This is a genomic window from Orbaceae bacterium lpD04 (genome assembly GCA_036251935.1).
Lineage (GTDB): Bacteria > Pseudomonadota > Gammaproteobacteria > Enterobacterales > Orbaceae > Orbus > Orbus wheelerorum.
This window is the reverse complement of sequence record CP133967.1, coordinates 2,651,643-2,709,313: the sequence shown is the minus strand read 5'-3', so window position 1 is coordinate 2,709,313 and position 57,671 is coordinate 2,651,643. Positions and strand designations below refer to the sequence as shown.

The 57,671-nt window shown below is 37.5% G+C and carries 47 protein-coding genes, 2 tRNA genes and 3 rRNA genes (2 of these 52 cut by a window edge); 44 read left to right on the top strand and 8 right to left on the bottom strand.

Going from position 1 to position 57,671, the window contains the following annotated elements:
* Positions 1–105: the start of a hypothetical protein gene (locus tag RHO14_11980; protein WVD71048.1), read on the bottom strand. 465 nt of this gene lie to the left of the window's left edge; 105 of the gene's 570 nt are visible here — the first part of the coding sequence; the start codon lies at positions 103–105; its stop codon lies off the left edge, out of view.
* Positions 106–237: 132 nt separating this feature from the next.
* On the opposite strand from RHO14_11980, the gene ffh reads away from it, so the two are divergent.
* Positions 238–1,617 carry a signal recognition particle protein gene (ffh, locus tag RHO14_11975; GenBank protein ID WVD71047.1) on the top strand — a complete coding sequence of 460 codons (1,380 nt, stop codon included), beginning with the start codon at positions 238–240 and terminating at the stop codon, positions 1,615–1,617.
* A 269-nt stretch (positions 1,618–1,886) separates the two neighbouring features.
* Positions 1,887–2,918, top strand: a complete 1,032-nt coding sequence (gene queA, locus RHO14_11970) for a tRNA preQ1(34) S-adenosylmethionine ribosyltransferase-isomerase QueA (protein ID WVD71046.1) — start codon at positions 1,887–1,889, stop codon at positions 2,916–2,918.
* A gap of 73 nt (positions 2,919–2,991) precedes the next feature.
* Here queA and RHO14_11965 read toward each other — a convergent pair whose 3' ends face one another.
* Positions 2,992–3,738, bottom strand: coding sequence for a M48 family metallopeptidase (locus tag RHO14_11965; protein ID WVD71045.1), 747 nt, complete (start codon positions 3,736–3,738; stop codon positions 2,992–2,994).
* A gap of 100 nt (positions 3,739–3,838) precedes the next feature.
* Positions 3,839–4,507: a M48 family metalloprotease gene (locus tag RHO14_11960; GenBank protein ID WVD71044.1), complete on the bottom strand. Its 669-nt coding sequence runs from the start codon at positions 4,505–4,507 to the stop codon at positions 3,839–3,841.
* Between the two features lie 148 nt (positions 4,508–4,655).
* Between RHO14_11960 and tgt the strand changes: the two genes are divergently transcribed.
* From tgt to RHO14_11915, 9 genes are all read left to right on the top strand, one after another.
* Positions 4,656–5,795: a tRNA guanosine(34) transglycosylase Tgt gene (gene tgt / locus RHO14_11955; GenBank protein ID WVD71043.1), complete on the top strand. Its 1,140-nt coding sequence runs from the start codon at positions 4,656–4,658 to the stop codon at positions 5,793–5,795.
* Positions 5,796–5,849: 54 nt separating this feature from the next.
* A tRNA-Pro gene (locus RHO14_11950) sits at positions 5,850–5,926 on the top strand.
* A gap of 276 nt (positions 5,927–6,202) precedes the next feature.
* Complete coding sequence (fsa, locus tag RHO14_11945) at positions 6,203–6,865, top strand: fructose-6-phosphate aldolase (protein WVD71042.1); 663 nt, start codon at positions 6,203–6,205, stop codon at positions 6,863–6,865.
* Positions 6,866–7,176: 311 nt separating this feature from the next.
* On the top strand, positions 7,177–7,950 hold the full coding sequence (locus tag RHO14_11940; protein WVD71041.1) for a DNA-binding transcriptional repressor: 774 nt from the start codon (positions 7,177–7,179) through the stop codon (positions 7,948–7,950).
* 348 nt (positions 7,951–8,298) lie between these two features.
* Positions 8,299–8,847, top strand: a complete 549-nt coding sequence (srlA, locus tag RHO14_11935; protein WVD71040.1) for a glucitol/sorbitol-specific PTS transporter subunit IIC — start codon at positions 8,299–8,301, stop codon at positions 8,845–8,847.
* Positions 8,848–8,861: 14 nt separating this feature from the next.
* A complete protein-coding gene (locus RHO14_11930) occupies positions 8,862–9,863 on the top strand; it encodes a PTS glucitol/sorbitol transporter subunit IIB (protein WVD71039.1) in 1,002 nt (333 codons plus the stop codon).
* A 50-nt stretch (positions 9,864–9,913) separates the two neighbouring features.
* A complete protein-coding gene (locus tag RHO14_11925) occupies positions 9,914–10,282 on the top strand; it encodes a PTS glucitol/sorbitol transporter subunit IIA (protein ID WVD71038.1) in 369 nt (122 codons plus the stop codon).
* A gap of 49 nt (positions 10,283–10,331) precedes the next feature.
* Positions 10,332–11,111 carry a sorbitol-6-phosphate dehydrogenase gene (srlD, locus tag RHO14_11920; GenBank protein WVD71037.1) on the top strand — a complete coding sequence of 260 codons (780 nt, stop codon included), beginning with the start codon at positions 10,332–10,334 and terminating at the stop codon, positions 11,109–11,111.
* 71 nt (positions 11,112–11,182) lie between these two features.
* Positions 11,183–11,539 carry a transcriptional regulator GutM gene (locus RHO14_11915; GenBank protein ID WVD71036.1) on the top strand — a complete coding sequence of 119 codons (357 nt, stop codon included), beginning with the start codon at positions 11,183–11,185 and terminating at the stop codon, positions 11,537–11,539.
* Positions 11,540–11,591: 52 nt separating this feature from the next.
* On the opposite strand, the gene adhP is transcribed toward RHO14_11915, so the two are convergent.
* On the bottom strand, positions 11,592–12,620 hold the full coding sequence (gene adhP, locus RHO14_11910; protein WVD71035.1) for an alcohol dehydrogenase AdhP: 1,029 nt from the start codon (positions 12,618–12,620) through the stop codon (positions 11,592–11,594).
* A gap of 250 nt (positions 12,621–12,870) precedes the next feature.
* Between adhP and RHO14_11905 the strand changes: the two genes are divergently transcribed.
* Positions 12,871–14,034, top strand: a complete 1,164-nt coding sequence (locus RHO14_11905; GenBank protein ID WVD71034.1) for a M20 aminoacylase family protein — start codon at positions 12,871–12,873, stop codon at positions 14,032–14,034.
* Between the two features lie 136 nt (positions 14,035–14,170).
* Here RHO14_11905 and hemH read toward each other — a convergent pair whose 3' ends face one another.
* Genes hemH through orn form a run of 3 tightly spaced genes read right to left on the bottom strand, consistent with a single transcriptional unit; the run spans position 14,171 to position 16,990 of the window.
* Positions 14,171–15,142: a ferrochelatase gene (hemH, locus tag RHO14_11900; protein ID WVD71033.1), complete on the bottom strand. Its 972-nt coding sequence runs from the start codon at positions 15,140–15,142 to the stop codon at positions 14,171–14,173.
* Positions 15,132–16,430: a lipid IV(A) 3-deoxy-D-manno-octulosonic acid transferase gene (waaA, locus tag RHO14_11895; protein WVD71032.1), complete on the bottom strand. Its 1,299-nt coding sequence runs from the start codon at positions 16,428–16,430 to the stop codon at positions 15,132–15,134. Before waaA ends, hemH begins: the two co-directional genes overlap by 11 nt.
* 2 nt (positions 16,431–16,432) lie before the next feature.
* The gene (gene orn / locus RHO14_11890) at positions 16,433–16,990 is read right to left on the bottom strand and encodes an oligoribonuclease (GenBank protein ID WVD71031.1); all 558 of its coding nucleotides are present in this window, start codon (positions 16,988–16,990) and stop codon (positions 16,433–16,435) included.
* Positions 16,991–17,316: 326 nt separating this feature from the next.
* Here orn and RHO14_11885 point away from each other — a divergent pair, with 326 nt between their 5' ends.
* The 31 genes from RHO14_11885 to RHO14_11735 all read left to right on the top strand — a co-directional run bounded on the left by RHO14_11885 (position 17,317) and on the right by RHO14_11735 (position 55,966).
* Positions 17,317–17,649, top strand: a complete 333-nt coding sequence (locus tag RHO14_11885; protein ID WVD71030.1) for a hypothetical protein — start codon at positions 17,317–17,319, stop codon at positions 17,647–17,649.
* A 152-nt stretch (positions 17,650–17,801) separates the two neighbouring features.
* A complete protein-coding gene (secA, locus tag RHO14_11880) occupies positions 17,802–20,522 on the top strand; it encodes a preprotein translocase subunit SecA (protein ID WVD71029.1) in 2,721 nt (906 codons plus the stop codon).
* A 105-nt stretch (positions 20,523–20,627) separates the two neighbouring features.
* Complete coding sequence (gene mutT / locus RHO14_11875; protein ID WVD71028.1) at positions 20,628–21,029, top strand: 8-oxo-dGTP diphosphatase MutT; 402 nt, start codon at positions 20,628–20,630, stop codon at positions 21,027–21,029.
* 652 nt (positions 21,030–21,681) lie between these two features.
* Positions 21,682–23,571: a DNA topoisomerase IV subunit B gene (gene parE / locus RHO14_11870; GenBank protein ID WVD71027.1), complete on the top strand. Its 1,890-nt coding sequence runs from the start codon at positions 21,682–21,684 to the stop codon at positions 23,569–23,571.
* Between the two features lie 52 nt (positions 23,572–23,623).
* Positions 23,624–25,867 (top strand): DNA topoisomerase IV subunit A, encoded by a 2,244-nt coding sequence (parC, locus tag RHO14_11865; protein ID WVD71026.1) that lies wholly within the window; start codon positions 23,624–23,626, stop codon positions 25,865–25,867.
* A 44-nt stretch (positions 25,868–25,911) separates the two neighbouring features.
* The gene (gene djlA / locus RHO14_11860) at positions 25,912–26,751 is read left to right on the top strand and encodes a co-chaperone DjlA (GenBank protein WVD71025.1); all 840 of its coding nucleotides are present in this window, start codon (positions 25,912–25,914) and stop codon (positions 26,749–26,751) included.
* 24 nt (positions 26,752–26,775) lie between these two features.
* On the top strand, positions 26,776–28,227 hold the full coding sequence (locus RHO14_11855; GenBank protein WVD72511.1) for a TrkH family potassium uptake protein: 1,452 nt from the start codon (positions 26,776–26,778) through the stop codon (positions 28,225–28,227).
* Between the two features lie 63 nt (positions 28,228–28,290).
* Complete coding sequence (hemG, locus tag RHO14_11850) at positions 28,291–28,824, top strand: menaquinone-dependent protoporphyrinogen IX dehydrogenase (protein ID WVD71024.1); 534 nt, start codon at positions 28,291–28,293, stop codon at positions 28,822–28,824.
* A gap of 424 nt (positions 28,825–29,248) precedes the next feature.
* Positions 29,249–30,787 (top strand): 16S ribosomal RNA (locus RHO14_11845).
* Between the two features lie 54 nt (positions 30,788–30,841).
* Positions 30,842–30,917, top strand: a tRNA-Glu gene (locus tag RHO14_11840).
* 212 nt (positions 30,918–31,129) lie between these two features.
* A 23S ribosomal RNA gene (locus RHO14_11835) occupies positions 31,130–34,032 on the top strand.
* A 155-nt stretch (positions 34,033–34,187) separates the two neighbouring features.
* Positions 34,188–34,303, top strand: a 5S ribosomal RNA gene (gene rrf / locus RHO14_11830).
* The 16S, 23S and 5S rRNA genes sit together here with 1 tRNA gene alongside, the layout of an rRNA operon.
* A 214-nt stretch (positions 34,304–34,517) precedes the next feature.
* Complete coding sequence (gene rppH, locus RHO14_11825; GenBank protein ID WVD71023.1) at positions 34,518–35,120, top strand: RNA pyrophosphohydrolase; 603 nt, start codon at positions 34,518–34,520, stop codon at positions 35,118–35,120.
* The gene (gene lgt / locus RHO14_11820) at positions 35,117–36,004 is read left to right on the top strand and encodes a prolipoprotein diacylglyceryl transferase (protein ID WVD71022.1); all 888 of its coding nucleotides are present in this window, start codon (positions 35,117–35,119) and stop codon (positions 36,002–36,004) included. Before rppH ends, lgt begins: the two co-directional genes overlap by 4 nt.
* A 22-nt stretch (positions 36,005–36,026) precedes the next feature.
* A complete protein-coding gene (gene thyA, locus RHO14_11815; GenBank protein ID WVD71021.1) occupies positions 36,027–36,821 on the top strand; it encodes a thymidylate synthase in 795 nt (264 codons plus the stop codon).
* Between the two features lie 71 nt (positions 36,822–36,892).
* On the top strand, positions 36,893–37,975 hold the full coding sequence (gene rlmM, locus RHO14_11810) for a 23S rRNA (cytidine(2498)-2'-O)-methyltransferase RlmM (GenBank protein WVD71020.1): 1,083 nt from the start codon (positions 36,893–36,895) through the stop codon (positions 37,973–37,975).
* Between the two features lie 57 nt (positions 37,976–38,032).
* Positions 38,033–40,036 carry a penicillin-binding protein activator gene (locus tag RHO14_11805; GenBank protein ID WVD71019.1) on the top strand — a complete coding sequence of 668 codons (2,004 nt, stop codon included), beginning with the start codon at positions 38,033–38,035 and terminating at the stop codon, positions 40,034–40,036.
* The gene (locus RHO14_11800) at positions 40,036–40,389 is read left to right on the top strand and encodes a YraN family protein (protein WVD71018.1); all 354 of its coding nucleotides are present in this window, start codon (positions 40,036–40,038) and stop codon (positions 40,387–40,389) included. Before RHO14_11805 ends, RHO14_11800 begins: the two co-directional genes overlap by 1 nt.
* Positions 40,390–40,429: 40 nt before the next feature.
* Positions 40,430–41,026 (top strand): SIS domain-containing protein, encoded by a 597-nt coding sequence (locus tag RHO14_11795; GenBank protein ID WVD71017.1) that lies wholly within the window; start codon positions 40,430–40,432, stop codon positions 41,024–41,026.
* Positions 41,027–41,071: 45 nt separating this feature from the next.
* Positions 41,072–41,647, top strand: a complete 576-nt coding sequence (gene dolP / locus RHO14_11790) for a division/outer membrane stress-associated lipid-binding lipoprotein (GenBank protein WVD71016.1) — start codon at positions 41,072–41,074, stop codon at positions 41,645–41,647.
* 278 nt (positions 41,648–41,925) lie between these two features.
* On the top strand, positions 41,926–42,447 hold the full coding sequence (gene yceD / locus RHO14_11785) for a 23S rRNA accumulation protein YceD (protein ID WVD71015.1): 522 nt from the start codon (positions 41,926–41,928) through the stop codon (positions 42,445–42,447).
* A gap of 15 nt (positions 42,448–42,462) precedes the next feature.
* Entirely contained in the window at positions 42,463–42,630 is a 168-nt protein-coding gene (gene rpmF, locus RHO14_11780) for a 50S ribosomal protein L32 (protein WVD71014.1), read from the top strand.
* 22 nt (positions 42,631–42,652) lie between these two features.
* Positions 42,653–43,675, top strand: a complete 1,023-nt coding sequence (plsX, locus tag RHO14_11775) for a phosphate acyltransferase PlsX (protein WVD71013.1) — start codon at positions 42,653–42,655, stop codon at positions 43,673–43,675.
* The gene (locus RHO14_11770) at positions 43,675–44,628 is read left to right on the top strand and encodes a beta-ketoacyl-ACP synthase III (GenBank protein WVD71012.1); all 954 of its coding nucleotides are present in this window, start codon (positions 43,675–43,677) and stop codon (positions 44,626–44,628) included. Before plsX ends, RHO14_11770 begins: the two co-directional genes overlap by 1 nt.
* Positions 44,629–44,759: 131 nt before the next feature.
* The gene (fabD, locus tag RHO14_11765; GenBank protein ID WVD71011.1) at positions 44,760–45,695 is read left to right on the top strand and encodes an ACP S-malonyltransferase; all 936 of its coding nucleotides are present in this window, start codon (positions 44,760–44,762) and stop codon (positions 45,693–45,695) included.
* Positions 45,696–45,707: 12 nt separating this feature from the next.
* On the top strand, positions 45,708–46,442 hold the full coding sequence (gene fabG / locus RHO14_11760; GenBank protein ID WVD71010.1) for a 3-oxoacyl-ACP reductase FabG: 735 nt from the start codon (positions 45,708–45,710) through the stop codon (positions 46,440–46,442).
* 147 nt (positions 46,443–46,589) lie between these two features.
* Positions 46,590–46,823 (top strand): acyl carrier protein, encoded by a 234-nt coding sequence (gene acpP / locus RHO14_11755; protein WVD71009.1) that lies wholly within the window; start codon positions 46,590–46,592, stop codon positions 46,821–46,823.
* 130 nt (positions 46,824–46,953) lie between these two features.
* Entirely contained in the window at positions 46,954–48,198 is a 1,245-nt protein-coding gene (gene fabF, locus RHO14_11750; GenBank protein WVD71008.1) for a beta-ketoacyl-ACP synthase II, read from the top strand.
* Between the two features lie 287 nt (positions 48,199–48,485).
* On the top strand, positions 48,486–50,150 hold the full coding sequence (locus RHO14_11745) for a ShlB/FhaC/HecB family hemolysin secretion/activation protein (protein WVD71007.1): 1,665 nt from the start codon (positions 48,486–48,488) through the stop codon (positions 50,148–50,150).
* Between the two features lie 23 nt (positions 50,151–50,173).
* Positions 50,174–55,471: a DUF637 domain-containing protein gene (locus RHO14_11740; protein WVD71006.1), complete on the top strand. Its 5,298-nt coding sequence runs from the start codon at positions 50,174–50,176 to the stop codon at positions 55,469–55,471.
* A gap of 12 nt (positions 55,472–55,483) precedes the next feature.
* Positions 55,484–55,966, top strand: coding sequence for a hypothetical protein (locus RHO14_11735; protein ID WVD71005.1), 483 nt, complete (start codon positions 55,484–55,486; stop codon positions 55,964–55,966).
* Between the two features lie 357 nt (positions 55,967–56,323).
* Here the strand turns inward: RHO14_11735 and RHO14_11730 are convergent, their stop codons facing one another.
* Positions 56,324–57,250, bottom strand: a complete 927-nt coding sequence (locus RHO14_11730) for an ABC transporter substrate-binding protein (GenBank protein WVD71004.1) — start codon at positions 57,248–57,250, stop codon at positions 56,324–56,326.
* Between the two features lie 318 nt (positions 57,251–57,568).
* Here RHO14_11730 and RHO14_11725 point away from each other — a divergent pair, with 318 nt between their 5' ends.
* Positions 57,569–57,671 carry the start of a TonB-dependent receptor gene (locus RHO14_11725; protein ID WVD71003.1) on the top strand. It continues 1,871 nt past the right edge of the window, so 103 of the gene's 1,974 nt are visible here — the first part of the coding sequence; the start codon lies at positions 57,569–57,571; its stop codon lies off the right edge, out of view.

Genomic DNA, 57,671 nt, shown 5'->3' with positions numbered 1-57,671 from the left:
TGCAATAATAATAAAAACTTGGCTTACCCAGAAGCTTGCTTTTTTGATTTCATTGACTCGTTCAACATCTACTTTCGGATTTGGGATTGAGCTATTAGACATCATTGTTTTTCCTTATGCTATTGTTTTTATTTAAAATAATGAAAATATACAATTGGTTTATCAAATCACATGATTAATAATTATAAATTTCTGTTATTATAATGGGAAGAATTTTTTATTAACTTTGAGAAGAATATGTTTGAAAATTTAACCGACCGATTATCCCAGACGCTACGTAATATTACCGGGCGCGGACGCTTAACCGAAGATAATATTAAAGAGGCATTGCGCGATGTTCGCATGGCGTTATTAGAAGCCGATGTTGCGTTGCCCGTTGTGCGTGATTTTATTGCTCAAGTCAAAGAAAAAGCCGTCGGACTTGATGTCAATAAAAGCCTAACACCAGGGCAAGAATTTATTAAGATCGTACAGCAAGAACTGACCATTGCGATGGGGGAAGTGAATAGTTCATTGAACCTTGCCGCCCAGCCTCCAGCGGTTATTTTAATGGCAGGTTTACAAGGTGCGGGTAAAACGACCAGCGTTGCTAAATTAGCCAAATTCCTTAAAGAGAAGCACAAAAAGAAAGTATTAGTGGTATCTGCCGATATTTATCGTCCGGCTGCAATTAAGCAATTAGAAACTCTTTCGCAGTCGATTGGCGTTGATTTTTTCCCGTCACAGGCTAACCAAAAACCGATCGATATCGTTAATCAAGCGATTTCACATGCCAAATTACAGTTTTTTGATGTATTAATAGTCGATACTGCTGGCCGTTTGCATGTCGATGGCGAAATGATGAATGAGATTAAAGCGCTTCATCAAGCCGTTAAGCCTATTGAAACGTTATTTGTTGTTGATGCAATGACTGGGCAAGATGCAGCGAATACCGCAAAAGCATTTAATGATGCCTTACCATTAACAGGGGTTATTTTAACTAAAGTTGATGGTGATGCACGTGGTGGTGCGGCACTTTCAATCCGTAATATTACCGGTAAACCGATAAAATTTCTTGGTATGGGTGAAAAAACCGATGCTTTAGAGCCATTTTATCCAGATCGCATTGCCTCACGTATTTTAGGTATGGGTGATGTGCTTTCTCTTATTGAAGAGATGGAAGGTAAGGTTGATCGCGAAAAAGCTGAAAGAATGGCAAGGAAAATTAAAAAGGGCGATAAATTCGACTTTAACGATTTTCAGGAACAACTTAAACAGATGCGTGATATGGGCGGAATGGGGGCGATGCTGGCAAAGCTCCCTGGGGCTGGGCAACTACCTGATCATATCAAAGCGCAAATGGATGATAAAGTCACCATTAAAATGGAAGCAATGATTAATTCGATGACTTTTAAAGAGCGCCTTAATCCTGACATTATCAAAGGATCACGCAAGCGCCGTATTGCTTTAGGCTCAGGTACACAAGTACAAGATGTCAATAAACTCCTTAAGCAATTTGATGATATGCAGCGCATGATGAAAAAGATGAAAGGCGGCGGCATGATGAAGATGATGCGCAATATGAAAGGCATGATGGGTGGCGGCATGGGAGGAATGGGCGGTTTACCTCGTCGTTAGTTCTCTCATTGATTAACAATAAGGTTTTTGCCTTATTGTTAATTATCTAAAATGCTGCTGCTTCTTATAAGCTATTCAAGCATCGATTATTCGCTACTTATCATTTTATAAAAATAAAAAAAATAATTTATTAGAATTTTTAGTTGCTACATTTTTATTAAAATAGTGAGTAATAACGGGTAGTCAAGATAAAAGCACTTGCACATATTTCGCAAGCTTATTAGACTAAACAGTTATTTTTGATTTCTATATAGAGTATTTGATTGATTATGCAGCTATCTGATTTTGCATTTGACCTACCTGATGAACTGATTGCGCGTTATCCTGCAAAAGTTCGTAGTCAATGTCGCTTACTGGGTTTAGACGGTAATACCGGCGCAATAACATCCGGCACTTTTACTGATGTATTACAAAAACTTAATCCTGGTGATTTACTGGTATTTAATAATACAAGGGTTATTCCAGCTAGGCTGTATGGGCAAAAAGCCTCTGGCGGTAAAGTTGAAATGCTAATTGAGCGAATTTTAGATAATAATCGCGTATTGGCTCATGTTAAGTCGTCTAAAGCCCCAAAAGAAGGCACAACGATTTTATTAGGCGAACAAGCGGATATTGCAGTTGTAATGCTAGCTCGGTATGATAGTTTGTTTGAACTACAGTTTCCAAGTGATGTGTTGGCAATTCTTGATAAAATTGGCCATATTCCTTTGCCACCTTATATTGACAGGCCAGATGATGAGCAAGATCGAGAGGTGTATCAAACCGTTTATAATAAAGTGCCTGGCGCAGTTGCAGCGCCAACAGCCGGGTTACATTTTGATGAGCCATTACTTGAGGCGTTAAAGCAAAAAGGGGTCGAATTTGCTTTTGTTACGCTACATGTTGGCGCGGGCACATTTCAGCCGGTGCGGGTTGATAATATTGAAAATCATATTATGCACGCTGAGTATGCTCAGGTATCGCAAGAGGTTGTTGATGCCGTGCAGGCTTGTAAGGCTCGAGGAAATCGCGTTGTCGCAGTTGGCACAACATCGGTTCGCGCTTTAGAAAGTGCGGCTCAAAAAAGTGGCCAAATTGAGCCATTTTTTGCTGATACGCGAATTTTTATTTATCCGGGTTATCAGTTTAAGGTCATTGATGTTTTAATTACTAATTTTCATTTGCCAGAATCAACCTTAATTATGTTGGTATCTGCTTTTGCTGGTTATGATCATGTGATGAATGCTTATCGCTTTGCAGTTGAAAATCAGCTACGCTTTTTTAGTTATGGCGATGCAATGTTTATTACTAGGCAAGATTAAGTAAAGCAACTTAACAGCAAAATATGTTGTTCGAGTTAACGTATCTTTATCTCTGTTAACTCGAACCTATTTTTTATTTACCTTGATTCATTTTTTCAATTTTGTCACGAATATTCTTTACTCGATCACTTGAAGCTGGGTGAGTACTTAATAATGTTGTCTCCCCTCCACCTAACTTTTCAAAAGCCGTTGCAATCCCTAGCGGATTAAGGCCTTTTTTAACTAAGAAATCAAACGAGTAGTTATCTGCCTGTGTTTCTTGTTTCTGTGAAAACTGTGCATTAACAATACCCTCAGCTAGATCGCCTAATTGAGATTGGGTTAGGTTAGCAATTGCTGTATTCGTTGATGCAGCAATAACGCCTCTGGCTAATTGTGCGGTATAAGTGACTTGCATTGCTTTTTTACTATGACCTAGCGCAACGTGACCAAGTTCATGACCTAGTACGCCTTGAACTTCGTTATCAGTCATTTTATCCATTAAGCCACTATAAACCCGTACGCAGCCATTTGCCATTGCCCAAGCATTTACTTCATCGGTTAAATAGACTTTATAGTTAACTTGCGTCCCATTAATATTATCACCTAATGCTTGTGTGATTTTTTTTAAGCGAGTGCTGTAGGCACTATTTTCAGGAGCAATTTTTGCTTCTGAGTCCATTTGTACACATGATTTATCGCTTAATGTTTTGACATCGCTATCACTTAATGAGGCAATTTGTGCCGATTGCATACCTAGATTAAGCATATTGTTTGTATCCATCTGGCACCCAGCTAAAGCACCGATAAGTATTGTGGCAGCCACTAATTTTATTTTCATTATATTATTCCTTTATTGTATAGCTAATTTGATTTGTTTTTTTCAAATCTATGTTTTATATCGAGATTTTTGTTTATAAATAAACAATTGAATATCTTACCTAATTAATTTTATTTATTAAATTATTTTTACGGATCATTATCGTTGGGTGAGAATAACTTTGCTCTTTTTGATAGTTATTAAGTTTATCAAGCATAGTAATTAATACGTTAGGATCGATATTTAGCTGCTTAAGTAAATTAATTGCATAATTATCCGCTGCAATTTCTTGTTTTTGTGAAAGGGATTGCGGTACAAATAAGATAATCTCATTATTATTTTTAATTTCAGCCGCTTTGGCATGATGAAATGCAGTAATGGAATGATTTAAGGCAATATGACCGATCTCGTGGGCAATAACAGCTTGAATTTCATGGTCATTGAGTATTTTAAGTAGGCCACTATTAATTCGTATACAGCCATTTAGTGATGACCAAGCATTAGGTTGTGTATTTAGATAGACCCGATAATTCAACTCTTTACCATTTATGGTGTTAGGGAAAGGTTGGATTAATCGATATAAATATTGGTTTAAAGGATGTGATTGTTTAACAGCGATCTGATTACTGTCATGGTACAGGCAGCTTTGCGCATTTAGATTAACAATTTGTTCACTGCTTAATTCAGTAAGCGCTTGCTCATTGAGTGTATTTACCGTGTAAGTTGGCGCGCAAGCGGTAAGTAATAGCAAAATATAGATTGTAATGAGTTTTTTTATGATCTTAAGCATATAAAGCCACAACAATTTTTTGTTTCACTTAGTAGCTATGTTATCATAGCCGGCAAAATTACGCGTGTGCCTTTTAATTGAAAAGGTTTTGAATAGTTAAATAAAGCGCCAAACTGTTTATTTGGTTGCTAGAGGTATGATAACCAATATGAAATTTGAATTAGATAATAGTGATGGACTTGCTCGTCGTGGACGGATGAAATTTGATCGTAGAGGCGTTGAATATACGGTTGAAACGCCTGCATTTATGCCTGTTGGTACCTACGGCACAGTAAAGGGCATGACGCCTGAAGAAGTTGCAGAGACTGGGGCTCAAATCTTATTGGGCAATACCTTTCATTTATGGTTAAGACCTGGGCAAGAAATTATGCGCCAGCATGGCGATTTACATGACTTTATGCAGTGGCATGGACCAATTCTTACCGATTCGGGTGGTTTTCAGGTATTTAGCCTTGGTGACCTTAGAAAAATTAAAGAAGAAGGTGTCTATTTTCGTAATCCAATTAATGGCGATTCCGTGTTTTTATCACCTGAAGTATCAATGGAGATCCAAAACGATTTAGGTTCTGATATTGTGATGATTTTTGATGAATGTGCTCCTTATCCTGCCGAGTGGGATTACGTTAAGCGTTCAATGGAAATGTCATTACGCTGGGCTAAACGTAGTCGTGATCGTTTTGACGAACTAAATAATCAAAATGCATTATTTGGTATTGTTCAAGGCGGTGTTCATCAAGAACTGCGTGATATCTCGATTAAAGGGTTAACTGAAATCGGTTTTGACGGTTATGCTGTTGGCGGCCTTGCAGTAGGTGAGCCTAAAGAAGACATGCACCGTATTTTAGAAGGTACTTGCCCGCAGCTTCCTAATGATAAACCTCGCTATTTAATGGGGGTTGGTAAACCTGAAGATTTAGTTGAAGGTGTGCGCCGTGGCATTGATATGTTTGATTGCGTTATGCCTACGCGTAATGCTCGTAATGGTCACTTATTTGTGACCGATGGGGTTATTAAAATCCGAAATGCGAAATATCGTGATGACACATCACCATTAGATCCGCACTGTGACTGCTACACCTGTAAAAATTATACTAAATCTTATCTCCATCATTTGGACAAATGTGGTGAAATTTTAGGGGCAAGACTTAACACGATTCATAATCTTCGTTACTACCAACGATTAATGGCTGAAATACGAGAAGCTGTTGCAAAAGGACGTTATGAAGAGTTTGTTACAGAATTTTACCAACGAATTGGCAAATCACCTGCGCCATTTCAATTAAGATAATTTTCATTAGCATCTTGACAGCAGGTCAATAGCAAAGTATTATTCGCATCCTAACGGCGAGTAGCGCAGCTTGGTAGCGCAACTGGTTTGGGACCAGTGGGTCGGAGGTTCGAATCCTCTCTCGCCGACCATATTTTAAGAAACCGACGAAAGTCGGTTTTTTTACGCCTAGTATTTATGAGGTTTGAACCTCCGTAGGAGGTCGAATCGTAGGAACGATTTGTACAGCTAAGATAGCTGCCCGCAGGGCGAAGATCATGGATGATCCGAGTCAATCCTCTCGCGCTAACCACTAATTTATCAGCAATAAATTTGTGATCAGTCTCATGTTTTATATAAAAAAATAAATAATATTCTCTTTTTAAACCATAATATCTTTCGAATAAAAGTAATTATTGAGGGAATATATGGAACTTTATTTAGATACTGCTGATGTGAGCTCGGTAAAGCGCTTACATTCAATTTTACCGATTAAAGGTGTAACAACTAATCCTAGTATTATCGCGAAAGAGAAAAAACCACTTTTTGATATATTAGCAGAGCTACAGGCTGTTATTGGTGTTGATGGTCAATTGTTTGCTCAGGTGATTGCTAATAATGCACAAGACATGATTAAAGAGGCGCAAGCATTAACCAAACGATTCCCATCGTTAGTGGTTAAAGTGCCCGTTACTGCACAAGGTTTAATCGCAATAAAGTCATTAACTGAGCTAGGTATTACAACCCTTGGCACTGCAGTATATGGCGCAGGGCAAGGACTATTATCTGCGTTAGCGGGCGCAAAATATGTGGCGCCTTATGTTAATCGTATTGATGCGCAAAGTGGTAGCGGGATCGACGTCGTTAATGAATTGCAGACTTTACTCACTTTACATGCACCATCGTCGATGATGTTAGCTGCTAGCTTTAGAACGCCAAGACAAGCGCTTGATTGCTTACTCGCGGGCTGTGAAGCCATTACCTTACCTGTTGATATTGCCGAGCTATTTATTAGTGATCCAGCTGTTGATGCAGCCATTGATAAATTTGAAAATGATTGGCAAAAAGCATTTGGTAAACTAACCTTTTAAATCGAGTTAATACCCGATATTCATCGCTAAAAATATTATTTGAATAGACATAAAATTGCTATAATTTATGTCTATTTTTATATCCCAAATGATACCGATAATATTCTTATGACGTTTTAGATAAAATAATACCTTTCACTTTGAAAGAAGTGTTATTTTTTTATGAAATAAGCTATCTTATAAATAAATGAACAATAAATTATTTCTGGCTCTTAATCGTGATTAAATAAGTTGATTTAGTCTGAATTTAGAGCATGTTTATTTATGAGTCTTTTGTTTCAATAACACCAAAATGAGATAAATAAATTATTATGAAAGTAAAAGAGCGACAAGCCGCTATTCTTGACTACCTGCAGATCAATGGTAGTGCCTCGGTTGAGGTTCTTAGTGAGAAGTTTGATACGACCGGAACGACTATTCGTAAAGATCTTGTTCAACTTGCTGAAAATAATATGGTAATTCGTACTTATGGCGGGGCAATGTTAAATAAAGAAGTGGGTGATCAGCCGGTTGATCATAAAACATTTATTAATATTGCTAAAAAGAAAAAAATTGCTGAAGAAGCAGCTAAGCTTATTTATGAAGGTGACTCTCTTATTTTTGATGCAGGTAGCACCGTTGCTCAAATGATCCCAATGTTAACTAAATTTCAAAATTTGACTATCATGACTAATAGCTTACATATGGTTAATGAGTTAGTTAGTTTTGATAATGATCAGACTATTATTTTAATGGGCGGGCATTACCGCCGCAAGTCTGCCTCATTTCATAGTAATAATAAATTAGCGGATGCATCACTTAATTATTATTCTTTTGATAAGCTTTTTATGGGTGCCGATGGCGTTGATATTACTGGCGGCGTAACGACTTTTAATGAAAGCTATGATGGAAGCGTTGCGATGTGTAAAGCGGCAGCGAAATTGGTTCTGTTAGTTGATTCATCAAAGTTTGGTCGCCGTAGTCCTAATGTGGTATGTAATTTGAAAACAGTCGATACCATTATCACTGATAATGAGCTGGATATTAAATATTACAATGCACTTATCAAATTAGGGATTAATGTGATTTTGGTTGACGTTCACTAACTCAGTTATGGTTTTATCTGTTAGCATTGCAGATATATTGCAAATTATCGCTATTTTAAGCTAAATTTGATTCGCTAGTTAAGTTTAGCCTATTCTTCCCTTTCCTCTTCCTATTAACTTATTGAAAAAATTCATTTCAATTATATCCATAATAAATAATTAATATTTTTTATTAATAGCTAATTATTTTAAAATAATTATAGAATGAAATTTATATCTTTCCTTAAGAAAGGAAAATCTTTCAAATTAAAAGATTTTTGTTGAATTGTGATCTAGTTAAAAGAAATCATTAAATCCTATTGTTATTATTCTTGCTGTCTTATCAATATAAATCGAAAAGGAGAAGACATGATAGACGCGATTTCGTATGGGGCTGAATGGTTTATTGGGCTATTTCAGGAAGGGGGTAAGGTTTTTGTTGGTATGGTCACCGGAATTTTACCTTTACTTATTTCATTATTAGTTGTGATGAATGCACTAATTAAACTGATTGGTCAACACCGCATTGAGCAATTAGCGCAAGCTTGTGCTAGCAATCCAATTTTACGCTATTTAGTATTACCACTTATCGGGACATTTGTTTTTTGTAATCCAATGACTTTGAGTTTAGGTCGCTTTATGCCTGAATTTTATAAACCAAGTTATTATGCTGCTTCTTCTTATAGTTGCCATTCAATGAATGGATTATTCCCTCATGTTAATCCTGGCGAATTATTTGTCTACTTAGGTATCGCATCAGGTTTGACAACACTAGGTCTGCCGCTTGGTCCACTTGCCGTTAGTTATTTTTTAGTCGGTCTCTTTACTAACTTTTTTAGAGGCTGGATAACTGACTTCACCACTCGTATTTTTGAGAAAAAAATGGCGATAACGTTAGATAGAAAAGTTCATCTTTAGTGGGAGCAATGGTAATGACTAAATATATTCGAATTGAAAAAGGTGATGCAGGTTGGGGCGGCCCTTTAGAACTGCCCATTATAGAGGGGAAAAAAATAGTCTATATTGCAGCAGGTACAAGGCCAGCAGTTGTAGATAGATTAGTTGAATTAACCAATTGGCAAGCTATTGATGGATTTAAAGATGGTGAACCAGCCAAAGATGAAATCGGGATCGCAGTGATTGATTGCGGCGGAACTTTACGCTGTGGTATTTATCCAAAAAACCGAGTGCCGACACTTAATATCCATGCTACGGGTAAATCAGGGCCACTTGCCCAATATATTGTTGAAGATATCTATGTATCAGGCGTTAAACCTCAAAATATTTATTTGATTGAAGAGAAAATGCAAACCATTGCAGACTCTTTAGCCGAAAATAATCGGGTTAATGAGAGTAAACGTATTCCTAAAGATTATGATACTACTAAAAAAATTAGTGAGCAAAGTGATGGGTTATTGGCAAAAATTGGTATTGGTATGGGGGCTGGTGTTGCGGTATTTTTTCAAGCCGGCCGTGATACTATCGACACCGTATTAAAGACGATTTTACCCTTTATGGCTTTTGTTTCTGCCTTAATCGGTATTATTATTGCCTCGGGTTTAGGGGATTTAGTCGCTCATGGCTTGGTGCCATTAGCTAACAATCCGATTGGACTTATTATTTTAGCCTTAATTTGTTCATTCCCCTTACTTTCACCATTTTTAGGTCCTGGCGCCGTTATTGCTCAAGTAATTGGAACTTTAGTCGGAGTACAAATTGGCCTTGGTAATATTCCGCCTTATTTAGCACTACCCGCGTTATTTGCTATTAATTCTCAAGCGTCTTGTGACTTTATTCCAGTTGGGTTATCGCTTGCTGAAGCTAAGCAAGATACGGTAAGGGTTGGGGTACCCTCGGTTTTGGTTAGTCGTTTTTTAACCGGTGCGCCAACAGTATTAATTGCATGGGCTGTTTCATTTTTTATTTACCAATAGTCATCTCCATGGCTGAGTTTGGCGGTTAAGTAAACAGTAGGGGTTACATTATGAAAAATATTATTTATCGCTCGACCATTTTAAGCATTGGTGATTTTGCCTTAGATGTTTTGGCAGATGGAATGCTCATTACGTTTAAAGAAGGTGGGCCTGCAGAGCTTGCTGATTATTGCTTTATTCATTCTCATGGTACGTTAACGGATCATTTAGTTGTAGGGCAAACGATAAAATTTGGTGACCTTTGCTACCAAATTACGGCTGTTGGTGACGTTGCTACCACTAATTTTCGTGAACTTGGACACATTACCATCCGTTTTGATGGTAAGCATAGTGCGCAGCTACCTGGTAACGTGCATGTAAGTGGCCAAGTACCGATGAATTTGAAAATAGGTGATTACATTACGATTTTAGCTAATTGACGATGATGATTTATTAAATTAAATAATTTTTAACGATAAGGTGAGAGATATGAAACAAGTTGCTGTTGTTGTCGGTGGTGGGCAAACATTAGGTGCTTTTTTATGCCAAGGGATTGCAGATGCTGGTTATCAAGTTGCCGTTGCAGATCTTAATATTGAAAATGCAAATAAAGTCGCAGATGAAATTAATAAAAAGCATGGTGTTGGCACGGCAAAAGGCTTTCAAGTTGATGCCGCAAACGAGGATAGCGTCATCAATCTTGCTACTGATATTGAAAGAATTTTTACGCAGTTAAACCTTATGGTTTATAGTGCTGGCGTTGCTAAAGCAAGCCCCATTACTGATTTTAAATTAGCTGATTTTAACTTATCGGTAAATGTTAATTTAACGGGCTATTTTTTATGTGCAAGAGAAATGGCCAAATTAATGATTAAGCATAATGTCGCTGGGCGGATTCTTCAGATCAACTCTAAATCAGGTAAAGTGGGCAGTAAACATAATTCAGGCTATAGTGCCGCAAAATTTGGCGGTGTAGGATTGACGCAATCTCTCGCACTTGATTTAGCTGACCACGGAATTACCGTTAATTCATTGATGCTTGGTAATTTATTAAAATCACCGATGTTTCAGTCACTGCTTCCTCAATATGCCAAAAAGCTCGGTATTGATGAATCTCAAGTCGAGCAATTTTATATTGATAAAGTGCCATTAAAACGTGGCTGTGATTACCAAGATGTGTTGAATGTGTTGCTTTTTTATGCCAGTGATAAAGCATCTTATTGTACTGGGCAATCAATTAATATTACCGGTGGGCAGGTAATGTTTTAATGTTATATATCGTATTTTAAATTAACAAGTGGCACTATTGCCCTTGTTAATATTGATTAAATAGGGACTTTATGACAACAGCATTGATTACGCTTGCAATGATTGCTTGGACGTTACAAATAGGATTGGGTTGGCTACAAATAAGGCGTTTTAACCATGCATTTATTGCCATGGAAAAGGGCGCTTATCTTGGTGTCGGCCGTAATAACGATGGGCGTTTTAAACCTAGGGTATTAATCGCGTTATCTTTTGATGAAGACTACAATGTGATTGATTCTGTTTTAATTCGAGGATTAACTGTATTTTCTTTACCTAAAAAGATTAATGCATTACACGGTCTAAATTTAGCTGACATTAATCCTAAAATTATCTTCCCAAATCAGTTGTCTTGCCAACATGCATTAACGGTTGCTTTGTTAACGAAATAAAAAGGCAAGTACTTAAACTTACCTTTTATTTTATTATTTTATTACACTATTTCTATTTTTTCATCTTCATATCGATAACCATGCGTCCTTGGATTTTTCCTGCACGCATTTCATCAATCATATCGTTAATATCTTCAAATGGGCGTTTTTCAACGATTGGTACAATTTTACCCTCAGCACTAAATCGGAAAGCTTCGGCTAAGTCTTCACGCGTACCAACTAATGAGCCGAGTACTTGAATACCATCTAATACGGTTTTAGGAATACTAAGGTCCATGGTTTCAGAAGGTAAACCTAATGCAACTACGCGGCCTAATGGGCGCACAGAATTTATGGCTTGGTTAAAACCAACTTTAGTGACCGAGGTGACAACTGCACCATGGGCTCCACCACCCGTATGTTCTTTGATGTAAGCGCCGACATCGGCCACTTTTTTTGGGTTAACCGTTAGATCTGCACCTAATTTTTTACACAATTCGAGTTGGCTATCACTATTGCTAATTGCAACTACTTTATTATTAAAGACATTTTTACCATATTCGACAGCAAGGGTACCAAGTCCTCCAATGCCAAATACTGCAAGCCACTGACCGGGTTTAGTATCCGCAACTTTTATGCCTTTATAAGTGGTAACGCCAGCGCAGGTTATGCTAGTTGCTTGCGCTGGGTCGAGTCCTTCTGGTACTTTTACGGCATAATCAGCTTTGACAATGCATTGTTCAGCCATTCCACCATCGACAGTGTAGCCGGAGTTAACCGCGCTACGACAAAACGTTTCATTACCTGAAATACAATATTCACACACTCCGCAGCCTGCATAAAACCAAGCAATACTGACCCGATCACCTATTTTTAAACTTTTAACATCAGGAGCAATCTTAGTTACAACGCCAACACCTTCATGACCAATAACCCGGCCAGGTTTTTTACCAAAGTCGCCCGCTGCGACATGGAGATCGGTGTGACATAAACCGCAATATTCGACTTCAACCAATGCTTCACCTGATTCTAATGGACGGATAGGAACATCTTTAAGTTCAACTTGACCATTACAATCTTGCCTAATTACCGCTGCCTTCATACTACCTCCTAGAAAATTGAAAGTTAAAATTTAAATTTATCGACCATTTTATATGAAATCATATATTGAGGCTTTGACTTAGTGCTCATTTTAATTAAAAAACTATTATGAAAAACAGCAAGGCTGATACTTTCAATATCCATATAACAATAGGTTATAAATATATTCGAATATATCATTTCGTTTGCTGAGTTATCTTACTTTATATTAACGTTAGCAAATATAAATTACATCGAGAGGTAAACGGTATATGACACACAATATTAATCCTACTATTTCAGCATTAAAAGCGGAAATGACAAAATGGCGTCGTCATATTCATAGTCACCCAGAAACGGCATTTGAAGAACATCATACTACGCAATTTATTGTTGAGATGTTAACTTCATTTGGTATTGATGAACTTTATACAGATTTTGCCCCAACGGGAGTCGTTGGAATTATTAAGGGAAATAAACCGGGCAAATGGATTGGGCTTCGAGCCGATATTGATGCGCTTGATATTACCGAGCAAAATGATGTTGATTATTGTTCGAAAATCAGCGGAAAAATGCACGCATGTGGTCACGACGGTCACGCAGCGATGCTGCTTGGCGCCGCAAAATATTTAGCTCATCATCGAGATTTTGCAGGTAGCGTTGTGGTTATTTTTCAGCCGGCTGAAGAAAATGAGGGCGGCGGGCGAGTCATGGTTGAAAATGGTTTATTTGAGCGCTTTCCAATTGAATCAGTATATGGAATGCATAATCAGCCAAATATGCCTTTAGGGCAATTTTTTATTTGTAAAGGGCCATTAATGGCGGCTTATGATGTTTTTGAAATTAAGATCACAGGTAAAGGATCACATGCGGCGGCTCCTCATTTAGGTTATGATACAATTGTAACGGCAACGCAAGTTGTTAGTTCTTTGCAAACAATAGTCAGCCGTGATATTAATCCATTGGATTCACTCGTCGTTAGTGTAACGCAAATTCATAGTGGCGATACTTGGAATGTATTACCGCAAGAGGCGATTATTCGAGGTACGGTTAGAACATTTAATGCGAATGTACAAGATTTAGCTGAAAGACGCATTAAGGAAATTGCTGAAAGCGTTGCAAATGCCTTTCATGCGACGGTAAATATTTGTTATCAGCGGCGCTATCCTGCAACAGTTAACCACCCAAGCGCAACAAAGCTCGCTATTGATGCTGCGTGTAATGTTGTTGGTGAAGATTATGTCCACACCGATGCAACACCATCGATGGGATCAGAAGATTTTGCTTTTATGCTACAAGCAAGGCCGGGCGCTTATATTTGGTTGGGAGCCGGAGAGGGCGCAAATTTGCATCATCCACAATTTAACTTTAATGATGAGATTCTTATTACTGGTGCGGCGTATTATATTGAACTCGTAAAATTGGCACTGTATTAATACGAAAAAATAGCTGCGTAACAAAGCCTTTTATTGCTCTTTTATGTGTTAAGCAAAGTAACTTGCTTAACACATAGTTAAACGAAAAATCATCATACTACTTAAACTAAAAACGGTTTTGATGATAAACCTTATTTTAACTATTTGCTTTTATCAATAAACTATCAGTCAATGCTATTAATAAATTAACCTGTAAATCTGAGTCATTAAGCGCTGGGATATAACTAAATTTTTCACCGCCAGATTGCATAAATAACTCACGATTTTCAATATCAATTTCATGCAGGGTTTCGATGCAGTCAACAGCAAACCCGGGGCAAGTTACTGCTACCGATTTTTGTTGCTTAGCAAGTTCAATAAGTACATCGCTGGTATTAGGTTCGGTCCATTTACCCTTACCAAAACGAGATTGGTAAGTCATAATGATGTCGAGCTTAGGATAATAGCGATTAATCGCTTGTTTAATTAATTGGCTCGTTAATTCGCAGCGTGTGACATATTCATCTTGACGCTTTTTAATGTAGCTTATTGGAATGCCGTGGTAAGACAGCATTAATACATCTGGCTGTTCAATACAGATATATTCATCTATTTGCTTTACTAAAGCCTCAATATAAACTGGAACATCAGCATAATCATGTCGGTAGTTGATTTTTGGTGGGGTTAGCCATGATTTAGTCAGTGTTTTGATTTTATTGATGACTGCTAATGTCGTTGTTGTTGAATACTGTGGATACATGCTGATAACTTCAATATTATCACAATGCTTTAAACGATTTAGTGCAGCATCAAGGCTTGGCTCACCATAGTTCATTGCTAATTCACATTGTAAATTAGGGCGCTGGTGTTGTAGCTTTTGACATAACTGTTTGCTGTAATATAACAGCGGAGATTGTTCATTTAGCCAAATTTTTTGATAGTGCTTTGTGATATAGTTTAATCGTTTGGGGATAACTATGCCGTATAAAATGGGTAGCCAGATGACGGGATGAATATCCACGACATGACGATCGCGTAGAAATTCACCAAGATAATTTTTAATCGCTTTTGGCGTTGCTTGGCTTGGCGTTCCTAAATTAACGATTAATACACCTTGCTTATTTGTCATTATCGGCTCCTTTCCCTTGCAACTTTAATAATTCACTATCAATTACGGTTAATAGCCGAGCTAATGCGCCTTGATTTTGTGCTAATACTTGCCAAGCATTTTCACCCATAGTTTGTGTTAATGTTTTATTTGCAAGGAGCTTATTAATTTTTTCTGCTAGATCATGACTATTCGATTGCGTTAACCAAAGACCATTTGCCGCGATTAATTGTTGACAAATAACGTTAAAATTAAAGTAATATTCACCCATAATAATTGGTAAATGATGCAAAGCAGGCTCAAGTGGATTATGGCCCCCTCGTTCAACCATGCTACCGCCAACAAAAGCAATATCGGCAAGGCCATATAGTAATAACAGTTCGCCCATCGTATCACCCAAGATAACTTGAGTCTGTTTTGTCGGAGCTTTATTATCACTACGTAGTTGATAATTTAAATGATATTGTGTAATAAGTCTTTCAACGGTGATAAAACGCTCTAGATGACGAGGCACTAGAATTAGCAATAAGTCAGGATAATTTTTTAAGAGTATTTGATGCGCAGCTAAAATAATTTCATCTTCACCATGATGGGTACTTGCAGCAATCCAAACGGGTCTTTGTAATTGCCAGCTTGATTTTAGTATCATTACTTTTTGTTGTAGCTCATCACTTAGCTCAATATCAAACTTAATACTTCCGGTTACCGTTAGTTGATCTTTGGGTGATCCCAATTTTAAAAAGCGCTCGGCATCCAATTGATTTTGAGCTGCAATATGCGTTATTTTAGGCATTAAGTCATTAATCGCTTTACCTAGCTTGGCGTAACCCTTTGCTGATCGCTCTGATAACCTTGCGTTAGCAATAATTAGGGGGATTTTGCGTTTTTTTAATGCACAAATAAGATTCGGCCACAACTCCGTTTCCATAATAATGACTATTTTTGGCTGTAAAATATCAAGAAATCGTTTTAAAGCGCCGGGTAAATCATAAGGTAGATAAACGTGACTAACGCTTTGAGCTAACGATTTTTTGACTTGCTGTGAACCTGTTGGTGTCATCGTTGTAACGGTGATAGGTAAATTAGGGTAACGATTTTGTAATTGTTTAATGAGTGGAATTGCGGCAATGGTTTCCCCCATTGAAACACTGTGTATTAAAATGCCGTTAGGTGTTACTTTGCCACGGCAAAATCCATAACGTTCAAACCAGCGTTTACGATAATCGGGGGCTTTACGGCTACGCCATAATAATTTTAACCAGACTAAAGGCTGGATAAGATAGAGTAAAGAGGTATATATAAATTGCATAATTATTCTTTAAAAAAATGTTCTCTATAATACGCTAATTCAGCAATTGAGTCTTTAATATCATCAAGTGCTTGATGGGTTCCTTTTTTGGTTAATCCAGATAGAATTTCAGGTTTCCAGCGTCGAGCCAGCTCTTTGACTGTACTAACGTCTAAATAGCGATAGTGGAAATATTTTTCTAAAAGAGGCATATAATTAAACAAAAAACGCCTATCTTGGCCGATAGTATTGCCACAAATAGGTGAACAATTTTGCGGTACCCATTGTGAAATGAAATTTATCGTCTGTTGTTCAGCATCTTTTTCACTAATTGTACTTTTTTTAACTCGTTCAATTAATCCCGTACCAGTATGGGTTGTTACATTCCATTCATCCATCAAGGCTAACTGAGTTTGAGGCTGTGATATTGCAATAACAGGCCCCTCAGCTAAAACATTGAGATTAGAGTCAGTAACAATGGTTGCAATTTCAATAATGCGATCTCGATTAGGATCTAAACCTGTCATTTCAAGGTCTATCCAAATAAGATTATTTTTGCTTTGTAGCGGTGTAGTTGTCATAAGTTTTACTTTGTTAAATCGTAATTGTATTAATTTTAACATATTTGCTGAATAATGTTTAAAATCAATTGATAAAATAGGCGAATTATAAAATCATTTACTTTTTATCGTCAATTTACCACTATATTTTTCTCTATAATGATATGTCAAAACAATATTTTAACGACCAACATTGGAGATTAGATATTCAATGTATTATCGATATCGGTAATTATTTTGATTAAAAAAGAAAATAGGCAAAGAATAAAAAATACGTTAATATAATAGTAATTCATAGATTAATTATGTTAAAACTAACACCATAAAATATTATCAATACTGTTACGATGAATTGTTGGCAAAAATTAAGTAAATGCTTTGTAATAAAAATCGCGCTACCGCACTTGTTGCTTAGTGTGCTTGCCGCTGCATTTAGTTTATCTGCTCAAGGAAGTTTGCCAGCCAATCAATCGCAACCCGCTAATATTATTACTATTGCTACGGTAATGGTAAATTTGCAAGATCATCACTCGGATAAAAAAGTTCAACTAACATGCTTGTATAATAATGAGCTAGAATTTGTTAATGCATCTTTTGTTCCAACCCAATACCGTGGATTTATTCCTGCAACTCGCTTGACGCCTAACAATGGTATACGAGCTGGCCCTTCTTTTATTTAGAATCTAAATTTAGTTCTAATTAATCAATATTAATTATGCGTCAAATATTTCAGCATTAATGCTTATAAGAGTTCTGTCTAAATTTTTGTCGCAAAATCAGTTACAAATAGCAAAACGATATATATCGTTTCAACATAAAGAGAATAAATAATATGTTATTGAAATTATTGACACAAGTATTTGGTAGTCGAAATGAACGAGTATTAAAGTCAATGCGTAAACGCGTTGAGAAAATTAATGCGTTAGAGCCTGCCATGGAAGCGTTATCTGATGACGAGTTAAAAGCCAAAACGGCTGAATTTAAGCAACGTGTTGCTGAAGGGAAGAGTTTAGATTCCTTATTAGAAGAGGCCTTTGCCGTGGTGCGAGAGGCGAGCAAACGCGTGTTTGGCATGCGCCATTTTGATGTTCAGTTAATTGGTGGTATGGTGCTTAACGAGCGCTGCATTGCTGAAATGCGTACTGGTGAAGGTAAGACATTAACCGCTAGTTTACCCGCTTATCTTAATGCATTGACGGGCCTTGGTGTTCATGTTGTGACAGTAAATGATTACCTCGCGCAGCGTGATGCTGAAAATAATCGACCGTTATTTGAGTTTTTAGGTTTAAGTGTCGGTATCAATTTACCCAATATGTCTGCGCCAGCAAAACGTGAGGCCTATAATGCTGACATCACTTACGGAACAAACAACGAATATGGTTTTGACTATCTTCGGGATAATATGGTGTTTGATAAAGAGTCACGAGTACAGCGTCCTCTTTATTATGCATTAGTTGATGAGGTCGATTCGATCCTAATTGATGAAGCAAGGACTCCATTAATTATTTCAGGTCCTGCTGAAGATAGTTCTGAGCGCTATATCAGTATTAATAAAATCATTCCTTACCTAACAAGCCAAGAAAAAGAAGATACGACAGAATATCAAGGTGAAGGAGATTTTTCGGTAGATGAAAAATCACGTCAAGTTCACTTGACCGAGCGTGGGTTAGTTAAAGTTGAAGAGTTATTGATCCGTGAAGGAATTATGAAAGGCGAAGAGTCATTATATGCGCCGAATAATATTGTATTAATGCACCATGTTAATGCTGGACTACGCGCACATCATCTTTTTTCTCGTGACGTTGATTATATCGTTAAAGATGGTGAGGTTATTATTGTTGACGAACATACTGGCCGAACGATGGAAGGCCGTCGTTGGTCTGATGGCTTACATCAAGCTGTTGAAGCAAAAGAAGGCGTTAAAATCCAAAATGAGAATCAAACCTTAGCTTCGATTACTTTCCAAAACTACTTCCGCTTATACCAAAAATTAGCTGGGATGACCGGTACTGCAGATACTGAAGCATTTGAGTTCAACCAAATTTATGGTTTAGATACGATTGTTATACCGACCAATAAACCGATGGTGCGTAAAGATCAATCTGATTTAGTTTATATGACTGAAAAAGAGAAACTCGATGCAATTGTTGCGGATGTTCGTGATTGTATGTCACGGGGACAACCTGTTTTAGTTGGTACTGCATCAATTGAAAAATCAGAACTTGTTTCACATTTTTTAACTAAAGCCGGCATTAAGCACAGTGTATTAAATGCCAAATTCCATGCTCAAGAAGCAGAAATTATTGCTGATGCAGGTCGTAAAGGGGCAGTTACAATTGCAACTAATATGGCGGGTCGAGGTACTGATATTATGCTTGGCGGTAACTGGCAAATGGAAATTTCAAAACTTGAATCGCCAACGGCAGAGCAAGTAGAACAGATAAAACAAGATTGGCGTATTCGTCATGAAGAGATCCTTGAACTCGGAGGGTTATATATTTTAGGTACCGAGCGGCATGAGTCTCGACGAATTGATAATCAGTTACGTGGGCGAGCTGGGCGACAAGGGGATGCTGGGGCATCACGTTTCTATTTATCTTTAGAAGATCCTTTAATGCGTATTTTTGCTTCAGATAGAGTCGGTAGTATGATGCGAAAATTAGGTATGAAAGAGGGAGAAGCGATTGAACATCCTTGGGTGACAAAAGCGATTGCTAATGCTCAGAAAAAGGTTGAAAGTCGTAATTTTGATATTCGTAAACAATTATTAGAATTTGATGATGTTGCAAATGATCAGCGCCGAGCTATTTATGGCCAACGAAATGATCTTCTTGATAATCACGATATTAAGGAAACGATTGATTCGATTCGAGTCGATGTATTTAATACGTTAATCGATCGCTATATTCCACCACAATCAATTGAAGAAATGTGGGATGTAAGTGGGCTTGAAGCTGCCTTAAAAACTGATTTTGACCTTGAGCTACCAGTTGCTCAGTGGCTTAATGATGAACCAAATCTACATGAGGAAACGTTACGAGAACGAATCTTACAAGTTGGCTCCGAAACTTATCAAACTAAAGAGGATTCTGTTGGTAGTGAGGCATTGCGCAGTTTTGAAAAAAATGTAATGTTACAGACGCTCGATTCTCTTTGGAAGGATCATTTAGCTGCCATGGATTATTTACGTCAAGGAATTCATTTACGTGGTTATGCTCAAAAAGATCCTAAGCAAGAATATAAACGAGAATCATTCGATATGTTTGCCGGTATGCTAGAATCGCTTAAATATGATGTCATTGGAGTATTAAGCCGCGTTCGTATTCGTTCTCAAGAAGAAATTGAAGAAGCTGAACGTCAAAGACAAGAAGAAATGGCTAGACTTGCTGAGTTGCAAAAACTAAGTCATGAAGAACTTGATAGTATCAGCGATGAGAGTAAACCACGGACACCACAACCCATCGTGCGAGCTCAGGCTAAAGTTGGCCGAAACGATTTATGCCCATGTGGTTCAGGTAAAAAGTTTAAAAACTGTCACGGGGCTGTTCAATAAAGATAAAGTTTAGTATGATTAAGCTCTGATTGATTTTTACACATATTGATGTCATAACGATAGTGATTATGACATCAATCAATAAGCTAAAAATAAACAATTATTATGAAAAAAATTGAAATTGCGGTTGGTATTGTTCGTTCTCATGATGGGCAAATTTTTATCACTCAACGAGGTGAAAATTCGCATTTAGCTGGGTTTTGGGAGTTTCCAGGTGGAAAAGTTGAGCCAAATGAGACGCCTTTTCAAACACTTCAACGTGAAATTGCAGAAGAAATTGATATCAATATTCATGATGCTAAATATCTAAAAACAGTAGAGCACCAGTATAATGATCGTTTTATCACTATTCATGTTTATCTTATTGAAGAATGGGATGGTGAACCTTTTGCAGCTGAAGGACAGCCTAGCCGATGGGTAGATGAAGAGGAGCTTAATGCAGATGAGTTTCCCGATGCTAATCGAACTATTATCGAAATGCTAAAAAATCTAGATAAAAATATTTAATCACTCAATATTAATTCATTGTATTTCAATCTCCAATTTAGGGCTTGTTTGCGCTTATATATCCTATGCATTCATTTCTTACCGCCAATTATTTTACTCACTGATTTTTTGATAATAATTTGATATTTAATAGTTTTATTTGAAATTGATAGGTAATTCTAATTGTAAATCATAAATTTTTAAAAAAATCAAAAAAAGTGTAAAAAATATTCAATTTAACTTGAATTAATCTTTTTATTATGCATAATAGCTATCTATATGGTTTAGTGTATTTTTTTCTCACTAATTTGAGAAAAGTAAATTTTAACCTAGTGTGTTTTAACGTCGTTGTTTAGTTTATGAAATAGCTTTAGTATCATAATTTGTAAAGATGGTAGTGAAGAAGTGATTTTTTAAAAAATAGACGTTTTTTAGTCTCAAGTGTATCGTTAATTTGGGCTAAAGCTTATATCGGTAAGCACATTTGTTGACAGGATAACAAGAAGATAGAAGAAGAATGAAAAAAAAGGAAGTAGAAGCACTAACTAACTAGTCAATATAATTACGTTATATTGACTATTTTTTATCAAATAAACAATCCATCCTCTGATCGCATTTTTCAATAATTCCAGTATAATACATACAATTTTTCTCGTATTAATGAAGCGATGTTATGACACAATCAAGTTACAATGCTACCGATATTGAGGTTCTAAAAGGACTCGATCCGGTAAGGCATCGTCCAGGCATGTATACCGATACAACAAGGCCCAACCATTTAGGGCAAGAGGTTATTGACAATAGCGTCGATGAGGCTATTGCAGGACATGCAAAACATATTCAAGTTATATTACATGAAGATCAATCTTTAGAGGTGATTGATGATGGGCGCGGAATGCCTATTGATATTCATCCTGAAGAAGGTGTGCCTGCGATTGAGTTATTACTTTGCCGTTTACATGCTGGCGGTAAGTTTTCGAATAAAAATTATCAATTTTCAGGCGGGCTACACGGCGTTGGGATCTCGGTTGTTAATGCGCTTTCTAAACGCGTTGACGTGACAGTTAATCGCGATGGACAAGTTTATGCTATCGCTTTTGAGCAAGGTCATAAAGTTGAAGATTTGCACGTGATAGGCTCATGTGGTCGTCGAAATACCGGTACTAAAGTTCGTTTCTGGCCTGAGGCGAAGTATTTTGATTCTGCAAAATTTTCGGTTCCTCGTTTAGAACATTTGCTAAAAGCAAAAGCGGTATTATGTCCAGGTCTTGAAATTATATTTAAAGATAAAGTTAATCATGTTGAGCATAGATGGTGCTATGAAGCAGGATTGACTGACTATTTAATCGAGTCTGTGAATGGTTATACTTTATTGCCAGAGTCACCATTTACAGGTGAACATGCTGGCGATACCGAAGCGGCCGAGTGGGCATTACTTTGGTTACCAGAAGGTGGTGAGTTACTAACCGAAAGCTATGTAAACTTGATCCCGACCGTACAAGGGGGAACTCATGTTAATGGCTTAAGGCAAGGACTTTTAGATGCGATGCGGGAATTTTGTGAATTTCATAATTTGTTGCCTCGAGGTTTAAAGTTAACTGCGGATGATATTTGGGATCGCTGCTCATATGTGTTGTCAGTTAAAATGCAAGAGCCACAATTTGCAGGTCAAACTAAAGAACGTCTTTCTTCCCGTCAGTCCGCCGCATTTGTTTCAGCTGTAGTTAAAGATGCTTTTAGTTTATGGCTTAATCAACATGTTCAAATGGCCGAGCTATTGGCTGAAATGGTTATTTCAAGTGCTCAAAAACGCTTACGTGCATCTAAAAAAGTTATCCGTAAAAAACTAACAAGTGGCCCTGCTTTACCAGGTAAATTAGCTGATTGTTCATCTCAAGACTTAAGCCGTACAGAGCTATTTTTAGTCGAAGGGGATTCTGCCGGCGGGTCAGCAAAGCAAGCTAGAGACAGAGAAACACAAGCTATCATGCCACTAAAAGGTAAAATATTAAATACATGGGAAGTTTCATCTGATGAAGTACTCGGTTCACAAGAAATCCATGATATCTCCGTGGCAATTGGTATGGATCCTGATAGTGATGATTTGAGCCAACTGCGATACGGTAAAATTTGCATTCTAGCTGATGCTGATTCTGATGGCTTGCATATTGCAACATTACTTTGTGCATTGTTTGTTCGCCATTTTAAGCCATTAGTTAAACTAGGTCATATCTATGTAGCAATGCCGCCACTTTATCGTATTGATCTTGGTAAGGAAGTATACTACGCACTTGATGAAGAAGAAAAAATAGGAATTTTAGATCAGCTGAAACGTAAAAAAGGTAAGCCTAATGTACAGCGTTTTAAAGGTCTTGGTGAAATGAATCCACTACAGCTGCGTGAAACAACAATGGATTCTAACACCCGTCGTTTAGTTCAACTTACTCTTGAAGATGATGAACAAGCAATGGCACTAATGGATATGTTATTAGCTAAAAAACGTTCTGAAGACCGACGCGAATGGCTTCAAAACAAAGGCGATCAAGTCGAACTAGAAGTTTAAGATATAACCGTTTTATTAATTTCTTTTTATAAAGAAAAATGAAGGAATACAAATGAGTGAAATCACGCATGATGGTGTAGAAGCACAATCTCTACAAACGTTTACTGAAAATGCGTATTTAAATTATTCGATGTATGTCATTATGGATCGTGCTTTGCCATTTATTGGTGATGGTTTAAAACCGGTTCAAAGACGTATTGTCTATGCAATGTCTGAATTAGGATTAAGTGCTCAGGCAAAATATAAAAAATCAGCAAGAACAGTCGGCGATGTGTTGGGTAAGTATCATCCTCATGGTGATAGTGCATGTTATGAAGCAATGGTATTAATGGCTCAACCATTTTCTTATCGCTATCCTCTTGTTGACGGACAAGGAAACTGGGGGGCGCCAGATGATCCAAAATCATTTGCGGCTATGCGTTATACGGAATCACGCTTGTCAAAATATGCTGAATTACTATTAGGTGAATTAGGGCTGGGAACGGTTGATTATCAAGCAAACTTTGATGGTACATTGCAAGAGCCAAAAATGTTGCCTGCTCGATTACCCAATATCTTACTTAATGGGACGACGGGAATTGCTGTTGGTATGGCAACTGATATTCCTCCGCATAATATTCGTGAAGTTGCGAGTGCTGCAATTATGCTTCTAGATAACCCAAAAGCATCACTAGAAGATGTTATGGCTTATATTCAAGGTCCTGATTATCCCACATTTGCAGAAATAATTACCTCACCTGCTGATATTGCTAAAATCTATGAGTCTGGTCGAGGATCAATTCGGATGCGAGGGGTTTGGCGTAAGGAAGATAATGATATCGTTATTACCGATCTACCTCATCAAGTTTCAGGTGCTAAGATACTAGAACAAATTGCCGCACAAATGCGCGCTAAAAAATTGCCATTAATTGAAGATTTACGCGATGAGTCTGATCATGAGAATCCAACCCGATTGGTGTTAGTACCGCGTTCTAACCGCGTTGACTTAGAACAAGTTATGAATCACTTGTTTGCAACAACTGATTTAGAAAAAAGTTATCGTGTTAATTTAAATATGATAGGTCTTAATCATCGGCCATCAGTGAAAGGTTTGTTGACAATTTTAACTGAGTGGCTTGAGTATCGACGAGATACGGTAACTCGTCGTTTAAGTTATCGCTTAGATAAAGTACTTAAACGCTTACATATTTTGGAAGGTTTACTCGTCGCATTTTTGAATATTGATGAAGTTATTCATATTATTCGTTATGAAGATGAACCTAAAGATGTATTAATCAAGCGTTTTGCATTAAGTGATATGCAAGCTGAGGCGATTTTAGAATTAAAGTTACGCCATTTAGCTAAGCTAGAAGAAGTCAAAATAAATGCTGAGCAGAGCGAACTTGCTAAAGAGCGTGATCATTTACAAGCAATTTTAGCATCTGAACGTAAATTAAATTCATTAATTAAAAAAGAATTATTAGCCGATACAGAAAAATATGGCGATGAACGGCGGTCTCCGATAGTAAAAAGAGCAGAAGCGAAAGCGATAACGGAGCAAGAGTTAACGCCATCTGAACCCGTTACTATTGTATTATCAGAAATGGGCTGGGTGCGAAGCGCGAAAGGACACGATATAGATCCTGTCACATTAAGTTATAAATCTGGCGATAGTTATAAATCATCAGCTAAAGGTAAAAGTAACCAACCCGTTATTTTTATCGATTCGACCGGCAGAAGTTATGCAATTGAGCCTATTTCATTACCATCGGCGAGAGGCCAAGGTGAGCCGCTAACAGGCAAATTAACCTTACCAGCCGGTGCAAGTATTGAGCATCTAATTATGTCATCTTCTGATGAACAGAAAATTTTAATGGCTTCGGATGCTGGATATGGTTTTATTTGTACTTTTAATGACTTGATTGCTCGTAATCGTAACGGTAAAGCAATTATTAGTTTACCTAAAAATTCTAAAGTTATGCCTCTAATGGAAATTAATGATGATGAGTCATTATTACTTGCTATTACTAATGCTGGCAGAATGTTAGTTTTCCCTGTTAAAGATTTACCTGAATTATCAAAAGGTAAAGGTAATAAGATTGTATCAATCCCAAGTGCTCAAGCTGAAAAACATGAGGATTATTTGTCTTATATGACATTAATTTCTGCAGAGTCGTCAATTACATTATATGTTGGTAAACGTAAGCTAACACTTAAGCCAATTGATATACAAAAATTTAGAGCTGAGCGTGGTCGCAAAGGGACATTGTTACCTAGGGGATTACAACGTATTGATCGTATTGTGATGGATGAATAGGATTATATAATGAAATATCAAATGATTAATCAGGAGTTGTAACTATGTCATTTATTTGGGCAATTGTGACAGCAATGATTTTTTCGTACATTTTTAAAAGTGGCTGGCTATTTCTGTTGGGTCTATTTGTTGGACCCATGCTATATAGAGCATTTAATCGAATTGCGCCAGTTAGGCAGAGCCAGCCAAGTCCAACTTTATTTTTGACCGTTGCTTTTGAAGTTCTTGGTCATTTAAGTAAGGCTAAAGGTCAAGTTACACAATATGATATCAGTATCGCCCAAAATTTTATGGACGAGTTACAACTTGATACTGAAAAACGGAAATTAGCTCAAGATTCATTTAATCGAGGTAAGTCATTAGACTATCCTCTACAAGAGCGTTTAAATGAACTTTATGAGCAGTATCGTTTTCGTAAAAAGGTCTTAAATATTTTTTGTGAAACTTTGATCAAAGCTGCTATTAGCGATGGTTTATTGCATGAAAAAGAAGAACATATTTTATATATAGTTGCGCAGGCATTTCATATACCGCGTGTTCAAATGACTATGTATATTCAGATGATGATGGCAAGTTACCAATTTCAACAAGGCCAGCAGCATCAAAATAATAATCAGTATAGGCAGCAAGGTTACCATCAGGGGTCTTACCAAAATAAGTCACCACAAAATGATATAAATAATGCTTATAAAGTATTGGGTGTAGAGTCATCAGCAGATAACGCAACTATTAAGAGAGCTTATCGTAAACTGATGAATGAACATCATCCAGATAAACTTGTATCTAAAGGGCTACCTAAAGAGATGCTAGAAGCAGCTAAAAAGAGAGCACAAGAGATTCAAATAGCATATGATTTAATTAAGGCCCATAAAGGGTTTAAATAAGTATTTGAAAGAGAAAGCATGATGATGCATTGGCGCTCAATTATTCGTATTGTTGGTTTACTCATTGCTCTATTGTCAGTGTTTATGCTTATTCCTGCATTAGTGGCTGTTATCTATCGTGATGGTGGCGGAACTATTTTCATTCAATCGTTTATCGTTGCATTTATTTTAGGTATTGTTTTATGGTTACCTAATCGTCGGTATAAAAATGAGCTTAGTACTCGAGAAGGTTTCTTAATTGTTGTATTATTCTGGGTTGTGTTAGGGACTATAGGCGCATTTCCTTTTATTTTCGATAATCATCTTAATCTTAATTTAACTACTGCGTTTTTTGAGTCGTTCTCTGGGTTAACTACAACGGGGGCGACAAGCATTACTCATCTTGATACGTTACCAAAAGCATTACTATTTTACCGTCAGTTACTACAATGGCTTGGTGGGATGGGTATTATCGTTTTAGCGGTTGCCATTTTACCACTACTTGGTGTTGGTGGAATGCAGTTGTATCGAGCTGAAATACCGGGACCGCAAAAAGATAATAAAATGCGGCCTAGAATTGCGCAAACGGCAAAAGTACTGTGGTCTATCTACATTATTCTAACGATTGTGTGTGCTTTATGTTTATGGCTTGCCGGTATGGATCTTTTTGATGCGATATCCCATAGTTTTTCTACTATTTCAATGGGCGGGGCTTCAACCCATGATAGTAGTTTAGCGTATTTTAATAATCCTGTTATCAACTATATTATTACTTTTTTCTTGATTTTATCGGGATGTAATTTTGGTTTACATTTTATCTGTTTTAATCAATTGTCCCTCAAACACTATTTAAGAGATCAAGAGTTTCGTACGTTTTTAATGATTTTGTGTGCTTTGATTATTATCAGTGTCATCATCCTTTCTATTTGGATCGGCGCGAAAAGTGTCGCAAACTCGATCGACAAAATTATATTACAAGTTGTTTCAACCGCATCTACAACTGGTTTTTCTGTTGAGAACACAAGTAGCTGGCCACCAGTGTTACCTATTTTATTACTTTGTGCTTCATTTATTGGCGGCTGCGCTGGCTCAACGGGCGGTGGTATGAAAGTTGTTCGAGTCTTACTGCTATTTATGCAAGGTTCTCGTGAGCTCAAGCGACTTGTCCATCCTAATGCTATTTATAGTCTAAAACTTAATAAGCGCGTACTACCAGAACGTATTATCGAGTCGGTATGGGGTTTCTTTTCTGCATATGCATTAGTTTTTCTAGTCAGTCTATTTGTAGTTATGGCAAGTGGCTCAAATGCGATGGATGCATTTTATATTGTTTCATCTTCGTTAAATAATTTAGGTATTGGTATCGGTGAAGCTAGTGATAATTTCAGTCATGTGGGGGACTTAGTTAAGTGGGTGATGATTATTGATATGCTATTTGGACGTTTAGAAATATTTACTTTACTCGTTATTTTTACGCCTGTATTTTGGAAGTCATAGCTTGATATTAAAAAATTATATATAGTTATAGACATAATTGCCTATAACTAAGTAAGAGGAAACGTGAAATTACTACTACTTTATACAACTCATGAGCATCAAACAGAAAAGATTATGAAACGAATTCAGTTTCAACTAGGCTCAACTATTGAATGTGATTTGATTCAATTACACAAAAACTCATCCATTAAATTATCAGACTATAAAGCGGTAATTATCGGGACATCAATTCGTTATGGTTATTATGATAAATTAATTAAAACATTTATTGATAATCATTATGAGGAACTTAATCAAATTTTGACAGGTTTTTTCGGTGTCAATTTAGTTGCTAGAAAAGCTCATAAAAATACACCGGAAACAAATCTTTATACTAAAAAGTTTTTATCTAAAATTCAGTGGAAACCAACAATAAAAGCTGTATTTGCTGGCGCGCTTTATTATCCTACATATAATTGGTTTGATAGAAACATGATTCGTTTTATTATGTGGCTAGGTAAAGGTGATACAGATATAACACAAGCTGAAATAGAATATACGGATTGGAATAAAGTTGATGAGTTCGCTGCCCAATTTAAAGGCTTGCTAGTCAAATAGATGTTAATTAATTGTATTATTTAACTTTGTTAGTTAAGTCGATTTTAAGTCCAATATCCGTTGTGAGTGAAAAAACAGCAAACGAGAAAAAAAACGAAAAATAGGCTTGCTCTAATAAAAAAGATCTCTATAATGCGCACCACTGATTCGTTGAAGCGGAAAGCAAAACGGAGAGGTGAAAAAGTTAAGAAAAAAATTAAAAATTTTCTTGACGAATTAAAAAGGAAAGCGTAGTATACGCAACCCTTGAGACAGCAAAAGCAACACGCTGTCAGCTCTTTAAAAATTAAGAACAGACAATCTGTGTGGGCACTGTCAGGACGAAGAAATTAAAGTCTACGGACTTAAAAAAATCAAGTCTTGATAAGTGACACTGAAGATTCATTTGAATATGTCAGAAACAGTTATTGAGCATCAAACTTTAAAATTGAAGAGTTTGATCATGGCTCAGATTGAACGCTGGCGGCAGGCTTAACACATGCAAGTCGAACGGTAACAGAAGAGCTTGCTCTTGCTGACGAGTGGCGGACGGGTGAGTAATGTATGGGGATCTGCCAAATGGAAGGGGACAACAGTTGGAAACGACTGCTAATACCGTATAATGTCGCGAGACCAAAGTGTGGGACCTTAGGGCCACATGCCATTTGATGAACCCATATGGGATTAGCTAGTAGGTAGGGTAAAGGCCTACCTAGGCGACGATCTCTAGCTGGTCTGAGAGGATGACCAGCCACACTGGAACTGAGACACGGTCCAGACTCCTACGGGAGGCAGCAGTGGGGAATATTGCACAATGGGGGAAACCCTGATGCAGCCATGCCGCGTGTATGAAGAAGGCCTTAGGGTTGTAAAGTACTTTCGGTAATGAGGAAGGTAACTATTCTAACAGGATAGTTAATTGACGTTAATTACAGAAGAAGCACCGGCTAACTCCGTGCCAGCAGCCGCGGTAATACGGAGGGTGCGAGCGTTAATCGGAATGACTGGGCGTAAAGGGCATGTAGGCGGATGATTAAGTTAGGTGTGAAAGCCCCGGGCTCAACCTGGGAATTGCACTTAAAACTGGTTATCTAGAGTATTGTAGAGGAAGGTAGAATTCCACGTGTAGCGGTGAAATGCGTAGAGATGTGGAGGAATACCGGTGGCGAAGGCGGCCTTCTGGACAAATACTGACGCTGAGATGCGAAAGCGTGGGGAGCAAACAGGATTAGATACCCTGGTAGTCCACGCTGTAAACGATGTCGATTTGGAGTTTGGGGGCATGACCCTTGGGCTCCGGAGCTAACGCGTTAAATCGACCGCCTGGGGAGTACGGCCGCAAGGTTAAAACTCAAATGAATTGACGGGGGCCCGCACAAGCGGTGGAGCATGTGGTTTAATTCGATGCAACGCGAAGAACCTTACCTGGTCTTGACATCCATAGAATCTTTCAGAGATGAGAGAGTGCCTTCGGGAGCTATGAGACAGGTGCTGCATGGCTGTCGTCAGCTCGTGTTGTGAAATGTTGGGTTAAGTCCCGCAACGAGCGCAACCCCTATCCTTTGTTGCCAGCACGTAATGGTGGGAACTCAAAGGAGACTGCCGTTGATAAAGCGGAGGAAGGTGGGGACGACGTCAAGTCATCATGGCCCTTACGACCAGGGCTACACACGTGCTACAATGGCGTATACAAAGGGATGCGAAGGTGCGAACTGGAGCGGACCTCACAAAGTACGTCTAAGTCCGGATTGGAGTCTGCAACTCGACTCCATGAAGTCGGAATCGCTAGTAATCGTGAATCAGAATGTCACGGTGAATACGTTCCCGGGCCTTGTACACACCGCCCGTCACACCATGGGAGTGGGTTGCACCAGAAGTAGATAGCTTAACCTTCGGGAGGGCGTTTACCACGGTGTGGTTCATGACTGGGGTGAAGTCGTAACAAGGTAACCGTAGGGGAACCTGCGGTTGGATCACCTCCTTACGAAGTGCCTGACAGTGTTCACATAGATTGTTTGTTTGAAAGTAAATCGTTTACGTCCCCTTCGTCTAGAGGCCTAGGACATCGCCCTTTCACGGCGGTAACAGGGGTTCGAATCCCCTAGGGGACGCCATTATAAAGACGGACGATTTACATTAATTTTTATTTTTGTATTTACTGTAAAGTAGATAGAAAAATAATGCTCTTTAACAATATGGAACAAGCTGAAAGAAACGAGTTCTCGTTTTATTTGAAGTTTGATGTAGATGAAAGTCTAGATTGATATTTTGGATAAGATAGAGAAAAAAGCGAAATTGAGAAAACTGAGACAACTGTAAGTTGTAAGGTTAAGAAATTAAGCGTACACGGTGGATGCCTAGGCAATCAGAGGCGAAGAAGGACGTGTTAATCTGCGAAAAGCGACGGTGAGCTGGTAAAAAGCGCTATAGCCGTCGATATCCGAATGGGGAAACCCAGTATAGGTAACTATACTATCCTTAACTGAATAAAATAGGTTAAGGAGGCAAACCGGGAGAACTGAAACATCTCAGTACCCCGAGGAAAAGAAATCAACCGAGATTCCCAAAGTAGCGGCGAGCGAAATGGGAGGAGCCCAAAGCGGGTAGCTTAGTGTGTAAATGGAAGCGTCTGGAAAGTCGCACGACAGAGGGTGATAGTCCCGTACATGAATATGCATTAAGTGGAAGCTTGAAGAGTAGGGCGGGACACGTGGTATCCTGTCTGAATATGGGGGGACCATCCTCCAAGGCTAAATACTCCTGATTGACCGATAGTGAACTAGTACCGTGAGGGAAAGGCGAAAAGAACCCCGGCGAGGGGAGTGAAATAGAACCTGAAACCGTGTACGTACAATCAGTGGGAGCATCTATATGGTGTGACTGCGTACCTTTTGTATAATGGGTCAGCGACTTATATTCTGTAGCGAGGTTAACCGAATAGGGGAGCCGTAGGGAAACCGAGTCTTAACTGGGCGAATGAGTTGCAGGGTATAGACCCGAAACCCGGTGATCTAGCCATGGGCAGGTTGAAGGTTGGTTAACACTAACTGGAGGACCGAACCGACTAATGTTGAAAAATTAGCGGATGACCTGTGGCTGGGGGTGAAAGGCCAATCAAACCGGGAGATAGCTGGTTCTCCCCGAAAGCTATTTAGGTAGCGCCTCATGTATAACTGTTGGGGGTAGAGCACTGTTTCGGCTAGGGGGCCATCCCGGCTTACCAACCCGATGCAAACTCCGAATACCGACAAGTTGAGCATGGGAGACACACGGCGGGTGCTAACGTTCGTCGTGAAGAGGGAAACAACCCAGACCGCCAGCTAAGGTCCCAAAGTCATAGTTAAGTGGGAAACGAAGTGGGAAGGCTTAGACAGCTAGGATGTTGGCTTAGAAGCAGCCATCATTTAAAGAAAGCGTAATAGCTCACTAGTCGAGTCGGCCTGCGCGGAAGATGTAACGGGGCTAAACTATGCACCGAAGCTGCGGCAGTGTGTGAATAACATATTGGGTAGGGGAGCGTTCTGTAAGCCGTCGAAGGTGAACTGTGAGGTTTGCTGGAGGTATCAGAAGTGCGAATGCTGACATAAGTAACGATAATGCGGGTGAAAAGCCCGCACGCCGGAAGACCAAGGGTTCCTGTCCAACGTTAATCGGGGCAGGGTGAGTCGACCCCTAAGGCGAGGCAGAGATGCGTAGCTAATGGGAAACGGGTTAATATTCCCGTACTGAATGTGACTGCGATGGGGTGACGGAGAAGGCTAGGTTTACCGGGATAGGTCCGCAAGGAGCCCGGGTTAAGCATGTAGGGGTGTGATTAGGCAAATCCGGTCACTAAAACTCTGAGATGTGATGACGAGGCACTAAGGTGCTGAAGTAATTGATGCCCTGCTTCCAGGAAAAGCCTCTAAGCTTCAGGTCATATTTAATCGTACCCGAAACCGACACAGGTGGTCAGGTAGAGAATACTCAGGCGCTTGAGAGAACTCGGGTGAAGGAACTAGGCAAAATGGTGCCGTAACTTCGGGAGAAGGCACGCTGATGGTAATTGAAATCCCGCGCGGACGTAGGTGAAATCAGTCGAAGATACCAGCTGGCTGCAACTGTTTAATAAAAACACAGCACTGTGCAAACACGAAAGTGGACGTATACGGTGTGACGCCTGCCCGGTGCTGGAAGGTTAATTGATGGGGTTATCAGTAATGAGAAGCTCTTGATCGAAGCCCCAGTAAACGGCGGCCGTAACTATAACGGTCCTAAGGTAGCGAAATTCCTTGTCGGGTAAGTTCCGACCTGCACGAATGGCGTAATGATGGCCAGGCTGTCTCCACCCGAGACTCAGTGAAATTGAATTTGCCGTGAAGATGCGGTGTACCCGTGGCAAGACGGAAAGACCCCGTGAACCTTTACTATAGCTTGACAGTGAACATTGAGCCTTAATGTGTAGGATAGGTGGGAGACAATGAATTGTGGACGCTAGTCTGCATGGAGTCGACCTTGAAATACCACCCTTTAATGTTTGATGTTCTAACGTAGAGCCCTGAATCGGGCTTGCGGACACTGTCTGGTGGGTAGTTTGACTGGGGCGGTCTCCTCCCAAAGAGTAACGGAGGAGCACGAAGGTTAGCTAATCCTGGTCGGACATCAGGAGGTTAGTGCAATGGCATAAGCTAGCTTGACTGCGAGAGTGACGGCTCGAGCAGGTACGAAAGTAGGTCATAGTGATCCGGTGGTTCTGAATGGAAGGGCCATCGCTCAACGGATAAAAGGTACTCCGGGGATAACAGGCTGATACCGCCCAAGAGTTCATATCGACGGCGGTGTTTGGCACCTCGATGTCGGCTCATCACATCCTGGGGCTGAAGTAGGTCCCAAGGGTACGGCTGTTCGCCGTTTAAAGTGGTACGCGAGCTGGGTTTAGAACGTCGTGAGACAGTTCGGTCCCTATCTGCCATGGGCGTAGGAGGATTGAGGGGGTTTGCTTCTAGTACGAGAGGACCGAAGTGAACGCACCGCTGGTGTTCGGGTTGTAATGCCAATTGCATTGCCCGGTAGCTACGTGCGGAATAGATAAGTGCTGAAAGCATATAAGCACGAAACTAGCCCCGAGATGAGTCCTCCCAGAGTTTACTCTGTAAGGTCCGTTTGAGACTAAGACGTAGATAGGTCAGGTGTGTAAGTGTAGCGATACATTGAGCTAACTGATACTAATGAACCGAGAGTCTTAACCTTACAACTTAGAGTTGTTTCAAATCTCAAAGAGAATTTCGGCTTGAACTGTATTGAGTATATGGTGATGATGTAGAGTGGGTATAAAGATATTTTATTATATAGAAATATTTATATTTATGATTAACTCATCGTTATATAAGAGAAAACGAGTTATGTCTGGCGGCAATGTTGCGGTGGTCCCACCTGATCCATGCCGAACTCAGAAGTGAAACGCCGTGAAGCCGATGGTAGTGTGGGGGTTACCCCATGTGAGAGTAGGTCACCGCCAGACTTTTAATGTTAAGAAGCCCCTTGCCGATTGGTAAGGGGCTTTTTTTATTTACAAAATCATTTTTATTGCTAATTTTTGCTATTAACTAGTACATTCCTTCTCAATAAATAACTTATTTTTTAATAAATTTAGTTTTTCTCTATCAATTTGTTTACCTTGATCGTGTTATATGTAACAATCTTACCTAAGTGAATGTTTATTTTTGAGGTAGTCAGTGATCGATAACGATGGCTACCGTCCAAATGTAGGAATTATTATTTGCAATCGGCATGGTCAAGTATTGTGGGCACGTCGTTTTGGGCAAAATTCTTGGCAGTTTCCTCAGGGCGGAATTAATAATAATGAAACTCCCGAACAAGCAATGTTTCGAGAGTTAAATGAAGAAGTTGGATTATTACCTAAAAATGTTAAAATTCTTGCTGTGACAAATGGCTGGTTACGTTATAAACTACCTAAACGAATGGTTAGGTGGGAAAATGAACCTGTTTGTATTGGTCAGAAACAGAAGTGGTTTTTGTTAGAGTTAATTTCGGATACTTCTGCAATTAATTTATCTTTAACATCGACACCAGAATTTGATGATTGGAAATGGGTTAGTTACTGGTACCCAATTCGTCAGGTTATAGCATTTAAGCGGGATGTATATCGTAAGGCAATGAAAGAATTTTCTAGTATTGTTTTTTCAATGCAAAAAGATAGTGATTTAACAAAATTACTTCCCGATGATGTAAATCCAACAAATAATAAGCACATGCAAAAAAGGCGATTTACTTTTTTTGCACAAAAACGTAAAAATAAGCAACGAATAAAAAAATGAAACAATATCTGATTTTTCCTAATTTCGATCCCATTGTATTTTCACTTGGTCCTATTTCTTTACACTGGTATGGTGCTATGTACTTATTTGGTGTGTTAGGGGCTTTATTTCTAGCTAATTGGCGAATAAAAAAAGCTAATAGTGGTTGGACTAAGTCCCAAGTAGAAAATTTACTTTTTTGGGGATTTTTAGGTTTATTTATTGGCGGTCGTTTAGGTTACACATTCTTTTATAATTTTAAAGCGTTTTTAGCCGACCCATTAGTTTTGTTTAGAGTGTGGGAAGGGGGAATGTCTTTTCATGGTGGCTTAATTGGCGCATTGGTTGTTATCGCTATTTTTGCCGTTAAGACTCACAAGTCTTTTTTCCAAGTTTCTGATTTTGTTGCACCTTTAATTCCTATAGGGCTTATGTTTGGGCGATTAGGTAATTTTATTAATGGCGAGCTTTGGGGACGAGTAACTGACTCTTCTATTGGTATGCTTTTTCCTACTTCATCTTCTGCTGATTTTTCTTATGTAAGCGCACATCCACAGTGGTCAGATCTATTTATTGCTTGTGGTAATTTATTGCCAAGGCATCCTTCTCAGTTATATGAAATGTTATTTGAAGGCATTGTACTATTTATTATCTTAAATTTATTTATACGTAAAGCAAGACCAATAGGTAGTGTCTCTGGATTATTTTTGCTTCTATATGGATCTTTCCGTTTTGTTATTGAGTTTTTTAGGCAGCCTGACGAGCAATTAGGACTTTTCTTTAATGTTATTAGTATGGGACAAATTTTATGCTTACCAATGATTATTTTTGGTGTAGTATTTATGTACTGTGCTTATAAGTCACCAAATGGTTTAAGAATTAGAATCGGTAGCACCCATTTTTAAAATGTATTTATAGGATTAAAAAATGAAACAATATTTAGCGCTTATGCAAAAAATTTTAGATGAAGGTACTCCTAAGTCCGACCGCACAGGAACGGGTACGATATCTATTTTTGGTCACCAAATGCGTTTTAATCTACAAGACGGGTTTCCTCTTGTTACCACAAAAAAATGCCATTTGCGATCAATTATTCATGAGCTGCTTTGGTTTCTAAAAGGTGATACCAATATTAAATATCTACAAGATAATAAAGTTACTATCTGGGATGAGTGGGCTGATGAGAATGGCAATTTAGGGCCTGTCTATGGTAAACAATGGCGTTCATGGGGCTGCCCGGATGGTCGACAAGTTGATCAAATTAGTCAAGTTATTGAACAAATTAAAAAAGATCCCGATTCACGTCGTATGATTGTTTCTGCTTGGAATGTTGGAGAGCTTGATCAAATGGCTTTAGCGCCTTGCCATGCTTTTTTTCAGTTTTATGTCGCTGATGGTAAATTATCATGTCAACTTTACCAGCGTTCTTGTGATGTCTTTTTAGGTTTGCCATTTAATATTGCCAGTTATTCTTTATTGGTTCATATGGTCGCTCAGCAGTGTGATCTTGAAGTTGGTGATTTTGTTTGGACTGGCGGAGATACCCACCTGTATTCTAATCATATGGAACAAACTCACTTACAATTAAGTCGAGAGCCGAGAGCCTTACCTAGACTAATCATTAAAAGAAAGCCACCAACTATTTTTGATTATGTTTTTGAAGATTTTGAAATTGAAGGTTATGATCCTTATCCAGCAATTAAAGCCCCAGTAGCCATTTAGTTTTCCCTATTTAAGTATATCGGTTTATCCGATATACTTATCCTCGTTAAATTATTTATATAAGCTGATAAATGCAAAATTTTAATCGTATTATTTTATATTGCCGTTCTGGTTTTGAAAAAGAATGTGCTGCTGAGATCACAGATAAAGCAGCCGAATTATCTATTTTTGGTTTTGCTAAAGTTAAAGAACAAAGTAGCTATATCGAGTTTGAATGTTATCAACCAGGTGATGCTGAAAAGCTGATTTCTTTAATTAATTTTAAAACATTAATATTTGCCAGGCAAATTTTCGTAGCGGGAGAATTACTGACCAATCTCCCAACTGAAAACCGTATAACGCCAATTATTGATGTTATTGATGGCTGCATGCCAAAAGCGGGCACCTTGAGAGTTGAAGTGGCCGATACAAATGAAGGCAAGGAACTGGCTAATTTTTGTCGAAAATTTACAGTACCACTAAGACAAGCTTTAAGAGATAAAAGAATTTTACTCAGGGTTGAAAACCCACTAAAACCTGTTATTCATTTGTTATTTATCGATAGTACAAGTTGCTTTGTCGGCTACTCATATAGCAATAATAATTCGCCTTTTTATATGGGGATCCCTCGTTTAAGGTTTCCCGCTGATGCACCGAGTCGTTCAACACTTAAACTTGAAGAAGCCTTTCATATTTTTATTCCTTATGAGGAATGGGATGAACGCTTGGGTGGCGGGCTAAATGCCGTTGACCTAGGTGCATGTCCTGGTGGCTGGACATACCAATTAGTAAAGCACAGTATGATGGTTTATGCAGTTGATAATGGTTCAATGGATCCGCGTTTACTCGAAAGTGGTCAAGTCAAGCATTACCAAGAAGATGGTTTTAAATTCCAGCCCAAAAAACAAAATATTTATTGGCTAGTGTGCGATATGGTAGAAAAACCAACTAAAGTGACTGAGCTTATTGCTCAATGGCTTGTTAATGGTTGGTGTAGAGAAGCAATATTTAACTTAAAACTTCCGATGAAAAAACGTTATGAGGAAGTCAAACAAAATATTCAGTTCCTTAAGGATGAATTAAAAACACATCAAATTAACTTTCAGATCCAAGCTAAGCAGCTTTATCATGATCGAGAAGAAATAACGATTCATGTTCAGCGAATTTGGGGATAAACTGAGAGTTAATTATTAAACAGTTATCATTATTTATATAGTAGATGAGATTTTATAATGCCTAAATCACACTCACTTGATAATCAGCCTTGTCGATCGCTGGTTTTCTTGAAAATTGTTTTTGTTGCCATACTAGTTAGTTTTTTAGCTGGATGCCCTACTAATGTATCAAGACAGCTAAGTTTTGATGAAACAAAAACGTCTCAATATTATTTATCGCAGTTATCTTCATCATCAGGTAATGAAAAGATAGATTGGCAATTACTGGCAATTCGTTCTTTAATTATCGAGGATAAGTTGACTCAGGCTGAGCAAATAATAAATCAATTACCGCTAACAACGGCCCTAAATCCTACGCAGCAAAAAGAGGTTATGTTATTGAAGGGCGAGCTTGCTGCTAAAAGTAGACTAAATTTCGACCTCACTAAAGTTCCATTTAATGAACTTAGCGATGAACAAAAAATTCGTTACTATAGAATAAAAATCATTTTTGATGGACAAAATAATGATATTAACTCTCAAGTTAGAGATTATATTGAACTAGAACAATATGGTTCTACTGACCTTCAGCATAGTACTATCAACGATACATGGAATTTTCTTCGTGCATTAGACCAATCTGCTATTGAGAGCATATTGGTTTATGCTAATGAACCTGTTTTACAAGGATGGGTTGATCTAATTTATACCTATAATAACAATGCCAACGTCTATCAAGTTACCGATTCAGATGATCCAGATACAGTTACCAAAAAGCAAGAAGCGCAGTTCAACTTAATTAAAAATGCGGTAAATGAATGGCAATTACAGTATTCAAACCATCCCGCAGCATTATACTTGCCAAGAAATATTTATGGGGAAAAATACCGTTTACCGGATAATATTAATAATAAAAGTATTGCACTATTTTTGCCATTAAGTGGTTCTTCGAAAGTATTTGGTGATGCAATTCGTCTTGGTTATTCTGATGCGGCAAGGCTTTACCCGCAAGAGCCTCAACAAAATATTTATATTTACGATACTAATGGTAATGCATTAGACTCATTAGTGAAAAAAGCACAGCAGCAGGGTGCAGAGTTAATTGTTGGCCCGCTACTAAAACAAGATGTTTTGGCTATAATGAAATCATCACCGTCGATTCCGGTTCTGGCATTAAACCACGTTGATAGCACTGATTTTTCGGGTAACGAATCTAATCAAATTTGTTTTTTTTCTTTATCTCCTGAAGATGAAGCAAAAGATTCTGCTAATTATATCCATAACCAAAATAAAAAGGTCCCATTACTTATCGTACCTAAAAATGATTTAGGCGAGCGCGTTGCTAAGAGCTTTGCTCAGCAATGGGGTTTAACTAATCCTTATATGAATGGTGTGTATGTTCAATATTTTGATTCAGAACAATCATTAAGCGCCCAAATGAATTCAGGCAAAGGAATTGAACTAGATGGCGTATTAATAAGCAATACACAGTTTAGCCCATCGGATACAGAACTAAGTAACAGCTTATCATTTAATCAAGATGAGAACAGTGCGCCATTATCGACAACTAATTTAGATAATCCACAGTTTGATGCTATTTATATTTATGCATCTCACAATGAACTAACACTAATTAAATCAATGTTAGAAATGAAGTCTGATAAGATGGAACTAGATGAAAATGGCAATATCCGTTTAGATAATAAAGGTAATGGTATTGCTATCGTTAAAAATATCCCAGCTATTTATGCAAGTTCAAGAAGCAATAGCGCTGATACTACACAAGATTTTCGTTATGATATGGAAAAAGTTAAATTTAGCGATATTCCTTTAATTGTGAATAAAAGTGAGCTTATCGATCTATTACCAAATTATATTAAAAATGATTATTCCTTAGTTCGTCTATATGCTATGGGCGTTGATGCTTGGCAGTTAGCTAATCATTTTAATCAGTTAAAATCCTATCAAATAGATGTGCTCGATGGGATGACTGGTAAATTATCCGTAGGCTCTCATTGTGAAGTTACCAGAACACTTTTATGGCATCAGTATCTAAATGGTGAGGATGTTATTGTTCACTAATGCAAAGCAAGCGGCAATTAGGATTATATTATGAAGAGAAAGCTCGTCTTTATTTATGTGAAAAAGGATTAGTCTTTCTTGCTAAAAATAGTGTATCGCGATTGGGTGAAATTGATTTAATTATGCAAGATGATTCTTGTCTAGTATTTATTGAAGTTCGCTATCGTAAAAATGAATTATATGGTGATGCTCAATCAACTATTACGCTAGTAAAACAAAATAAAATAATTCAAGCTGCTTATGATTGGATGCAAAAACAGGGAATAGACATTGAAATTAAGGAATTTCGTTTCGATGTCTTTGCCGTTACCGGTGAAAATTACCATTGGATAAAAAATGCATTCAGTTGTTAGAAAATCGAGATAAATACTCACAAATTGATTAGGTATAAAGATGCAAAGTAGTATAAAAAATTATTTTACAGAAAGTATTCAAACTCAAATCGTAATGACCGAAGCACTGAGCACGCCGATTGAAAATGCGGTTAATCTTATTATTAGTGCACTATTAAACGGTAATAAAGTACTAACGTGTGGTAATAGTATTTCAGCGGCGAATGCGCAGAATTTTACTGCTCAATTAGTGAGTGGAATTGATATTGAACGTCCTAATTTACCCGCTATAGCACTGGTTGCTGACAATATTTTGATTAGCTCAATTGCAAATCATTATAATCAACTTCATGATATTTATGCCAAGCAGATCCAGGCGTTAGGTAATCAAGGCGACATTCTTATTGTATTATCACCGAATGGTAATGAAAAATCGATTATACAGGCGGTACAAGAAGCGGTTATAAAGGATTTAACGATCATTACGTTAACGGGTGGTGATGGCGGGGCAGTTGTTGGTTTACTTGGGCAAAATGATATTGAAATACGGATCCCGTCCTATAAAGAGAGAACGATTAGTGAGATGCAATTAATTATTTTAAATTGTCTTTGTCAATTAATTGAAAATACCCTTTTTATTCACAACGAAGCTAACTAATATAAAGATAGATAAATGAAAAGACTAAATAGAGGAAATATATAAATGAAAAAAGTTGCATTAATTGCTGTGGTAATTTCAAGCTCTTTAATGTTACAAGGCTGCGTTGCTGCTTTTTTAGGTGCTGGTGCTGGCGTTGCAAAAGTTGCAACAGATCCTCGAACAACAGGTACTCAAGTCGATGACACAACCCTTGATTCGCGAATGGGCGTAAAATTAAAAGAAGAAAGTGATTATTTTAAAGGTTCTCGCATCGTTGCATCTGCATATGATGGCAATATGTTATTAATTGGCCAAGCAAAATCTCAAGAAGTGATTGATAAAGCTTTTGAGCTAGCTCAAAGCGTAGATGGTGTGAAAAAAATCTATAATAAAATAAGGGTAGGACAGATAGTTAGTGCGGGCACAATGACGAATGATTCTTGGATCACAACCAAAGTTAAGTCTTCTCTTATTGCTGATAAACAAACAAAAGCACGTGATATAAAAGTGATTACTGAGGATGGGCAGGTATTCTTGATTGGCTTTGTAACCCCTGAAGATGGTCGCCTTGCCGCCGATAAAGCAAGCAAAGTATCTGGCGTTAAATTAGTAACAACTATTTTTACCTATGTGAATTAACTGATTATCATGCTAAGGCGTAGCTAATAATGTAGTATTAGCTACGAAAATACCTTATTTATTATCTTTAATAAATGTTATAATACTCATTCATACTATTTATAATTCATGTTAAAAAATAACACATCTACTCACTTCAAGTAGATGTGTAACCGATAATAATGTTCTAAAAAATAGATGATTTCGATGGATTTGATTTAACTTGGCTTACATCAATCCGAATAAATAGTGATAATACCATTGACGAAAATGGGATTTAACGGTAAGATGCGCGCCTTATGGAAAATAGATTACCTTTAACAATTGACCCAATTAAGACAGCACAAAAAAGATTGGATTATATTGGTGAGTTTCTCGCTAAAAATGCTAATCGTTTAGCTGCGTCAGTTGAAAATGTAAATAGTAACATCGAATGCGCTTTATCATTTGGTATAGATAGGCAACGACTTTGTGTTATTGAAATGGATGCTAAAGTATCTGTTACATTGATGTGTCAGCGTTGTCAGCAGCCATTTGAATTGCTCGTTCACGTTAAAAATAAGTTTAGCCCTGTCAAGAGCGATGCTCAGGCAGAGGAGTTGCCGGAATGCTATGAACCAGCTTTAATTAATGAGTTTGGTGAAGTGGATATGCTTGGGCTAGTTGAGGATGAAATTATTCTTAGCCTGCCAATTGCACCGGTGCATGATAGTCAGCACTGTGAAGTGTCGGAAGCAGATATGGTTTTTGGTGAGATTCCCACTGAGGATGACAAACCTAATCCGTTTGCAATTTTAGCTAGTTTGAAAAATAAGCCTTAAGAGAGGAGTTAGTCCATGGCCGTTCAACAGAATCGAAAAACTCGAGCGAAACGCGGTATGCGTCGTGCTCATGATGCATTAACTGTCGCAAATATTTCAGTTGATGAATCAGGAAAAACCCATTTACGCCATCATGTAACCGAAGATGGTTATTACCGTGGTCGTAAGGTTATTAATAAGTAATTCCTGATCTTTAGGTGATATTTTGGACAATCTAACGATTGCGTTAGATGCTATGAGTGGGGACTTCGGTCCTCCCGTCATTGTTCCCGCAGCATTACAAGCTTTAAATAGTCACCCCAATCTCCATATTATTTTAGTTGGTGAACCGACTGAAATAATACCTCTATTGCCTAAAAGCTATCAACGATTAACATTTGTCGAGTCTACGTCAGTTATTACTAATGATATGAAGCCTTCACTTGCAATTAGACATAGTCAAGGATCATCGATGAGGATTGCCCTAGAGCTGGTAAAAAATAATCAAGCTCAAGCTTGTGTGAGCTCGGGTAATACTGGGGCATTGATGGGATTATCTAAGTTACTCCTTCACTCTATTGAAGGAATTGAAAGACCCGCTTTGGTTGCGACTTTACCTGCACTAAATAACCGTAATACAGTGGTACTTGATTTAGGTGCTAACGCTGAATGTAATAGTGACATGTTAGTTCAATTTGCATTGATGGGCGATATTTTAGCACGTAGTATTTTGAATATACATAATCCTCGTGTTGCCTTGCTTAATATTGGCGAAGAAGATATTAAGGGGCTTGATCGCATTAGGGCTGCCGCTAGTATTTTAAAATCAGATGAAAAAATTAATTTTATTGGTTATCTGGAAGGTAATGAATTACTAACTGGAAAAACGGATGTATTGGTGTGTGATGGTTTTGTTGGTAATGTTACATTAAAGACAGTTGAAGGCTTAATTAAAATCTTTTTATCATCGACTCAGTTAATGACAAAGCGCCATTCATTAATAATGAAGCTTGCTGGTTACTGGTTACAAAAAAAGATGACAAAAAATTTTGGTCATTTAGATCCAAGCCATTATAATGGGGCATGTTTACTTGGTTTACAAAGTATTGTAATTAAAAGTCATGGCAGTGCTAATCAAAAATCGTTTTTAGCTGCTATTGAACAAGCAATATTAGCTATTAAAAATAATATACCTGAAAGAATTGCAACAAGTCTTTCTTCTACATTACCTAAGAGCGAAAATAATTGATGTATACTAAAATTTTGGGCACAGGAAGCTATCTTCCAAAACAGATCAGAACTAATGCCGATCTTGAGAAAATGGTTGATACGAGTGATGAATGGATTTCAAGCCGTACAGGTATTAAAGAAAGACGAATTGCAGCTCCAGATGAAACTGTAACATCGATGGCTTACGAAGCTGCGATTAATGCCATCGATATGGCAAACATTGATAAAAATGATATTGGTTTAATTATCGTTGCAACAGCAACATCTGTTAATGCTTTTCCTAGTAGCGCTGTAGAGCTACAAGCTAAATTAGATTTACCCGATTTGATTGCTTTTGATGTTTCTGCTGCGTGTTCTGGTTTTGTTTATGCATTAGATATTGCAGATAAATATGTTAAAAGCGGCACGGTAAAATATGCTTTAGTCGTTGGATCTGATATGTTGACTCGTGGAGTAGATCCACAAGATCGTGGAACGATTATTATTTTTGGTGATGGCGCTGGGGCAGTTATTGTTGGCCACTCAGAACAACCAGGAATTATTGCAACACATCTACATGCCGATGGCCGTTACGCTGAACTACTCAAATATCCAAATGTTGATAGACGTGACCTTGACAATCCAGCTTATATGACGATGCAAGGTAATGATGTGTTTAAAGTCGCAGTTCGCGAATTATCTAATCTAGTTGATGAAATGTTAATTGAAAATAATATTGATAAATCAGAGTTGGATTGGTTAGTACCACATCAAGCTAATTTACGAATTATTTCAGCAACCGCAAAACGCTTAGATATGGATATAAGTAAAGTCATTGTTACATTAGATAAACAAGGCAATACGTCAGCGGCTTCAGTACCTTGTGCATTAGATCAAGGTGTTCGTGATGGAAGAATTAAACGAGATCAATTACTACTGTTAGAAGCGTTCGGTGGTGGTTTTGTTTGGGGTTCTGTTTTAGTTCGATTCTAGCATAAGTGATTATAATACAACTAGATAAGCCAATAGGCAGTTTCTGGTAGTTTTTTATTTAAAATTGACGAGTAAAAGTGGTATTTCAAAAGAAATTGCGACTTGATTACTGAACGATAAAAGGTAAATTAATGACTAAGTTTACAATGGTATTTCCTGGACAAGGATCGCAATCAGTTGGAATGCTTAATGAATTAAGCGATAAATATCCGATTATAAAAGAGACCTTTTCTCAGGCATCTGCCGTACTAGGTTACGACCTTTGGCAGCTAGTTCAAGCTGGTCCGGCAGAGGAATTAAATAAAACTTGGAACACTCAGCCAGCTTTACTAGCCGCATCTGTTGCTATTTTTCGTGTTTGGCAAGAAGAACATGGTGCAATGCCAGAATTTATGGCTGGTCACAGTTTAGGCGAATATTCAGCCTTAGTTTGTGCTGGCGTAATTAACTTTGATGATGCGATTAAATTAGTCGAACTTCGCGGTAAATTAATGCAAGAAGCAGTACCCGCAGGGACTGGGGCTATGTACGCAATCATCGGTTTAGATAATGAGTCAATTGCTAAGGCGTGTGAGCAAGCTGCGCAAGGTCAAGTTGTTTCTCCTGTCAATTTTAACTCTCCAGGTCAAGTTGTTATTGCTGGTAATAAAGAAGCAGTAGAAAGAGCGGGAATTTTATGTAAAGAAGCGGGCGCTAAGCGTGCGTTACCGTTACCTGTTAGCGTGCCATCGCATTGTGCATTAATGAAACCTGCTGCTGATAAGTTAGCCGAGGCATTGAAAAATATTACATTTAATCAACCAAAATACCCGGTAATTAATAATGTTAATGTTAAAATGGAAAGTGACTCACAAGCGATTAAAGATGCATTAATTGCGCAATTATATAGTCCTGTGCGTTGGACAGAATGTGTAGAATATATGGCCAAAAATGGGATAACTATTCTTATTGAAGTCGGGCCAGGTAAAGTTCTAACAGGTTTAACTAAACGTATTGTTGATTCGCTTTCTGGTACTGCAATTAATGACTCTGCATCGTTATTAACTGCGTTAGAAAGTGTTAAATAAAAAGGAGCTAACATGAATTTATCTGGAAAAATTGCTTTAGTTACTGGGGCAAGCCGAGGAATCGGCCGAGCAATTGCTGAAAAGCTAGTTGCAAATGGTGCAACCGTGATTGGCACTGCAACAACCGAAAGTGGCGCTGCGGCAATTAGTGAATATTTAGGTTCTCATGGTAAAGGTTTCGCTTTAAATGTAACTGATGATAAATCAATTGAGACGGTTATTGATGCAATAAAAACCCAGTATGGTGATATTGATATTCTAGTCAATAACGCTGGTATCACTCGTGATAATCTATTGATGCGAATGAAAGATGATGAGTGGCAAGATATTCTTGATACTAACTTAACTTCTGTATTTCGTTTAACAAAAGCATTAATGCGTACTATGATGAAAAAACGTTATGGTAGGATTGTCACAATTGGTTCGGTTGTCGGCACGATGGGAAATGCAGGGCAAGCAAACTACGCGGCGGCTAAAGCTGGATTAATCGGTTTTAGTAAATCCCTTGCTCGGGAAATAGCTTCTCGCGGCATTACTGTGAATGTTGTTGCACCAGGGTTTATTGAAACAGATATGACTAAAGCGCTTTCAGATGAGCAGCGTAGTGGCATTTTAGCGCAAGTGCCAGCAAACCGTTTAGGCGATCCAAAAGAGATTGCTAATGCCGTTGCTTTCTTGGTTTCAGATGAAGCTGCTTACATCACAGGTGAAACTTTACATGTCAATGGTGGCATGTATATGGTTTAATCTGCTACAATAGTGTAGAATGAACCAAATTTTTAGTAGAAAGAACAAAACAATCACTTTTGTTGAAAAATTTAGTTGCAACTTTTTCAACATTTTATAAACTTACAATCACCGCCGATTTTGGCGATATTTATAGGAAAAAAGAGTATGAGCACTATTGAAGAGCGAGTTAAAAAAATTATTGTTGAGCAACTTGGTGTTAAAGAAGACGAAGTAAAAAATGAATCTTCTTTCGTTGAAGATCTAGGTGCTGACTCTCTTGATACAGTTGAATTAGTTATGGCTTTAGAAGAAGAATTTGATACTGAAATTCCTGATGAAGAAGCTGAAAAAATCACAACGGTTCAAGCAGCAATCGATTATGTGACTGCAAATCAATAAGGTTTAGCAGAGAATATTAAACTAGGCGGTCATATGATCGCCTAGTTTTTGTCTAGATACAAACATCACAGTTGCCTTATTATGAAAAATAGGTGCAGTTCTTACTCTAATCCTTTTCAGGAGGAACAACGTGTCTAAACGCAGAGTTGTTATTACTGGAATGGGGCTAATATCTCCAGTTGGTAATACAGTTGAGTCTACATGGCAGGCATTATTAGCAGGTCAAAGCGGTGTAGAATTTATTGAACACTTTGATACAACCCCTTTCGCAACACGTTTCGCTGCTATGGTAAAAGGCTTTAATGGCGAAGATTATAATATCACCCGTAAAGATGCTCGTAAAATGGATTATTTTATCCAATACGGTATTGCTGCAGGTGTTCAAGCGATGCAAGATGCCGGCATCGAAATAACAGAACAAAATGCAAAACGTATTGGTTGCGCGATTGGTTCTGGTATTGGTGGTTTAGGCCTAATTGAAGAGAATCATAGTTCTTTAGTTAATGGTGGGCCTCGAAAAATTAGTCCATTTTTTGTGCCCTCGACGATTGTAAATATGATAGCTGGCCATTTATCTATCATTTATGGTTTACGAGGACCAAGTATTTCTATCGCGACAGCGTGCTCATCGGGTGTTCATAATATTGGTCATGCTGCGCGTATGATTGCTTATGGTGATGCTGATGCAATGCTTGCTGGTGGCGGTGAAAAAGCGAGCACACCTTTAGGCATTGGTGGTTTTGGCGCAGCAAGAGCGTTATCAACATATAATGATAATCCTAAAGCGGCAAGTCGTCCTTGGGATAAAGATCGTGATGGTTTTGTGCTTGGTGATGGCGCTGGTATTATGTTCTTAGAAGAATATGAACATGCTAAAAAGCGCGGCGCTAAGATTTATGCTGAAATTGTCGGTTTTGGTATGAGTGGCGATGCTTATCACATGACTTCACCACCAGAAGATGGTAGTGGCGCTGCACTTGCAATGGAATGTGCTATCCGTGATGCGGGCATTACACCAGAGCAAGTGGGTTATATTAATGCTCATGGTACGTCAACACCTGCGGGTGACAAAGCGGAAACTCAAGCTGTAAAATCGATTTTTAAAGAAAACAGCAATAAAGTAATGGTTAGCTCAACTAAGTCAATGATTGGTCACCTGTTAGGCGCTGCAGGTGCTGTTGAGTCAATCTTTACAATACTTGCACTACGGGATCAAGCTATTCCACCAACAATTAATCTAGATAACCCAGATGAAGGTTGTGATTTAGACTATGTTCCTCATACCGCAAGGCAAGTGAAAAATATGGAGTATGCACTTTGTAATTCATTTGGTTTTGGCGGTACTAACGGCTCTGTTCTATTTAAGAAAATTTAATTTTTCTTAGCAAATAAAAATGCCGCGAAAGCGGCGTTTTTATTTGCTAAAATCACATCAATAGTTCAATCATTTTATCAATTCCGTATTATCAGATTTCAACTTATACACATCTATTTCTTTATTAAAAATTGATCTGCCTCAATATTCATTATTATTTTTCATATTTCATAATTTAACTAATATTTACGGAAAATTAATACTTGCCTTGCTAAATTTTTACGATTACATTTAGATAAATGATAATCATTATTATTTAAAGTCGTATTAAAAGGAGCATCAAAGGAATGAAATATAAATTATTGATATTATTTATTTACTCTTTTTCTATACTACCTAGTTTTGGTACGGTCAACCCTGCTGATCAAAATATGATTAATGAACAGCAAAAGCAGCTATTGGAACAAGCACAGCAGCAACGCGATTCCCTAAAGCAGTCCTATAATATTAAACCAGAAATAATTAATAAACCTTCCGAACAAGCAATACTATGTTTTACCATCCAAAAAATCGAATTTAAAGGGGCTGATCATCTACCGATAAAAGCCCAGAAACAACTTACCAGTCAATATTTAAATCAATGTTTATCACTCGAAAAAATACAATTTATTGTCAAGTCAGTCACTAACTACTATATCGGTAAAGGCTTTGTTACCTCATCGGCCTATTTAGAAGAACAAGATATTTCAAGTGGAACATTAATTATTTCGGTAGTAGAAGGGAAAGTTGATGAGATTTATTTGGATGGTGGATCACCAACACTTTTAATGATGGCGTTACCTAATATCAAGGGCAATGTTTTAAATTTACGCGATATTGAACAAGGATTAGAACAATTAAATCGCTTAAAATCCAAACAGATAACCATTAGCATTCAGCCTTCAAGTCAAGACGGTTATTCAACGATTATATTAACCAACCAAACACCTCGAGCAACGCCACTGTTTTTAGGTTTTGGAATCAATAATGGTGGGCAAAAATCAACCGGAGTTGCACAAGGTGATATCCATCTATCGATAGAAAATCCATTACAGCTAGCTGATGTTTGGCGCTTCTCATTCGCGAGTAACAGTAACTTTCGTCAAAACAAAGCGAATCGTAGTTTTACTGGCCAAATATCACTCCCTTATGGATATTGGACTTTTGATTATCTCTATTCCAATAACTTTTTCTATTATGATATTCCGTTAGTGTTTAATCAATGGCGCTATAAAGGGAAAAATCAGTTGCAGCGATTTACATCAAACCGGTTACTGCACCGCGATAGTGAAACCAAACTTACCCTAAATGCTAACTTTACCAACAAAAATAATCAAAGTAGCATCGCGAAACAGCAACTGACTATCAGTAGCCCAACGCTAAATATTGCTGCTGTAGGTCTTGATTATAGTACCGTTTTTAAACAAGGTTACGTTACCTTTAATCCTTCATTATCTCAGGGATTACATCTATTTAATTCTACTTCTGACAAACAGGTAACCGATGGAATGCCAAAAAGTCAATTTACCAAGTTATCTATTAGTAGTAGTTATTATAAGCCCCTAACCGAATCGGTGAACTATTTAACTTCAGTCTACGGGCAATGGTCAAAGCAAAATCTTTATTCAACAGAGCGTATTTCGATCGGTGGTGAATACTCAGTACGTGGTTTTAAAGAGGACTCATTAAGTGGTAATAAGGGATTTTATTGGCGTAATGAGCTGACTCATCAAACTCGGTTCAATGGTACTATTCGCTCTCTATCAGTAACTGCCGCTATTGATACCGGATGGATTAAATCCCAAAAAAGCCAAGTTGATGGCGGCAATATGACTGGGATCGCACTTGGGGTCGCTTTATCTGATAATCATTACTATAACACTTCATTAACCATTGGTAAGCCTTTGTTCTATCCAGAAATAATCAATCCCGACCGTTGGGTTAGTTATTTGCAATTATCACTGAATTTTTAAGTTATTAATATAAGGGAAACAATATGAATATCGAAAAAAGATCGAATCGGTGTATTGGTTATTGTTTAATTGGGTTAACACTTCTTTACCCATTACAACCCGCTATGGCGGCTGCAATCACGGCTCAAAATAGTAATACGCAAATTCAACATGTGAATGATATTCCGGTTATTAATATTACTAAACCGAACCAAGCGGGGATATCACACAACCAGTTTGTCGATTTTAATGTTGATAGCAAAGGTGCAGTGCTAAATAATGCCACTCAAGCAGGTCAATCTCAACTCGCCGGTCAAATTAATGCCAATAGCAATTTAAATGGCGCTAGTGCAAAACTTATTATTAATGAAGTCGTTGGTAATGGAAAATCCCAACTTAACGGTAAAACCGAAATTTTTGGTCAAAAAGCCGATATTTTAATTGCTAACCCAAATGGGATCACTTGTGACGGTTGCGGTTTTATTAATACCAAAGGCGTAACACTAACAACGGGTACTCCTTCTTTTGATAAAAATGGTGCAATTGAGGCATTAACGGTAACTAAAGGTGCGATCGTTATTGGTAGTAATGGCATGGATGTGTCAAATGTTGATTATACCGATATCATCAGCCGTACAGCTGAAATCAATGGACAGATCAATGCTCAAGATCTGACTTTTATTCAAGGTACCAATAAAATTGATTACGCAACAGGAAAAGTGACGGAACTAACAGGTATTAATGATAAACCAATAGTATCAGTTGACACCAAAGCGCTTGGCGGCATGTATGCAAATCAGATCCATTTAGTTTCGACTGAAAGCGGTGTTGGCATCAATGTAAATAATTTGGTAAGTAATAGTGGTAATATTATATTAGCTGCAGACGGTAAAATTCAGTTAGGTAATACTCAAGCTAATAATGATCTTAATATTACCGGCAAATCGGTAAATGTCATCAACAGTAAAAAGGTGACTAGCGGTGGAAATATGACCATTATTGCCGATGCTATTACGAATAATAATAGCCAAATTGTCGCCAGTAAAGATATGCGGCTGTATGCTGATAATATCGTCAATACTGAAGCAACTATTGCGGCGAATAATAATCTTTGGATCCAAAAAGATGTCAATGATACCCGTAGTAACTCATTAAAAAATATCTCGGGTATAATTCGAACCAATACTGGTGATTTAGTTATTCGGGCTGATAGTGTTGAAAATAAAACCGAAATTATTGTCAATATGCAACAAGCAACTAAATTAGATTATGAGTCTCAACCCCAAATAATATACACTCTTGCAAACAAAATTATTTTATCAGTTATCGATGCTAGCAAAACGTTATATATTAATAGTAATATTCTATGGAATAGTGCTGCCTATATTATATCCCAGCGAGAAATGTTTTTGACGGGCGGAGATTTTATTAACGAAACGAAATATATAGGAAACAGTGGTCTTTTTTATTCTAAACATTTAAATGAAACAAAGGGCTGGGGGGGGAAGACAAGTCCTGTAATGAATGATATTGGTTATCATTTAGAGGGGAATCAATTTTTTGCTAGTAAAAGATTTGGGGCCTCTATTATTTCTGATCATCTTGTTGCTGATTTTGAACGCGATATATCTTTTATAAATAGCGATTCGAATAATTACGCATTTTTTTATAATAGCGAAAAAAAAAGTGGACTAAATTTTTATGATATAAGGGTTGAAGAAAATTCAGTTTTAAAGGCAAATAATATCAAGATGGATGCATATATTGAATCTATGCGTTCCCTTTCTCTGATCGCAAATAATAATATTGAATTTAATAATAGCCTTGTGTCGTCCAACGAACTTAATATAGCAGCTGTAAATAATATAACATTAAATCAAAGTCAATTATCAGCTTACACCCTATCTCTAATTAGCCGAAATGGAAGTATCGATGCCAGAACGATGGGGGGAACAATGTTCTTTTCCCCACCGCATGATTATTACACAGCAAAAATGCGCAAGGAATTTGAAGTGGTTCTGGGAGGGCTTTATGGTTCAGATTTATATATTGATGCCGGAGGAAATATTTTACTAGAGGATCAAGTAATAGCTGCTGGAAATAAATTATCAATTTCTGCTGGGAATGATTTTAAAATAAGAAATACAAATCAATTATTTGCACTATCTAGCTTTCCATATAATATAAAATATCAAAATATTCTAGGGCAAGCATTAGGCGGAGGATATGTCGTTAATGAATCAGATTCTCAAAAGAACATATCAAAAGAAATTGTTAGTAAGTTTAATGATCTTTTTAATCGTACGACTTTAACTAATATTAGAGGCTTGGCAACAATAAAATCAGCTAATGATGTACATATTGATGGCGTAAAAATAAAAACAGGAAAAGAAGTTAATATTATTGCCGGTAATGATGCCATTTTAATTCCGCGCGTTTTAGATACTGAACTAAGACAAAAGTTTTTTCCTGCTGAAAAAGAACCAGAATTAAGTAGTGTTATTGATTCAGTCGGTAATGTAATGATTTCTGCTGGACGTGATCTTTATTCTAAAGCGGCAACGATTCAAAGCAAAGGTAATATTGATTTAATTGTTGGACGTGATTTTTTATTACCCGCGGTTGCTTATACGATCAATCAACCAAATACTGTTAAAAACCTACATGTTGTTACTGATATTAATGCCGCTAAAAAATTAACTGTTGCGGTTAACGGCGATTTAATTGCGAATGGGGCCAATTTTACCTCGGGCGGAGATATGCAGTTAAGTTCTCATGGTAAAATGGAGTTTAACTCCGTTGTAAACAGTAGTGAAACTCAGTTAGGTAAAACAAAATCTGCAAATACGACCCAGCAAAACGTCGTATTAAGTAGCGGCGGTAATTTAAATCTACAGTCTGATAGTAGCATTTTACTTCAAGCAACGGATCTTGATGCCGAAAAATCTATCAATGCTGCGGCAAAAGGTGGTTTTTTATTTGCACAGGCAATGCAAGAAAGCAGCTTTTATGAAACTAAAACCACTAAACGTAAATGGTATGGTAAAAAGAAAACAGTTATTAAAACAACTCGTAATGTGGTAAATCAAGTTGTTGATTTTACTGCTAATGATGATATTACCCTAATTAGTTCTGGTGATAGCATATATCAAGCAAGTCAAATCAATGCCGGTAAAGATATTAAGCTTGCAAGTACTAGCGGTAAAGTAATTTTTGAAGGTGTTAGTGATACTGAATTTAATCAAAAAATCGTTAAATCTACTGGCTTTTTTATAAAACAAAGTGATAAAGGCTATGAAAAAGAGACATGGCGGCTACCTGTTATTAATGCCGGTGGCGAATTTACTGTCGATGCAGCTAATGGCATTACCGCCGATATTATTGCACAAAAAACACAATCATTAAGTAATGCATTATCCCTACTTAGTAATACTGAAGGCACCAGTTGGCTAAAAGATTTAGATAAAAAAGGTGATGTTGAATGGAATAAAGTTCAAGATGCCTATAGTAGCTGGGACTATAGTACACAATCTCTTAATCCTGTTATTGCGGCCGTAATCGCTGTTGCGGTCGCGGTTGTAACTTCGGGAGCAGGTTTAGCTGCAGGTGGCGCTGTTGCCGGAAGTGTCGGCGCAACAGGAGCTACAGGAGCAGTTGTAACCCAAGGCGTAGCCGCTGGCTTTACTGCTTTAAGCTCAAAAGCTGCGATTAGTTTAGTTGAAAATAAAGGTAATATTTCAAAAACATTACACGATTTAGGGAGCAATGAATCGATTAAGTCGATAGCAACATCAATGATCGTTGGTGGCGCGATGGCAGGGTTCGATCAGGCTTTTGGTATTAGCCAAAATGCAAACCCGAATGCGAATGTAAATGCGATAGATCCAACCCAAAAACTAACATTAATCTCAAATGGTGAATGGGGTAAAGTGGCACAAAGTGTAATTGGTCGCTCAATTATCGATTCCAGTGTTAATACGGCAATCAATGGTGGCAGCTTTAAAGACCGTTTCGCTACTGCTTTACTTAGTAATATTGGCAATCAAGTCAATGCTGAAGCTGCAAACTGGATTGGTCATGGCGGTTATATTACAAGTACGACAGGCAAACTTTTTTCACATGCGGCTAGTTCGGCAATTGCAGCCGAAATTGGTGGTGGAAGTGGCAAAGGTGCCGCTGCAGGTGCTTTTGCTTCAGGACTAGCTTTAGTAACGTTAGGCAGTAATTTTAAAAGTAATAATTTGGAAAGTGATAATTACTATCAGACAACAATGCTTAATATTGGTAAATTGACGGGTGCTGTTGCTGGCGCTATTGTTGCACGTTCTCCAGAAGGTGTTTATAGTGGTTCTAATGCTGGGTATCTTGTTGCTGAAAATAACCACTTTGGTGTGGCCATTGTCAAAGCCGCAGAAGCCCGATGTGGAGGAGATAAGCTTTGTGAGCAACTTATTATCAATGATGGAATAGATAGTTATAATAAAACTATAGTAGAATATGGGACACCACAAGTCATTATCATTGGAGGGGTGATAACTGGTATTTATGCTCCGACAGCTATCGCAGCAGCAAATTCTGCCATTGCAGCATGTTCAGCTAATCCTGCATTATGTGTAAATCAGGTAAGTATTTGGGCGATAGAGATGCTGGGAGCTGATGCCGCTCCAGCAGGAATAGCTATTGGGGTTGGTGGAACCGCACTAAGTAAAGGATTATCAAAAGCGCAACTAGAAGATCTTACTGTTTTGATGGTAGGTAAAGAGAAAGGATTAATAAGTGTTACGCCAGAAATGGTAAATACAGTCCTTATTGGAAAAACAGATAAAACAAATATTATTTACAATAAAATTGATAATATTATAATTACTGAGTCGAAAACTGCTAATCAAGTTGGAAAGTGGACGAGTGACGCGATTGGTATTCCTTCTAATATAGCGAAAAATCCATTAAATCCAGTACAACAATACGATTCTTATGGAAATGAAATTGTTTATAGGACAATGTCAAAACCACAATTTGATAAATTTATAGAAACAGGCATAATGCCTGCAACAACTGAAACCTCAGTGTCGCCAGTGTTATTATATTCATCAAAATATGAGGGTGTAACTGTAAAAATTGTAGTCAAACCAGGTACGTTTTCTGAGCTTGAGAAAATAGGTATTGCAGCCAATGGCGCTACAGCAAAAGAATTTCCCAATATGTCAACTAAAACGGGAGAATGGATGGCAACGAATACTCGATTTAAGGTCGAAAAAGGACAAATGACAACTCAGCTTGGACAAGGCGAAGGGATCAAAATTTTTAATAAAAATATTGTTCATTTTGAAAAAATTGAATAAAAAGGATTAATTATGTTTTTAAAATTAGAAAAAATGAATCATCCTATGAAAATAGTATATTTCTTATCTGAAAAATTAGTGGTTGATCCAGAGTACATGAATTTAGTTCAATCACTAACACTTGATAATTCAAAGCCTTATGTTGGCTTGCGTGGCTCTTATGGCCTTTTTGGTTCACAAAAATGGTGGGAGAATATCGAGCAAGGAAAAATAAAATTACGTTCTCTTTCTGGGATAATCAAAAAAGCTTATGTTGCCGGGCAAGATCCTTCCCAAATTAATAATACAATAGATCTATTACTCGAGGATGGGTCTATTGAAACTGTGGGTATTTATGTTAATAAATATGAAGATGCTAACCTTTTCAAAGTTGGCTATATGGCAAGTGTTGTATACGCGCTTGATGAACTAAAGCCTGAAGCAATACGTAATTTTGGGCAGAGATATCACGAAGTAACTTTAGAAATGGCGGTCTCTTTAGAACCTATAACGTAAATCATATAATAACCAAAATCCCAGCCTAAAGCTGGGATTTTTACGTTCTACTATTTGCCTCACGAAACTTAACTAATTATTGATTAATCATTAGTTTAATTTACTACCTCAGCTATTAACTAGTCATTATATTTATGAAGGTGACTAAATGACTCAATATTGCATCCAAGTTCGTTAAAGCAGTTAGCCTTTAGATATTGAACTTAGGATTATTTTTTACATTAAAAACACATACCACGATAAGTTTTGAACGAAAGTTAGGTTATAGGTATATTATGTGACTTTTTAAACTGTTTATTATTTATGTTAAATATATAAAAATTGCCAGTATGGTTTAAAAAGTCACTATTAACTTAGTTACTTAAATGGTTCAATCACTTCATCAACTTGGCGTTCTAAGCTTTCAATTCCACCGCCTGATAAATACCAAATATCAGCAGTTAGGTATACAACTTTAGTCCCTGTTTTGACTAATACTTTTTTATCAAAATAATTTGGATTGATGGGATTAGCGCCAATCGCTTTACTTCGGTCAATTAGGTAAATAATATCGGGTTTATTGTTTGCAATATATTGATTATCAACAAAGGTTGGTTTTGGTCTTTCTGCCGATTTTATAATATTATTAGCTGGCGCGGCTACTGCGCGTTTAACGTTTAATACATCATAAATAAGGGCGGCATTTGTACCATTATTCATCAACATTACTTTACCATCATTATGCAGTGCAATAATGGCGCGTTTATTACTATTAGTTGTCAGTGACTGTGCTTGATTGATATTATTTGCAAGTGATTGAATATAATTTGCCGCAATCTTATCGCTCTGAGTTATTTTCCCAAGCAAAGTAATATTATTGCTTGCTGATTCAAGGTAGTTTTGTGCATCGACATCTAAATTAATCACAGGAGCAATTTTAGTTAGCGCATTTTGCTTGCTCGCTTGTCTGCCGCCGATAATGATTAAATCAGGATTAGCGGCTTTAATCACCTCAATATTAGGCTCTTTCATTTTTCCTGTATCAAGCACATTCGATTTTTTATACTGATTAAGATAATTAGGCAAAGAAGACAGTGATGTACCAATGACGCGCTTATTTTGGCCAAGTGCATCAAGGGTATCTAAAGCACCATAATTTATAACGACAATTTTTTGTGGTGAGCTAGGGATTGTGACCATTTTATTATGATCATCAACGGTAATAGTATGATTAGACTGACAACCAGTTAATCCTAAAATAATTGCGGCGATACTGCTTAGAATAATTTTTTTATTGTGATTCATATTCATCTCTCAATTAAATGCAAATGGTAATCATTATTATTTATAAGAATTAGAAATTGTCCAGTAATAAATGTATTTACCAATCTATTTATTATGTAACACTCGATTTTTTCGTTAAATTTTTGTTGTAATGCATAATTATGCTATAAAAAATTGATTGTTATTGGATGTTGCATATTAAAAATTACGATGCTCAGTCTAATTTGTCAGATAATTAATAAATTTTTGAAAAGATATTGATAATTGTTCGCATTTGATGTAATTTTTTTGCTCACCTTAATGTAAATGATAATTATTATTAATTGATGAGCCCAACTGATGAAAAAAAATTTGACGATAAAAATTCTTTCTCAAGCAATAAAAACGAGTTTACTACTTTCACTATCACCGTTAGTACTCGCTGAAAATGAATCAAATATGG

Bases quoted from the DNA above. Each gene is read 5' to 3' on its own strand.
- ffh (WVD71047.1), top strand. From the start codon at position 238: ATGTTTGAAAATTTAACCGACCGATTATCCCAGACGCTACGTAATATT.
- queA (WVD71046.1), top strand. From the start codon at position 1,887: ATGCAGCTATCTGATTTTGCATTTGACCTACCTGATGAACTGATTGCG.
- RHO14_11965 (WVD71045.1), bottom strand. From the start codon at position 3,738: ATGAAAATAAAATTAGTGGCTGCCACAATACTTATCGGTGCTTTAGCT.
- RHO14_11960 (WVD71044.1), bottom strand. From the start codon at position 4,507: ATGCTTAAGATCATAAAAAAACTCATTACAATCTATATTTTGCTATTA.
- tgt (WVD71043.1), top strand. From the start codon at position 4,656: ATGAAATTTGAATTAGATAATAGTGATGGACTTGCTCGTCGTGGACGG.
- fsa (WVD71042.1), top strand. From the start codon at position 6,203: ATGGAACTTTATTTAGATACTGCTGATGTGAGCTCGGTAAAGCGCTTA.
- RHO14_11940 (WVD71041.1), top strand. From the start codon at position 7,177: ATGAAAGTAAAAGAGCGACAAGCCGCTATTCTTGACTACCTGCAGATC.
- srlA (WVD71040.1), top strand. From the start codon at position 8,299: ATGATAGACGCGATTTCGTATGGGGCTGAATGGTTTATTGGGCTATTT.
- RHO14_11930 (WVD71039.1), top strand. From the start codon at position 8,862: ATGACTAAATATATTCGAATTGAAAAAGGTGATGCAGGTTGGGGCGGC.
- RHO14_11925 (WVD71038.1), top strand. From the start codon at position 9,914: ATGAAAAATATTATTTATCGCTCGACCATTTTAAGCATTGGTGATTTT.
- srlD (WVD71037.1), top strand. From the start codon at position 10,332: ATGAAACAAGTTGCTGTTGTTGTCGGTGGTGGGCAAACATTAGGTGCT.
- RHO14_11915 (WVD71036.1), top strand. From the start codon at position 11,183: ATGACAACAGCATTGATTACGCTTGCAATGATTGCTTGGACGTTACAA.
- adhP (WVD71035.1), bottom strand. From the start codon at position 12,620: ATGAAGGCAGCGGTAATTAGGCAAGATTGTAATGGTCAAGTTGAACTT.
- RHO14_11905 (WVD71034.1), top strand. From the start codon at position 12,871: ATGACACACAATATTAATCCTACTATTTCAGCATTAAAAGCGGAAATG.
- hemH (WVD71033.1), bottom strand. From the start codon at position 15,142: ATGACAAATAAGCAAGGTGTATTAATCGTTAATTTAGGAACGCCAAGC.
- waaA (WVD71032.1), bottom strand. From the start codon at position 16,430: ATGCAATTTATATATACCTCTTTACTCTATCTTATCCAGCCTTTAGTC.
- orn (WVD71031.1), bottom strand. From the start codon at position 16,990: ATGACAACTACACCGCTACAAAGCAAAAATAATCTTATTTGGATAGAC.
- RHO14_11885 (WVD71030.1), top strand. From the start codon at position 17,317: ATGAATTGTTGGCAAAAATTAAGTAAATGCTTTGTAATAAAAATCGCG.
- secA (WVD71029.1), top strand. From the start codon at position 17,802: ATGTTATTGAAATTATTGACACAAGTATTTGGTAGTCGAAATGAACGA.
- mutT (WVD71028.1), top strand. From the start codon at position 20,628: ATGAAAAAAATTGAAATTGCGGTTGGTATTGTTCGTTCTCATGATGGG.
- parE (WVD71027.1), top strand. From the start codon at position 21,682: ATGACACAATCAAGTTACAATGCTACCGATATTGAGGTTCTAAAAGGA.
- parC (WVD71026.1), top strand. From the start codon at position 23,624: ATGAGTGAAATCACGCATGATGGTGTAGAAGCACAATCTCTACAAACG.
- djlA (WVD71025.1), top strand. From the start codon at position 25,912: ATGTCATTTATTTGGGCAATTGTGACAGCAATGATTTTTTCGTACATT.
- RHO14_11855 (WVD72511.1), top strand. From the start codon at position 26,776: ATGCATTGGCGCTCAATTATTCGTATTGTTGGTTTACTCATTGCTCTA.
- lgt (WVD71022.1), top strand. From the start codon at position 35,117: ATGAAACAATATCTGATTTTTCCTAATTTCGATCCCATTGTATTTTCA.
- thyA (WVD71021.1), top strand. From the start codon at position 36,027: ATGAAACAATATTTAGCGCTTATGCAAAAAATTTTAGATGAAGGTACT.
- rlmM (WVD71020.1), top strand. From the start codon at position 36,893: ATGCAAAATTTTAATCGTATTATTTTATATTGCCGTTCTGGTTTTGAA.
- RHO14_11805 (WVD71019.1), top strand. From the start codon at position 38,033: ATGCCTAAATCACACTCACTTGATAATCAGCCTTGTCGATCGCTGGTT.
- RHO14_11800 (WVD71018.1), top strand. From the start codon at position 40,036: ATGCAAAGCAAGCGGCAATTAGGATTATATTATGAAGAGAAAGCTCGT.
- RHO14_11795 (WVD71017.1), top strand. From the start codon at position 40,430: ATGCAAAGTAGTATAAAAAATTATTTTACAGAAAGTATTCAAACTCAA.
- dolP (WVD71016.1), top strand. From the start codon at position 41,072: ATGAAAAAAGTTGCATTAATTGCTGTGGTAATTTCAAGCTCTTTAATG.
- yceD (WVD71015.1), top strand. From the start codon at position 41,926: ATGGAAAATAGATTACCTTTAACAATTGACCCAATTAAGACAGCACAA.
- rpmF (WVD71014.1), top strand. From the start codon at position 42,463: ATGGCCGTTCAACAGAATCGAAAAACTCGAGCGAAACGCGGTATGCGT.
- RHO14_11770 (WVD71012.1), top strand. From the start codon at position 43,675: ATGTATACTAAAATTTTGGGCACAGGAAGCTATCTTCCAAAACAGATC.
- fabD (WVD71011.1), top strand. From the start codon at position 44,760: ATGACTAAGTTTACAATGGTATTTCCTGGACAAGGATCGCAATCAGTT.
- fabG (WVD71010.1), top strand. From the start codon at position 45,708: ATGAATTTATCTGGAAAAATTGCTTTAGTTACTGGGGCAAGCCGAGGA.
- acpP (WVD71009.1), top strand. From the start codon at position 46,590: ATGAGCACTATTGAAGAGCGAGTTAAAAAAATTATTGTTGAGCAACTT.
- RHO14_11745 (WVD71007.1), top strand. From the start codon at position 48,486: ATGAAATATAAATTATTGATATTATTTATTTACTCTTTTTCTATACTA.
- RHO14_11740 (WVD71006.1), top strand. From the start codon at position 50,174: ATGAATATCGAAAAAAGATCGAATCGGTGTATTGGTTATTGTTTAATT.
- RHO14_11735 (WVD71005.1), top strand. From the start codon at position 55,484: ATGTTTTTAAAATTAGAAAAAATGAATCATCCTATGAAAATAGTATAT.
- RHO14_11730 (WVD71004.1), bottom strand. From the start codon at position 57,250: ATGAATCACAATAAAAAAATTATTCTAAGCAGTATCGCCGCAATTATT.